We start from the raw sequence: 57,671 nt of genomic DNA, 5'->3' as shown, positions 1-57,671 counted from the left end.
ATTCGGCAGTGGTTGCGTCGTGAAGGCACCTGCCTGCTGCTGGCACCGCATCACGACGTCGGCAACACCGATGACTATGCGCGGCGCCAGGTGGAGTATCAACACCACGGCGATCCGCTCGTCCCCCGCCAACAGCGGTTCAGTCAGTACACCCGCTCCCTGATGAAAGCCCTTGACATACCGGTGTACAACAATTGGGGTCTGCGGCCCGCGGTGATCCCGGGCACCCGCGACATCGCACCGCTGACCACGCGCCCCGACCTGGACACCTCGGGACTGTTGCGTAACGTCACCACCTTCAACTTCCACCCGCACCTGCCGCACTACGCGTTGACCGCTCCTGAGAGTGACGCGCTGCGGCTGCTGGGCCGTCAGCCGGTCGACGTGGGCCGACCGCACCCGTTCATCGAGGCCGGCAACACCGAATTCAACGCGTTGATCTGGATGCCACCGGCCGACGACCGGGCCGGTGACATCGTCCTGGTCGACTCGACGCACTTCACCACACTGTTCGGCGGCACCGACAGCCTGAAGAATTTCTGGAACAACCTCGCGACCATGCGCTGAGGCGGCTCGGCCTTCCTGCGGGTGTTATGACATCTGTCTCCCACGGCCGAAATGGGTTTCAGTTGGGGCTAGACGGTGTATCCCTCACCAAGAGGCGCCTACCCGCTGTGTCGCGTGTGAACCGCCAGGTTCGCCACCAGCCGGCCATCTCGTCACTGGGCACCGGAAATTCTCGGCGCATCAAGCATTTTCACCGATTATCGACAGGAGAAGCATATGAGTGAGCACAACAAGGCGGACCAGGCCCGAAAGGGTTTGATCGACTCGGTCAAGGGCAAGGCGAAGGAAGTGTTCGGCGCTGTCACCGGCAACGAATCCCTGACCGCGGAGGGCCAACTCGAGCAGACCCAGGCCCAGGAGCGCAAGGAAGCCAACAGTGTCGACGCCGTGGCCGACGCCGAGGCCACCCAAGCCCGTAAGGAAGCAGCCGAGGCCAAGATCGAGGGCGCCCAGGCGCGTGCTGCCGTGAACGCCGAAGCGGCGGTCGTCGAGAGCGATGTCCGCGCGCAACACGCCGCGCAGAAGCAGGCTGTGGAGCGGGCCGGCCAGCAGGACGCGGCCAGGGCGAAGGCCCAGGCCGAAGCCGGCGCGCAGCATGAGGTATCCCAGGCGAAAGTCGAAGAGCGTGCGAATGTCCGGGCGGCGAGCGCGGAACTGTCCGGCGCCATCGACGACCACCGGACCGCCGAGCACGTCACCGCCGGCGCCCAGGCCGAAGCGCAGCGCATCAGGGAACGCGCTGACCGTTTGACCGCCGAAGCCGACCTGCCCTGAGCAACGAAAGAAACGAGGAGTCACCATGAGCGTCACGTCAATCCCACTCGCCGTCCTGCGCTTCCAATACCGGGTCGCTCGACTTCCGCTTCAGGTCGCCGAGGACAGGTTCTTCGCGCGGATGGAGTCCGACGCGCCCGTCCGGCTGCGCTATGAGCGCTCCTTAGGTCTATTGGACGCTGCTGTCGGGAGCGTGCTCAGAGATAAGGACCTGCAGCGTCGTGGTGCGGCGCTCGCCGAACGCAGCGACGCGCTGTCGCGTGCGACCCGGTTGGAGAACGCCGCGACGCGGAAACGCGATCACGCCGAAGAAGAACTCGACGCCACGCACGACAAGGTGATCGGCGATATCGGACAGGCTCGGGAATCCAAGGAACGTGCCGTCGAGGATGCCAAATCTGCGGCGGCGGAGCGCAAACGTACAGCCGAGGAAGACGCCGACAAGCGCGCTGCCGAGGCGAAGAAGCGGGTCGACGAGGATGCCGCCCGGCAGACGAACACGATCGAATCCGCCAAACGCGCGCACCAGGAAGAGATTCGCGCATCCGAGGAGCGGTCCGACGCCGCGGCCAAGGCCAAGCTCGGTGATGCGGAGGAGAAGCGCCGCGACGCAGCGGCCAAACGCGTCCAGGCCGACCGAATCGAGCAACTCGCGGACATCGAAAAGAAGAAGCGCCAGTCCGAACGCGCGAACAACAACGCCTAGCTCCATAAAAACCCTACGGCCGGAAGCCAACTGGCTTCCGGCCGTAGGGTTTGTGGCGTTCAGTTCCCGGGCACTACTTCGGCCGCGGCCTGCACGACGGTCGCCGCGGGAGCGGGCAGACCCAACCGGCCCACCACGAAATCGGCTGCCTGGTCGGCCATCCCATTGGACTTGTACGAGCTGTGCGCGGAGCGGTCCAGGCCTCCGGGGAAGCAGATCGGGTCGCCGGTGGCGCACAGCTGGATGGTCTTGCCTGCGTACAGGTCGCCGATCGCGATCGGGGGAGCGCTGCGGTCGGCCAGGCTCAGGAACCAGCTGTCGGGTGTACCGAACAGGACGACGGCCGAGACGTGTGAGGCGACGGACGCGGGCATCGGTCCGGAGATGCTTGCCGGCAGCGCATACCCGGCCGGCACGGTGCTCGACGTGGTGTAGCCGGCCACCGCGGCGCCCTGCGAGTAACCGCCGAGCACGATCTTGGTCGACGGGCACTGTGTGGCGATCGCCTGGACCCGGTTGGCGGCGTCGGCCACTCCGTCGACGGCTTGTCCGAAGTCCAGTGAGGCCGGGTAGTTCACCCCGTACACATCGACGGTCTTGCCGGGCAGCCGGGCATTCAGTGCGTCGACGAACGCCTGGCCGGTGGCGCCGACGCCGGGGCCTTCGAAGGTGCCGCGTGCGAACACCACCTCGACGGCCGCGCAGGAGTCGTCAGCGGCGTTGGCGGTCGCGACGGGGCCGGCGAACAGGCCCACCACGATTGCCGCCAGCGCCAGAGTGGTGAACAACGTCGATTTCGCCACCCGTGCGGTGACGGCCGCTGTGCGGGCCGGCAGTGATGAGCTCATGAGATGGGTCCCCGTTCTGAAAGCTCTGCCATCGCTTCTGCGTAGAGGTGGCAACTGCCTGCTATAAGTCGGGACCCGTGAGCTGCGATTCCAATGTTGTCAAGTGATCTATCTCACCCGCGGAAAGGTCGGCCGCGGGGGATGGTCTGCACTCCGGCGAGCGTTAGCTACGGGCTCTCCAACACCGTCGTCACCGGAGCCTGCCCGGAGTGTCCGCTCCCGCCGGACCGGCCGCTGGAACCGGCCGAGGAGGACTCACCGCCCGAGGGGGCCTTCGTGACGGGCGGGGCCTCGACGGTCGTGACGGGTGCAGGCTCCGGAGCCTGCACGGGAGCCTGGCTCGGTGCCGTGTAAGCCGGGGCCGTCGGGGTCACCGGCTCTACCGGGGTGACCGGCTGAACGGGCGTCACCGGCTGGACCGGGGTCACCGGGGTGACTGGCTCGATCGGGGGTTCCGAGGACGACGTGGGTGGTGGCGAGCTGGACGTGCTCGTCGGAGGCGAAGTCGATGACGTCGAAGTCGTCGTCGACGTCGAAGGTGTCGTGGTCGGCGTGGTCGTCGTGGTGGTGGTCGGTGTGGTGGTGGTCGTCGGTGTGGTGGTGACCGTCGTCGTGACCGTGGGCGGAGTCCACGGATTGAAGGGCGGGAACACGACGACCGGCGGAACGGGAATCGGGATCGCCGGGACGCCGACCGCCGGCGGTGCCGGCGGCGCTTCGACCGGCGCGGGCGCCTGCGGCACCGGCGCTTGCGCGGGCGGACTCACACTTCTGGACCGCACCGGGGCGGCGGGTGCCGCCGGGGGCGGGGTCAGCACACTGACCGGCAGGGCCACCGGGTCGGGCTCATGAGGCACCGGCGGGAGATACCGTCCGGGAACGGTGTCCGATTGCGTGGGCGGCGGTTGCGCGCTGACGACGGCCGCGGGCCGGATGTTCACCGCCACGGTGACGGCCAGGGTGGCGAAGCTGACCACCAGGAAACCCACCGCGCTGCCCATCAAGATGAGCCGCGGCGGCGGCGCCGGGATGGCCGTCGTGAAATCGGAATCCGGGTAACCCGCCTCATCCGCCTGTTCGGGCACGAACTCGGCGAGCGCCTCGTCCGGGATCTCCCCGAGGTCCGGGTACTCCGGCCAGGCCTCCTCGGCGGCCTGCGAATACGCCAGCTGGGGAGCCAGCTCGGTATCGGCCGAATTGAGCGGAGTGGCCTGGGTGGCGTCCGCAATCGGGGCGGCCAGCGTGGCATCCATCGCCGGCGCGGCCTGGGTGGCATCGACGGCGGGCGCGAGTTGCGTGGCCGCCCCCGCGGGGATCGCACCGGAAGCGTTCGCGGTCTGCGCCGCGCCGCGGGCGATCGCATAACCGGCGTCGGGTGGAACCTCGACCGGTGTCATCGAATGAAGTTCTGCCGCAATGGAATCCAGATCGAGGCGTTGCCCGGTGAGCATCACCCGCACGTGCGCCGGCGCTTGGGCCAACACCGATGCGCACGCGACGGCGGCGCCCGCAGCGCCGATGGGCACCGAGGCCAGCGTCGAGGTCAACGCCGGATTCTCGCCGACCACGGTCAACGACACCGTGTCGTCCCCGGCCAACAGCAGCGACGCGTCGGCGCCCTGGCTGCGGGCCAGCGCCGCGGCGGCCTCCGCTTCCGTCACCACCTCGACGTTCTGCACTCCGGCGCTCGACACCGTCTGTCGCAGGGTTTCGGCCTCGGCGGCGTCGGGCAGGCACAGTCGTGTCGCCGCGAGCCGGTTGCCCGAATCGGTGACCTCGCGGAAGGTACCGATGATGGTCTCGGCGAGTTCGGTCAGTGCCCCGGTCGACTCACCGTCGGGCAGATCGAACGCATACTGGTCGAACACCTGGGTCCCCGGCGAATCGATCATCGCCAGTCGTGCCACTCGTCCGGTGACCGCCACCCCGAGGACTACGTCCACGGATCCACTCCTCGCCTCGCGCTCACCCCGACGCTTCGACCGTTCCAAGCTACCGCACAGCCCGGCCGCTGAGCAGAAGTCGATACCGTCTCGGCCGCGCCCGTGGAAGGATCGGGCGGGTGAGCGACCGCGTCGGCCATGTCCCCGTCCGCGCCAACCGAGTGCGCGACGGGCTGGCGGTCGCGCTGATGATGCTCGCGTTGCTGCTGCCGTGGAACCTGCAGTTCGGGCTCGGGGTGCCGGGCAGTCGCGGGGCGTTGTTCGCCGTGCTGGTCGTGGTGACCCTGCTGGCCGTCGGGGCCGCTGTCCTCCCGCATGTCCGTCCGCCGACCGAGATCCGGCGGGTCTGCCGGGTCCGGCTGCTGCTGGCCGGTCCTTACGTGCTCCTGGCCATCGCCTTCGTCGGTTATCACCTGGCGCAAACCGTCCAGCACGGCGGCACCGGCGCGGTGCCGCCGGGCGTCGGGCCGGGCCTGCTGCTCGGGGTGGCCGGCGCACTGCTGGCCGCGCAGCCGCCGATTACGTCGATCACCATCGAAGACAACGCTTTTCGACGTTGGTATGCGGTGGCGCGGGTCATCGGCTTCCTGTCGATCGCCTTGGCGACGCTCTCGGTGGCCTTCAATCTGTACTGGCGGCTGCGGTATCTGTTCGTCACCGACGGCACGTTCGGTGGCCGGGACGTCGGGGTCGTCCTCACCACTGCGCTGTACGGCGCCGAGGCGCTGATCGCCCTCGTCATCGCCTCACGCTGGCTGACGGAGAAGACCGCGGCCGCACGGCTGGCCACGACGGCCGTCGGCAGCGCGGGGGCGGTCGCCGCGACGCTGACCTGGATCGCCGGCGTCGGGCGCGATATCGACGCCTTCCACGGCATCGCCCAGAACACCTCGACCGCCGCGATCGGTTACGAGGGCTATCTCGCCTGGGCCGCCGTGGCCGGGATCGTCGCGCCGACGACGCTGTACGCCGTCTTTCTGATCAAGCCGCCGACCATCGGCGCCTACCGTGGCGCCGCGCAGAAATGCCTGACACTCATCGCGTTCTGGGCGTTCGCCTCCGCGACATTGCGAGTGGTCGACTATCTGGTGGCGTTGTCGCTGGATCTGCCGCGGGCGCTCTACGACAGCGTGGCGATGACCGTGTTCAACCTCGTCACCGCGGTCATCGCGCTGTGGCTGCACCGGAATCTCACCAACAGCACGGTGGCCGCCGCGTTCGGCGCGGTCTTGGTCGTCTTCAGCGTCGCCAACGTGGCAATCGGGGTGGCGCTCGCGCCGCGCTATGCCGGCCCCGCCCCCGACGCGATCTACGGCAACAACCTGGCCCAGCAGATCACCAGCACGTTCGACGTGACCATCAGCGTGCTCAGCCTGATCGTGCTGGCCGTGATGCTGTTCACCGGACCGTTGGCGGGCTATCTCCACTCCCGCCGCGTCAGCGCAAAGCCACCTACCGCGGCGCCGGCACCCGCCGAGCCCCCGACCGTCATCCAGCCGGTGCCGCAGGCCCCCACGGTGCCGAGAATCGTTCGACGCAGGGAGGATCCGACGACGGTGATGGAAGCACCGCCGACGACCGTGCTGGAGAATCCCACCACCGCACTTCGGATCCAGCGCAGGCCGTCGAACCCGAAGTAACAGTGCGCACACCCGCCTCGCGACGGGGGGACACCGCTAGCTGCGGCGGTTCAGCGCCCAGATATGGGTCGACAGCACGGTCGCGAACGCACACCACACCGGGTACAGCCCCAGCGGTGCCGCCTTGGCGCCGTTCACCCGCACGGCACGTCGGGTCAGGTCCGCGCTGCTTGCGGTGAGCGCCGCGGCGGCGACGGCTGCCGTGCCCAGCTTGCGCCGGCTGAAGAAGATCCACGACCACGCCGCGTTGAGCGTGAGATTGGTGGCCAGCGCGGCGAGATAGGCCTTGCGTTGTGCGGTCTCGCCCCGGGCTTCCAGTTCGTCGAGGGTCGCCGCCGACGTGACGGCGATATCTGCGTAAAGCGCCGGCCACACGATCGGAAAAGCTTGGCGCGGTGGCTGGTAGGGCGGTTTGCGCAACTGCTCATACCAGGGGGACTGGGCGGGCCGGCTGGCCAACCCGCCGATCGCCGCGGTGGCGGCCACTGCGGCCGCGGAGGCAAGTTTGGTACGAAAGGCCATACCGACCAACATACGTGCGCGGTCAGATCATGTCGTTACGCGTCAGCCAGCGCATCACCGGCCAGCCGACGAACACCGGCAGCCAGCAGGTCAGCACGCGATAGAGCAGCACCGAGGGCACCGCGATCGCGGTCGGGACACCGAACGCGGCAAGACCACCGATCAGTGCCGCCTCGACCGCGCCGACACCACCGGGCGTCGGCGCCGCCGACGCGAGCGTCCCACCGACCATGGTCACCACGGTGACCGTGACGAAAGACGTGTCCCCGCCGAATGCTTCGACACTGGCCCACAGCGCCAGCGCCGCGCCCAGCGTGGTGCCCGCCGCGCCCAGCACGATCAGCCCGAGCCGTTTGGGCTCCCGCGAAAGCTCGACAAGATCCTCGGTGACCTCCTTGAGCTTCGGTCGCAGGGACGAGGACAGCCAGCGGCGCAGTTTGGGTACGGCCAGGAAGAATCCGACCAGTCCGAGCGCCACACCGGCAGCCAGGTACAGCACCGTCGTGCTCGGGACGAAATGCGACAGGTTCGCCGACGCACCCGCCAACGTCGTGAACATGATCAGCAGCAGCACATGCACGATCACCTGCACCGTCTGTTGCAGGGCCACCGCGGCCGTGGCCCGCAGCGAGCTCAGCCCGGCCTTCTGCAGAAACCGCGCCGACAGGGCGAGCCCGCCGACGCCCGCCGGGGTGGTGGTGGCCGCAAAGGTGTTGGCCACCTGCATGATCGACAGATTGCGGAAGCTGACCAGCCCGTCGGCGCAGGCCCACAATGCCGCGGCCGCGCCCACATAGGTCAGTGCGGACACGGTCAGGCCCAGCAGCGCCCACCACCAGTTGGCCGAGCCCAGTTCGGAGAAGAAGGTCGGCACGGTGCTGATGAACGGATAGGCGACGTAGACCAGGGCCACCAGCAGCACCAGCTGGATCACCTGAACGCGGGTGAAGCGGGTGATCGCCTCGGGTCGGATCTGGTCGGCGCCGGTCTGCTTCTGCACCTCTTCGCGTGCGGCCTTGATGACGTCCGGCGCGTCCGGCACGTCCCCCCGGATCCGTTTCGGTACCGCCGATTTGGTGAGCCGGCGCGATGCGGTCAGCACGGCGTCGCGGCCGAAGGCGCCGATGGCCGCGGCGACGGCCGTCGGTGCGTCGTAGAGCGCACTGGTGGTCACCAACAGATGCGCGATATCGGACTGCAGCTGCGGGTCGGTGGCGCCGTACTCGGCGTGGGCGAACCCGCCGAACCGCACCGTGTGGTCATCGACGGTGATCTCCTTGGCACGCAGATCGCCGTGCGCGATGCCGTGTTCGTGCAGTAGATGCAGCGCGGACCACACGGCGTCGGCAGAGGTGGACTCGGCGCTCAGCGGTGCGCCTGAGGCGGGTTTGCGCGCGTACAGCGTCCATCCGCGATCCAGCGCGGCCATCGCCACGGTCGACGTGTTCGCCAGCGCCAGATCGCCGATCGCGATGGCCATCAGCGCCCGATGCTCGACGGCGCGGCGCATCGAGGTCTGCAGGGGAGCGGTCTCGTCATCGCGCAGCCGGAACTTGCCCCACAGCTGACGCATGGCGCCGCCGCTGCGCTGGTTCGGTCCGTACAGCTCCACCACCGCGGTGGCGTCGGCGCTGGTGGCCGCCAGCACCAGCGGTCCGGGGCCGGGCGGGCGGATGACCGCCAGCGTGGTGGCGACGAACCCGCGCCGGTCCAGGGCTCGGACCGCGCCGTCGAGCGGCACCTCCAGGGCCGGGGTGCCCACCACCCAGACGACCAGCGCGCCGACGAACCAGCCGACGGCGAGCCCGAGCAGGGTGCGGGCCGGCACCACGGCGCTGACCACCAGATGGATGGGCACGAATGCCAGCAGCAGGGTCCACCACCACCGGCGCAGCCGTCGGGACAGCCATGGTCCCGACACCGTGAGGACCGCCGCCAGCAGTGCGATCCAGCGGGGGTCGTCGAGGAACTGGGACAGCTGGGTGTCCAGCCGGTCGGATAGGTCGAAATGCCATTGCGGGGCGGCGATGCCATTTCCGGAGATGGAAAGGGACAGCACGGCCAGCAGCCCCGCCGCCGCATACGCCCCGAGCAGTTTCCACTGCCGCGACAGCACCAGGCTGACCAGGATGACGAACGGTAACGCCAGGATCGCCACGCCGTAGGCGAGGTAGACCAGGTTGGACTGGGTCGGGGTGAGCACCCCGATGATCTCCGATACCGACCGTTCCAGGCTCACCCAGTCGTTGCGGGTGATCAGTGAGCTGGTGATCACCGCGGCCAGGAACAGTGCGGCGAGCAGCAGTCGCAGGATGTCGTTGGTGCGACGGGTCAACGGTTGAAGCAAGCTCCCGGTGACGCTGATATCCCGGCCGTCGACACGCACGTGGACAAACGTAACCGCTCGTCGTGCGAAGCACGGGTACCGGCGCTGTGGGAGAATCCGGGGTATTCGCGGCCGGCGTGAGGGATTCCGTTCGGCATGCAGCTCGGCCGGGGCGAGCGAAGCGACGGGAAGAACACCGCGGGCGAGCCAAGCGACGGGAAATCGCCGGGGGGCGAGCCACGCGACGGGGAACATCATCGAATTCGGACAGTTTGGAGCCTCAATGCGTGCGAAGCGACTACCGGAACCGTTGTCTGCGGCGGTGCTGTTGCTGTCGAGCGCTCTTGCGGCGCTGGTGGCCGCGCTGGCACTGGCCGGCGCGACGCAGTGGCCGGCGGTCGCGTCGGCGGCTGGGGGAGTGGCGTCCGGAGTCTTGTTCGGCGTGGTGAGTTGGGCGTGCGCCGGCGGCCGGTCGGCGCTGGCGGGCCGGGTGGCCGTCGCGGCGGCGTTCGGGGTCGTCGTCGGTGAGCTGGCGGCGACGGTGATCTTCGCCGGACCGATCGACCGGGTGCTTGCGGCGCAGGTCGATTCGGCGCCTGCGGTGGTGCGTGCGTCTGCCGAGCTGGATCAGGCACGCCGAGCCCGGGCCGGCCTCGACGATGCCGTCGCGACAGCCAACATCCGACGCGACGAGGCCCTCGTGGTGGCCAGGTGCGAGTTCAACCCGTCCCCGCAGTGCCCGCAGGTCCGCATCACCGGTGTACCCGGTGCCGGACCCGAGACCCGCACCGCGAACGAGATCCTCGCCGACGCGCAACGCCAGGTCGACGCGGCCGTCGCCGACCGCAGCGGCCGGGCCGCCGGGTTGGACGCCGATATCGCAGGTCGAGAACAAGCTTTGGAGGCCGCCCGCCGAAGCGGCGAGGTGAATGGTCTGGGTGCCCGCTGGTCGGCGATGAACGGATATACCGGCACCCATCCGGGTCCGCTGGTGCTGCGGGTCCTGATGGACATGTTCTTGGTGCTGCTCAGCGTGCTGCCGTTGATCCTGCGGCGGTGGCGGGGCACCACGGCCGTCGAGCGGGGTGCCCAGGCCGCGGCCGAACAGCACCGCGCCGAACTGGCGGCCGATACGGCGATCGCGGTCAAGCGGGCCGAGGTCCGCTCGACCATCGAGGAGATGTGGGCCGAACAGGAGCTGGAGAGCGCCCGGCTGGCCGTCGCGGCGCAGAACGAGATCGACCGTGAGCAGCAGCGTCGCCGCGTCGAGCAGGCGTTGCAGGCCCGGGAACAGGTGCGGGTGGTGCGGCCTGAACCGGTGTTCCGTGAGATCGAGCCACCGGTCGATGTGTATCTGCCGGACGCCGCCGGCGTCCGGGCGCTGGACGGGCCGGAGTCCGGGAACCTGCCTGCCGTCGCCGAGCCGCAGCGCGGTGGTGGGCTGGCGGCCATCCCCGTCATTCCCGACGTCACGAAGGCCGCGGTGCGCTGGATCCGGCCCTTCGTGCCGCCCATCGTCGCCGGTGCCATCGACAACGCCACCAAACCGCTGCGGCAGGTCTTCGAGGAGACCGAGGAAATCCACTTCACCCTGCGACGCACGCACAAGGTGACCGTCCAGACCGAGGGCGCCCCCGAGGGGCCGGCTGAATCCGTCGAGTCCGGGTGGATTGACGCCCCGGGCATCGGCCGGGTCACGTCCCGGCGGAGTCCGGAGCCGGCCGACGCGGAGCCCCGTCCGGAGCTGCCCGGCCGGCGTCAGCTGCCGCCGGCCCGTTAGTCATGTGACGACAATTTTGCCACTGTGATGTAGCTTCGATCGACACTGCGACGCAGCTGACAACGCGACACAGAGGCCGGCGCCGAGAGGGAACACGGTGGACTCGACACCTTTCGGGCACTACCAGCTCCAGGAGCTGATCGGCCGCGGCGGGATGGGCGAGGTCTACCAGGCCTACGACACCAGGACCAAACGCGTCGTCGCACTCAAGGTGTTGCCGCCCAACCTCGCGCTGGACGCCACCTTCCAGGCGCGCTTCCGGCAGGAATCTCAGGCGGCCGCGGGGGTCAACGACCCACATGTCGTGCCGATCCACGGGTTCGGCGAGATCGACGGCCGGCTCTACCTGGACATGCGACTGATCGAAGGGCGCACCCTCGGCGCGATCCTGGCCGATACCGACAAGCCGCTGGATCCCGAATTCGCGGTCAAGGTGGTCGAACAGGTCGGCTCGGCACTGGACGCCGCGCACAAGCAGGATCTGATTCACCGGGACGTCAAACCGTCCAACATCCTGATCACCAAGCAGGACTTCGCGTACCTGATCGACTTCGGACTGGCGCGTGTCGCCGGTGAGGTCGGGATGACGACGGCGGGCAGCACCCTGGGCACGCTGGCGTACATGGCACCCGAGCGGTTCGACGGCGGGCAGGCCGATCCGCGCGCCGACATCTATGCCCTGACGTGTGTGCTCTACGAATGTCTCACCGGGACCCGGCCGTATCCGGCCGACAGTCTCGAACAGCAGATCGCGGGACACATGGTGACCCCGCCACCCAAGCCGTCGGCGCTCAACCCCCGGCTGGAACCCTTCGACGAGGTGATCGCCAAGGGAATGGCGAAGAAACCGGCCAAGCGGTACCAGACCGGGGCCGAGCTGGCGGCGGCCGCCCGGCGTGCGGTGAACACCCCCGTTCGGGTGACCCGCTCGGGCCGGCATTCCGCACAGCGCGCACAGGCCGGCGCGGGTCGCCGGGTACCGCAGCGGGCGCTCGTGGTGGCCGGGGTGCTGGTGGTGGTGGGAGCGTGTGCGGTGGCGGCGTGGAAATGGTGGGAACCGCACGAGGCCGCCGGTGGTGGGCTGCCCGGGTCGGTGCCGGCGATCGCCGCGACCGTGCCCGGGGATATCCGCAATACCGGCAAGTTGGTGATCGGGGTGAACGTGCCCTACGCGCCCAACGAGTTCAAGAACTCCGCGGGCGATATCGTCGGCTTCGATGTCGACCTGATGAATGCCGTGGCCCGCACCTTGGGGCTGACCCCGGAGTACCGCGAGACCGAATTCGATCAGATCATCCCGTCCGTGCAGAGCGGTGCCGTCGACATCGGGATGTCATCGGTGACCGACACGGCGGACCGCCAGAAAGCAGTCGACTTCGTCACCTACTTCGAGGCCGGCACGCTCTGGGCGCAACGGGCCGGGCAGACGGTCCGCCCGGATGCGGCGTGCGGACTACGCGTGGGAGTGGCGGCCAGCGTCCTGCAGGAGACAGTGGAGATTCCCGCCAAGAGCGACCAGTGCGTGGCGGCGGGTCTCGCGCCCATCGAGAAGGTGGTCTACCACCGCCAGGACGATGTGACGGCGGCGTTGATCGCCGGGGACATCGCGGCCATGTCCGCGGACTCGCCGGTGACCGGATTCGCCATCAAACTCAGCGGCGGGTCGTTGGTGCCCGCCGGTGAGGTGTTCGACGCGGCGCCCTACGGTTGGCCGGTGGCCAAGGGGTCGGCGCTGGCGCAGTCGCTGATGCGGGCGCTGCAGCACTTGATCTCCACCGGCGAGTACAAGACCATCGCCACGATGTGGGGTGTGGAGAAGGGGATGATCCCCGAACCCGCACTCAACGGCGCGGTGTCCTAGTCAGCGCTTCTTGGGATGCAGGACATTCTCGGTCGTCTGCTGCCCGGCTTCGCCGGCGCGCTTGGTCGCGCGTTTCTCTTTGAGTGACTTACCGGACTTCTTCGTCATGCTCTGCCGCGGTGATTTGTCGGCCATGGAGACCCCTTTGATATGGGGGCCTGTGATGGTCCCTGTTCCCCGACCATACACGTTGACACGACGGTTCCGGCGACGTTGATCGACAGACGCGACCACGTGAATTTTATTGCGATTCCGTGATTTTCGACCCGGCATTCACCGCGAGACGGCTAGTCCGATCGGTCGCCACGCAGTTTCACCAGCCGGGTCGTCGAGCTCTCATCCAATTCGACGGTGTCCGAGCGCGACCGCAGAAAGTCGCTGAAAGATCGGAATCCCAAAGACTTTTCGCTGAACGACGGATCCATCCGCTTCATCTGTGCCTTCACCGCGGAGTTGTGCAGCCACTCCGCGTCTTCCTTCTCCAGGCCGATCTGGAGAGCTCGACTGAGCAGCGCGGTGGCGGCCGCCTGGGGGTCCGGCTCGTCCTCCTCCGTCTTCTTCGACCGTCCAGCGGCCTTCTTCGGTTCGGAAGCCGGTACGGGCTCGAACACCGGAACACCGGGCAGGGCGTCGTACACCACGAATTCGTCGCAGGCCGCGGCCAACGCACGGCTCGACGATCCCGCCACCCCGATACCAACCACGTAGCGGCCCAGCCGCTTACAGCGTTGCGCCAGCGGGATGTAGTCGGAATCGCCGGCCACGATCACCACATGGGTCAGGTCGGGCAGTCGGAACATGTCCTCGACCGCATCGACCGCCAACCGGATATCGGCGCCGTTCTTGCCGTACGCGGCCGCGGGAAACAGCTGCACGAGGTCGACGGCACGTCCCACCAGCTGTTGGCGGTACCCCGCGTTCACATCGGCCGACCAGTCGGCATAGGCCCGGGTGAGCACCAGGGTGCCGAACGACGAGGCGAAGTCCAGCACGGCGCCGACGTCGACGGTGGCGCGGGCCAGGTGAGCGGGGTCCAGTCCCTTGGCCTTGTCGCGCTGAAACGAATTGCGCCCGTTCACCTGGTCATACCTTGAGATCACGATGTTGTCGAAGTCGAGGTATACCGCGACACGGGCGGCAGAGGTCTCGGTCATGGGTCCAGTCTTGCTCATGGGGTCGCGGCGTGGCGCGGATCGGTTCCGGGGCCTAGGGTGGAGGTGTTGCATTTGAGGTGGCCCGGACTCTGCCGCCGTACCTACACGGACCGGGAATTCAGGTGGCAATCAGCGATATCGCGGAGTACGCGAACTTGAGTCCGGCGGACGTCGAGGCGATCGGCGCCGAGCTGGACGCGATCCGGTCGGATATCGAAGGTTCCCTGGGTGGCCCGGACGCCACCTATCTGCACCGGGTGATCGCGTTCCAACGGGTACTGGACCTGACGGCCCGGCTGGTGATCGCCGGCAGCACGTCGAGGACGGGCTGGGTGGCCGGCGCGGTCCTGCTGGCGTACGCGAAATCCGTTGAGAACATGGAGATCGGGCACAACGTCAGTCACGGCCAGTGGGACTGGATGAACGACCCGGAGATCCATTCCACCACGTGGGAATGGGACATGGCGGGCACCTCCGCACAGTGGCGCTATTCGCACAACTACCGGCATCACGTGTTCAGCAATGTGCTCGGAGTGGACGACGACCTCGGCTTCGGTGTGCTGCGGGTGACCCGGGATCAGCCCTGGAAGCGCGAGTATCTGCTGCAGCCGCTGCGGAACCTGCTGCTCGCCCTCATCTTCGAATGGGGTATCGCGCGTCACGGAATGCACTCCGAGCACGAGCGGGCCACCACCGAAGCCGGCCGGCGTGCGGTGACGCAGTCGCTGCTCCGCAAGGTCGGGCGGCAGGTGGCCAAGGACTACGTCCTGCTGCCGGCCCTGAGCCTGCGCAGATGGCGACGGACCCTGGCCGCGAACGTCACGGCGAACCTGCTCCGCAATCTGTGGGCGTACGTGGTGATCTTCTGCGGGCATTTCCCCGACGGTGTGCAGCAGTTCGCGCCGGAGATCCTGCAGCAGGAGACCCGGGGGGAGTGGTACCTGCGCCAACTCCTCGGCGCGGCCAACTTCAACGCAGGCCCCGTGATGGCATTTTCGAGCGGTCACCTGTGCTACCAGATCGAGCACCACCTCTTTCCCGACCTGCCCTGCAACCGGTACGCCGAGATCAGCGTGCGGGTCCGGGAACTGTGCGACAAATACGACCTCGCGTACACCACGGGGTCGCTGGCCCGCCAGTATCTGCAGACGCTGCGGACCAACTTCCGGCTCGCGTTGCCCGACGAAGGACTTCGGGGCCGTTGGGGTCTGAAGCGGGTCAACTAATATGAACCGGGTATCCGGCACGTGTACGTTGCCGGCCGAGCGTATGGGCACGGGCGATGACGGAGCACTCCGTAGATGATCACGGTGTGACTGCGGTCGCCGACCTGCAGGCCGGGCTCACCAGCCTCGCCGGGTTGGTGGCAGACAGCCTCGACCTGGACCAGGTGCTCGCCGAGGTGGCCGCCTCGGCCGTGCGGGCCGTCCCCGGCGCCGACGGTGCCGGCGTGACGTTGCTGCAGCTGGAACGCCAGGACGACCCCGTCCTGGCGTCGGCTGCGAGTTCGCCGTTCGTCGACGAGATCGACACCATCCAGTACGTCACGGTGCACGAGGGGCCGAGCATCACCGCCGCGATGCAACGGCGCACGGTGCGATCCGGTTCGCTCGGGGGGACCAAACTGTGGCCGCGATTCGGTCCGCGGGTGGGCCGGCTCGGCGTGCACAGTGCGATGGCGGTGCCCCTGTTGCTGGGTGACCGGGTCGTCGGTGCGGTCAGCCTCTACAGCCGCGAGAAGGACGCCTTCGATGAGCATTCGGCGCAGTTCGCGGAGTTGTTCGCGAAGCCGGCGGCCGTCGCGGTGCACAACGCCCGGATCCTGGCCGACGCGCTCGCGCTCACCGGTCAGCTCCAGGTGGCCCTCTCGACGCGTCCGGTGATCGATCAGGCGATCGGGATCATCCGCGCGCGTACCGGGCGCAGCGCCGCGGAGGCGTTCGGTCAGCTACGGGCGATGAGTCAGGCCGAGCAACGCAAACTGGCCGAGGTGGCCGAACATATCGTCGCCGAAGCCGTGCGCCGGGCCCGTGCTCGCCGTGCTGACCAGGCCGGGGCCGAACCCGGGGTGTAATGTGGACAGTGTTGGGACCCCAGCCAGTCCGGGATGAGTCAGCTGTCCGCCGTTGATCTCACGAGCAGCAGCTCGCGCCGGGCACGTCGGTGACATCCGACTGTCTGGATCACACCTTGAAACCTTTTCTTAATTCTCAATTCTCGAATACCCCGTTGTTGGAGCGTCCGGTGTCGGCAACGCCGAGCTTCGGAATTCTCAGCACCTATCCGCCCACTCCGTGCGGCCTCGCCACGTTCAGCGCCGCACTGGCGGACGGATTGGCCGCCAATGGCGCCGACGTGAATGTGGTGCGCGTGGCCGACGGCACCCCCAGCCGTAGCAATCGCGTTGTCGGCGAACTGATCAACGGGTCGCCGTCCTCGGTCGACGCGTGCTCGGATCTGCTCAACAACAGCGATGTCGCGGTCATCCAGCACGAATACGGTATCTACGGCGGTGCCGATGGCGATGAGGTCATCAGTATCCTTGGCGCGCTGCAGATTCCGTCGATCGTGGTACTGCACACCGTCCCCAAGGATCCGACGCGGCACCAGCGTTCGGTATTGGAGGCGGTGGCGGCCCTGGCGGATCAGGTGGTGGTGATGTCGGACTCGGCCGCGCTGCGGCTGTGTGCAGGTTTCGACGTCGAACGCCGGAAGGTCAGCACCATTCCGCACGGCGCGGCCGTCACGACGTTCGGCCATACCAAGCGAAGCGGCCGCCCCACCCTGTTGACCTGGGGACTGCTCGGCCCGGGCAAGGGCATCGAGCGGGTGATCGACGCGATGGGTTCCCTGCACACGCTCAGGGGCAGCCCGCGATACCTGATCGCCGGTCGCACCCATCCGAAGGTTCTTGCCGCAGAAGGTGAGGCCTATCGTGAGGCTCGTGCCGAGCAGGCGCGGCGCGCAGGCATCTCGGCAGCGGTCCATTTCGACGCCGGCTACCGCGATGTGGCGTCGTTGTCCGCTCTCGCGCAGTCCGCGTCGGTGGTGGTGCTGCCCTACGACTCCACCGATCAAGTCACCTCCGGTGTCTTGGTGGATGCGATCGCCAGTGGCCGCCCGGTGGTCGCGACCGCGTTCCCGCACGCCGTCGAGCTGCTTGCGACCGGAGCCGGCATCGTGGTGCCTCACGATGATCCGGACGCGATGACGGCCGCCTTGGAGGCCGTCCTGACCCAGCCCCGGCTTGCCGGGGGGATGGCCGCGGAGGCCCGCCGGCTCGCGCCGGCAATGGCCTGGCCGGTGGTAGCCACCTCGTATCAAGCTGTGGCACACCGAATTCTGGCGAAGCGGTCGAAGCAGACATGGCTGTCATAACGACGGAGTTCGGTCATCTGCTGAGACTCTCGGACCGACGTGGCACCTTCGAACACGCCTCCGGCACCTCGCCTCGCCAGACCCACGGGTACTGCACCGACGATATGGCCAGAGTGCTGGTGGTGGCCAGCCGCGAGCCCGAGGCGGGCGACGCGGTCCACGGGCTGTCCCGGCTGGCGGTGCGATTCCTGGACGAGGCGCAGGCGTACTCCGGGGGATGCCGTAATCGAATGGACCACAGCGGCAAGTGGACCGACGGCTTCGCGCTGGAGGATTGCTGGGGCCGGTGCCTGTGGGGTCTGGGCACGGCCGCCGCACACAACGATCTGGGTCTGGTGCGCAGGCTGGCGGTGGTGCAGTTCGAGCGCGCCGCCCATGGTCGCTCCAAGTGGCCGCGAGCCATGGCCTTCGCCGTGGTCGGGGCCGCCGAACTGCTCAGTGTCGAGCCCGGCAACACCGCGGCCCGACGCCTGATCGACGATTACGTCGCGGGTCTCCCGGCGCCGAATGGCGACCCGAGCTGGCCCTGGCCGGAGGAGCGCCTCACCTACGCCAATGCCGTACTCGCCGAGGCGATGATCGCTGCGGCCGCCGTTGTCGGGGACCCCGCCCTCGGTCAGCGCGGCCTGGATCTGCTGGGCTGGCTGATCGAACGCGAGACACACGGCGATCACCTGTCTCCCACACCGGTCGGAGGTTGGTCGGCCGGCGAGCACAGGCCCGGTTTCGACCAGCAGCCGATCGAGATATCCACCCTGGCCGATGCGTGTGCCCGGGCAGCCTCCGTCGATGCGCGGTCGATCTGGCCCGACACCGTACGCGCCGCGGCAGCGTGGTTCCAGGGTGCGAACGACGCGGGATTGCTCATGTGGGACCCCGAGACCGGCGGTGGATACGACGGTCTGCACGAGCACGGCGTGAACATCAATCAGGGGGCGGAGTCGACGCTGGCGGCGATGTCCACACTTCAACTGGCCAGGCGCTTCGCCGGTATTCCGCAGTGACCGGTATGACCCAGTGACACTGGCGGACCAGGAACTGGTCACCCGGAGCCCACTACGGATGGCGGCCGATCCGACACGTGTCATCACCAGGTTGTTCGTGCCCGGTCAAGAAGGATTCGAAGTCCACGAGTCCCGGGCGGGAGCGGTATTGCGGCGGATACTGGCACTCGACGAGGACGGTGTTCGGGCGGCCCTCGACGATGTGCTCGTCCGGTTCGACCGGCGTCACCGCGATCTCGTGGGCACCTTCCGCCGGCACGCACGCGAGCTGTCCGACCGGCTGGACCCGGGGCGGGATCTTTCCGACGCCCGGATCTTGCTGCTGGGCGCCGCTTTCACCAGCGAGTACACCATCGAGGGTGCCGCGCTGTGCAATCCCAGCATCGTCGAGCACCCCGATCAATCGGGGGTGGCGCCGGGCAGCCTGCGGTGTGTGATGAGCGTGCGGGGTATCGGTGAAGGGCATCGATCGTCCATCGGATTCCGCACCGGCACCGTGGACGGCACAGGGACGGTCCACTTCGACGATGCCGTGCCGTTCGCGACGGTCGGGACCATCACCTCGGCCCTGCTCGACGCCGCGGTGTTCCGCAGCGAGCTGGTCAAGATGGGCGGCGCCAAAGAGGCTGTCGGCTATGTGCTCGACCAGCTCGGTGAACAGTTCACCCGGGCCGATCTCGACGATCGGCTGGAGCAACTACACCGGCACAGTCGCACCAGGATTCACGCACCACAGACCATCAAGATGATCACCGCGATTGCGGACCGCTCCTACGGTGTCGAGTTCCGCGGCGAGACTCCACTTGCCGAGCGGGTGCTGTGGCCCGCGATGGAGGCCGAGACGGCAGGCATGGAGGACGCGAGATTCGTCCGGTTCGTCGAGGACGACGGGGAGGTCACCTACTACGGCACCTATACGGCCTACAGCGGCACCGAGATAGCTCAACAGTTGTTGACCACCAAGGATTTTCGGACGTTCGAGTCGGCGCCGATGGTGGGTGGCGCGGCGGCGAACAAGGGATTGGCGCTGTTTCCGCGCCGGATACACGGGCGATTCGCCGCGATGTCACGGTCAGACCGGGAATCGAACACCGTCGCCTTCAGCGACCATCTGTCGGTGTGGACCACGACGCAGGAATGTCAGAAGCCCAGCGCCGTGTGGGAGACGCTGCAGTTGGGCAACTGTGGTTCCCCCCTTGAGACCGAGGCCGGCTGGCTGGTCCTCACCCATGGGGTGGGGCCGATGCGCACCTACTCCATCGGAGCCATACTCCTCGACCGCGACGATCCCACCCGGATCATCGGGCGACTGCCGTTTGCCCTGTTACATCCCGCGGCCGACGAGCGGGACGGGTATGTACCGAACGTGGTGTATTCGTGCGGGGCGCTGGTGCACGCCGACACCCTGGTCCTGCCCTACGGCATCGGCGACTGCGCGATCGGAATCGCCACCGTTGCGCTTCCTGAGCTGCTCGCGGCGATGCAGCCGTAGTCGGCTGGTCCGGGTGTGTCCCCCGATCGGGGGAACGTGGATTCCCCCGATATGTGGTCCGGTCGCCGGACATACCGCGGCGCCCGGACCCGGCATTGTGGTGACAACGCCGGAACAATGCGGGCTTGAACCACCCGGGTTGAACGGCGAAAAGCCAAGCCGCACAAGGAGATGACATGACCACCATCGCCCGCCGTATCGCCGCAGGAATCGTCCTTGCCGCCGCCCCGACCATGATCGCGCTGGGCGTCGCGGGCAGCGCCGACGCGCAGACCGGCTTCCCCTATCAGGGGAACGCGCCGCAGCCGGGGACTTCCGTGCATCATCACCATCAGAGCCACCGCTAGTCGCACACCTGAAGGGCCCGGACGGCATGTCCGGGCCCTTCGGCGTTCCGTGAGGCACAGAGCCACTTAGTCGGCCGATCGGCAAGGCAATACCGGCCGATAGGCAAGCTCAAATTAGCCTTTTGAACTGTACAAATGCGCGTAAGTAAGTCTCCACCGAATCGTGTCCGCGGGTTGGTGTGATTGAGCCCACCACATGCGCTACATTGTGACGGCAGTCATAGGAAAGGGTGGACATGGGCGGAGCATTGTTAGCAGGCCTGTTGGTCGTTCTGGGTCTCGGATCGATCGCCGCCGTCGTCGCAGCCGCCGTTCTGGGTTACGGGACGCTGGCGTTGGCGATCGGCATCCTCTCCAGCGCCGCATTCGCGGCGCGGACCGTCTGACCTACCGGCGCAGGCGCGGGCCGAGTCCGGTCGCGCGCACGGCCTGGCGGTCGATAGCCGCGCGGACTTCGGCGGCCGACCCCACCACGCGCACCGCCGTCTTGGCGCGCGTCACCGCGGTGTAGAACAGCTCCCGCGTCAACAGCCGTGAATCCTCCGACGGCAACAGCACGGTCACCTCATCGGCCTGGCTGCCCTGGGATTTGTGGATCGTCATCGCGTGCATGGTGTCGACCTCGGTGAGGCGGCCGGTCGAGAACGACGCGGCACCGATCGCCACCCGCAGGCCCTCCGGCGTCGCCACGGTGATCCCGGTGTCCCCGTTGTACAACTTGAGTCCGTAATCGTTGGCGGTCACCAGCACCGGCCGCCCCGGGTACCACACCGACCACATCGGTTCGCCGGTCGCCTCGGTCAGCCAGCGCTGCACCTGACGGTTCCAGTGCGTCACCCCGAACGGGCCGTGCCGGTGCGCACACAGCAACCGATGTTCATCCAGTACCGACGTGGCCCCCGGGGCATCGCCCAGCAGCGCGGCTTCACGCAACCGCAGCGCATGCGGCAGCAGCACGTCCCGAAGGGCATCGCTGGTGGGTGTCCACGCGATATGCGGTCCACCCGCGGCGAGGACCTCCAGTGCGCGGTCGGCGTCACCGTCCCGGATCGCCGTGGCCAGCGCGCCGATCGACTCGCCGAAGCGGTGCGAGGTGTGCAGCGCGGCGACACGGTCGGCGCCCAGGCCGTCCACCAGGTCGGCCAGCACCGCACCGGCTTCCACCGAGGCCAGTTGGTCGGGGTCACCGACCAGGAGCAAGCGGGTCTGCGGGCGGACGGCTTCCAGTAGTCGGGCCATCATGGTCAGCGACACCATCGACGCCTCGTCGACGACGATGACATCGTGCGGCAGCCGATTGCCCCGATGATGACGGAACCGCGACGACGTGTTCGGCAGTGCCCCGAGAAGCCGATGCAAGGTGGTCGCCGGCAGCCCGGTCAACCGCGCGCGATCCACCGGGTCGAGGCGGTCCACCTCGGCGCGGACCGCCTCTTGCAGCCGCGCGGCCGCCTTACCCGTCGGCGCCGCCAGCGCGATCCGCGGCGACGACCGGCCGGCCAGGGCCGCCTGCTCCGCGAGCAGCGCGAGCAGCCGGGCCACCGTGGTCGTCTTACCCGTTCCGGGACCGCCGGTCAGGACGGTGAGGCCCTGGGCCAGGGCCAGTTTCGCGGCCGCACGCTGCTCGTCGAATCCGTCCGGGAACAGCCGCGCCACCTCCGGTGTGGGCCCCGGTGGCTGGGCGGCCAGCAGGGCCAGTGCGTCATCGCACACCTGCTGCTCCTCGCGCCAATACCGGTCCAGGTAGAGCAGATCGCCGAACAGGTGCAGCACCGCCGGGGGACCGATCAGCGGACTGGCCCGCACGGCGGCCAGCCAGGTGTCGGCGTCCGTGCCGAACTCGCCTGCCGCGGCGCGCAGATCCACGCACACCGACCCACCGCGCAGGGCGCGGACCGCCAGGGCCACCGCCAGGATCACCGACTCGTCGGTCTCGCCGGTCAGCGCCGCCAATCGTTGTGCCACATGGGTATCGGCCGGTTCGAAATCCGGAGTCACGCGTCCCCCAGCAATGCCGACAGTTCGGTCACCAAAGCCGGTGGCGGAGCCCAGCTGAACACCCCGCAGGGGTGGCCGTCGGTCACCGGCGTGGCGGGGCCGCACATTCCCCGCACGAACAGGTAGATCACCCCGCCCAGGTGGGTTTCGGGTGCATACCCGGGAAGCCGCCACCTCAGATACCGGTGCAGCACCACGCTGTACAGCAGCGCCTGCAGGGGATAGTCGGAATGCAGCATCGCCTCGACCATGCGCTGCCTGGTGTAGTCGGCGGCGGTCAGCGGCGCATCGGCGGTGCCCAGCCAGTTCGTCTTGTAGTCGACCACAACATATTTCGTCTGCCCGCCGGCCGGCACCCGCAGCACCACGTCGATGGATCCGGAGAGGTACCCGCGCAAGGACTGCCGGCCCAACGTCCCCGTCGACAACCGTTCGGCGTAGCAGGCCAGCGGGTCATCGGCAGGCAGGTGTCGGCCCACCAGTGCGCCGACGTCGGCGAGTGTGTGCTCCTCACCCGCCAGCGGGAACTCGAAATCCAGCTCGCACAGCCGATCTGACAAACCGATCTGCCGCAACGTCCTTCCCGGCGCGAGCGGACCCAGCGGGGTGTCGTGCAGCGGCACCAGGGCGGTTGCGATCTCACCGGCGGTGGCGGGCACCGGCCACCGGGTCGCATGGATCGCCACCTGGGCCTGCAATTCCGCCGCAAGGTTCGCGGCGAGGGGGTCCGCGGTCTCCAGGACGGCGTGCACCAGCGAACCGAAGGTGGCGCCGGTGGGCAGATCGGCCATCGGGGACGGCGTATCGGCGCCCGCCGGAGGGGAGGTCAACGCGATGTCGGGGATCTCGTCGTCCAGTTCGGCCACCTCGGGCTCACTGGAGACACCCGCGGTCCGGGAATCCTCGGCGGCCCGCAACAGTCCGGAATACGACGTGCGCCGCCACGTCGTATCGATGGTCCGGTGGAAGTGCCGCACCGACAGGTCCGTGGCCGGTGCCGTCACCGGAGCGAGGGTGAACGGCGCGATCTCCGACTCCTCCAGCACCGGTCCGCCCGCGTCCGCCCATGCCCGGAGGCGGGCCAATGCGTCGGCATCGGAGATCTTGGCCGGCACACACACGTCCGGCACCTCGGCCGTCCCGGGTGCCCGCCCGCGCAACAACCGCGACAGGCCACCGTTGGGCTCGTAGTACGACGGTGCCCACCAAGCCACCACCTGTGACTGGGCCCGGGTCATCGCCACGTAGGTCAACCGGCTGTCGTTGGCGGCCGCCTCGGCCTTGCCCGCCGCCACCACTGCGGGCGCCGCCCCGCCCAGGTACAGGCAGCGCACCGAATCTTCGTGGTAGAGGACGGGATCCGGGTCGGGGGTGTAGCGGTTGAAGGCGAAGGGCAGATACACGATCGGGTACTGCAGTCCCTTGGACACCCACACCGTCATGATCTGCACCGCGGCCGAATCGCTGTCGAGGCGCCGATTACGTTCGGCCGTCCCGCCGCCGCCGGAACTCTGGGTGCGCAACCAGTCCCGCAGTGCGGGCAGCCCGAATCCCTCGTTGTGCGCGGTGTCCTGGAGCAGTTGCGTCATATGCGCGAGGTCGGTCATCAGCCGCTCGCCCCCTTGACGGGACAACACCCGGCTGCCCATCCCCGCCAACTGTGCGGCCTCGAGCACCGCGGCCACCCCGCGTTCCCGCGCATGTCCGGCCCAGGCGCGCAGGGTCTCGGCCACCCGGTCGGTCAACGTGTCCCCGCCCGCGGCAAGGGTTTCCGCGGTGTCACCGAAGAACGCGGTGGCCGCCGCGGCGCGCACCAGACCCGGGCGGTGCGGCTGGTCGAAGGCCTCCAGCAGGCACAGCCAGTCCGCCGCGGCCTCGGAACCGAACACGTCGGTGTCACCGGTGTAGACCGCGGGGATCCCGGCCTCGGACATGGCGTCGAAGCACGCCCTGGCGTCCTTGTGGGTTTCGACGATCACCGCGATGTGACGGGCTTGCACGGCGGCTCCGTCGAAGGTGGCGGCACTGGCCAGCAGGGCGCCGATATCGGCGGCGAGATCCTTGCCGATATGGGTGCGTAAACGGTCGATCTGCATGGTGCGGGTATGGGAATTGCCCCGCGTGACGACCCGCAGCCGGAACGGATCGTTGCGGGGTGCGCCGGCCAGCCGGTGTCCCTGATGGTGGGCGTGTACCGGGTGCACGACGATTCCCGGGCCACCCAGTTGCGCGCCGCCGAGCACCACCTGCAGCCGATCCACCAGCGCGGCGTCGCTGCGCCAGTTGGTGCCCAGTGTCTGCTTGTCACCCGCGGTGTCGGCCGCCCGCAGATAGGTGTCGATATCGCCGCCGCGGAACGCGTAGATCGCCTGTTTGGGATCGCCGATCAGCACGAGCGTCGAGCGCCCGGTGAAGGCCCGCTCGATCACCTGCCACTGCACGGGGTCGGTGTCCTGGAACTCGTCGACCATGACGATCGGCCAGCGCTGCGGCATCCGCACCCGAGCGGCGGAATCGGGACGGTCGAGTGCGGCGGCCAGCCGGGTCAGCAGATCGTCATAGCCCAGAATTCCGCTGCGCCGCTTACGGATCTCCAATTCGGCCAGCACATCCCGCGCGAAGGCCAGGCACACCGCCGCGTACGAATCAGGCTCCGGATCGACCGGCCGCAGCTGCGTCGCGGGGTGGTTGACCACCTCCCGGGCCAGCTTCAGCGCCGCGCGGTACCCGAGTACCGGGTCGTCGCGCTGCATGCCGAAATGCGCCAGATACAGGTCATCCACGATCTCGACCACCAGCTCGTCGAGGCTCTCCACCAGCGTCACACCGCTGTCGCTGTCCCCGGCCACCCCGAGGGATTTCAGCACGATATGGCAGAACTGGTGGGTGGTGGCGATGGTCGCGGCGTCGAAACCGGCCAGCGCGTCGTGTAGGCGCAGGCGCCGAGCCGGCCGATCGGTGGCGCATATGTGCCGTTCCAGCTCGTTGGCGGCCCGCTCCGGATCGTCGATGGCCGCCAGCGCGCTGACGATCTGGGCGCGCACCCGCTCGCGCAACTCCTGGCTGGCCGACCGACTGAACGTGATCAGCAGCATCTGGTCGAGTGCGGCCACGCCTTCGGCGACCATCCTGGTGACCAGACCGGCCAGTGCGAATGTCTTGCCGGTGCCCGCGCTGGCTTCCAGCACCGTCGTCGATTGCGGTGCCGGCAGCGGACCGAGCAGGTCGAAGGCCTTCACCGCCAGCCTCTTTCGGCCCGCAGCAGCGGAATCCACAGGCGTTGCGCGTACTCGTCGAGCCCGGCCAGGTCGGCGAGCCGGGCACCGCGACCCCACACCCGCTCGATGGCCTTGTCCTCGCATTCGTTCTTCCAGCGGTAGGTGGCGGCCTGCTCCGGGTCGTCGCCGGCGTCGCGTGCGGCAGCCCACGCGTACGACGTCTTGATCGGCAGCGGCAACGGGGATCGGCGGCCCTCGTCGTAGAGCCCGACGAGGTCACGCAATACCGACAGTGCCGAGTCGGGGGCCTCCAGAGTCTGCACCCGCGGGGTGGTGCCCCGCCTGGGCCGTCCGACACAGGTCGCCGACCAGGCCCGCTTCGGGTCGTGAGCGGCCAACGCCAGCAAGGGGATCCACGCCTTGAGCAGATGCTTGCCGTCGAGCTTGGAGTACGTCACCGCCGAGAGCAGATTGCCGAAGACCGGGGTCACCGTTCCCGTCAGGTGCCGGCCCGGTTCCAGTTCGATGTCGACGTCGAAGGCGTCGCCCTCGACGCTGCGGTGCCGCAACGCCTCGGCGGCCAGTTGTGCTGCCTGGTCCCGAATCTCGATGGCTCGACGCCAGCCGAGCCGGCCCGGGGGCAGGGTGCCGCGGCGCCACTCGGCCTGCTGCGCGTCCTGAGGTGTCAGCCCGGCGGTGATGTCGGCGAGCATCCGATCGCCGACCGTCCACTCCTGCAGGGCGTCGATCGACACCGGCATCTCGTCGGATACACCGTCGACATCCCACGGCAGCGTGTAGTCCAGGGCCCGGAAAAAGCCTTTCACCGGGTCGTTGAAGAATCGGACCAGTTCGGCCAGTTCGACATCGGCGCGGGGTGGGGCCGGCAGTGGACCTGAGACGAAGACCGGCCGCGGTTCGCGGTGCCCCGATATCGCCCTGGCCGCCGTCAGGGCGGTGGGGTCGAAGGTGAACGGACGGCCGGAGCTGTCCGGTTCCACGTTGCGGATGTCGAAGGGCTGCAACGGATGCTGGGTGAGTACCGACACCTCTCCTTCGCAGCTCAGGTCCAGGGTGTCGAGCAGTTCGGCGATCGGCACCGCGGGCGGACGGCTCTGCCCGGTGTATTCGTTGGCCCCGGTGTAGGTGATGACGAGTGTCTCGGTGGCCGCGCCGATGGCGTCCAGCAGCAGCTGTCGGTCCTCGGAACGGATATCGCGTTCACCGGTCATCGGGTCGCGGGCCAGGATGTCGTCACCGTCGACGGCACCCAGCCGTGGGAACATCCCGTCGTCGAGGCCCACCAGGCACACCACCCGGTGCGGGACCGAGCGCATCGGGACCATGGTGCACACCGTCAGGGTGCCGGTGCGGAAGTTGGCGCGGGTCGGCCGGCCGGCCAGTTGCCGGTCCAACAGCGCGCGAATATCGCTCAGCCGCAGCACGGTCGAGGCGGCGGTGGCCGTCCCGTCGAGGAGGGCGGCGAACTCCTGCTGGACCTGGGCTCGGGGCCAGTCCTCGTCATCGTGTGCCAGCGCGTCGAGGCCCGTCGACAGCGCGTGCAGCCACTCACCGAGTGGGCGGGTGCCACTGAGCGCGACGACGGTCCGGTGCAGCTGGTCGACGAACTCCGCGAACCGGCCGGCCAGCTCGACGCGATTGCTGCTCACATCGTCGAGCGGCAGTGTGGTGTCCAGCCAGGTCCGCGAGTCATCCGACAGTGCGACGCCCGCCAGCACTCGGTCCACCCCGAAACGCCACGTGTTGTGCAGGAACTCGACGCCATAGGGGGCACGATGCTCCTTGTCGAAACCCCAGCGGATATTGGCCTCCCGGACCCAGGCGGTCACGGCGTCGAGATCGTCGTCGGTGAAGGCGAACCGGGCGCGCACCGGGGCGGATGCGGCCAGGTTCAGTACCTCACTGGCGGTGGCGCGCCCGCCGGCCAACGTCAGCAGCTGCGCGACCACCGACAGCAGCGGATTGGTCTGCACCAGCGCGCGGTCGGCCAGCCGAACCCGCAGCCGGTGCGCCGGATGAGCTCCGTGCACCACCTCACCCAACCCGAAACCGGCCGAGATCAGTGGGGCGAAAGTCTCGATATCGGGGCACATCACCAGGATGTCGCGCGGCTCCAGGGTGGCGTCGTCGGCGAGCAGGCCGAGTAGAACCTCACGCAACACATCGACCTGCCGGGCCGGACCGTGGCAGGCGTGCACCTGTACGGAGCGGTCCGTGATCCGGTGCCGGCGGCCGGCGGGACGCAGCCGGTCGGCGGCGATATCGGATTGCAACCAGCCCAGCAGAGTATTCGGATACGTTGCCGCGGAAAGGTATTCGTCGGTCGCGGCGGTGGGCAGGGCCCGTTGCAGTTCGCGCAGGTCGCGGCCGAGCGTGGCCAGTAGCGGATGTCCGAGTGCGCGGTGACCGGTGTCGTCGCGGCGCGGGATTCGTCCCTTGTGAGTGGACAGCGCCTGCCACATGTGATCACTGGGGTGGGGCAGCCACAGGTGCAGGTCGTGATGGGTGGACAGGGCGTCGAGCAGTTCGATCTCGGTGCGGGGCAACCGGGTGTGGCCGAACAGCGACAGTCTCGGTGGGAGTCCGTCCGCGGGCGCTTCCCGCAACCGAGACACGGTGTGCGCGTGCCGGATGTGCGGAGGGTCGATGCCCATTCTGGACAGCAGGGCCTGCCACAGCGGCGGCTGCCAGGACAGGTCCGCCTCGACGCCCGCCCAGTCGATGAGCAGTTCGGGGCGCTGGCGTGCGTAGGAGGCGAAGAGTCCGGCCAATCTGCGTGCCACCGCGTACCGCCGGCCCTGGCGAAGTTCGTGCTCCTCTCCGGTGTCGAAGTGGCCCAGGTGGGTGGCCAGGGTGGTGCACCACGGCTGGTCGAGGTTCTCGTCGATGGTGGCCAGCAGCGGCCACACCAGGGCGTCGGGGGACCAGGGATCATCGCGGGACGTGCCGGACAGCGTCGCCATCAGCGTGCGTGGGCTGGCGAATTCCACACCGGCGCAGACGCCCAACCGGTCCGACAGTCGCTGGCTGAGCCAGCGTTCGACACCCTTGGCGGGCACCAGTACCAACTCCCGCGCGAACGGGTCGGGCAGGGGTTCGGACAGCAGCGCGCCCAGTCCGTCGGCGAGCAGATCCGTCCGCTCGGCGCGGTGCAGGTGCAGAGCCATCGCTGCCACCCTAGCCAGTCGGTGGCCCGGTCAGGAGCAGGTGTTCAGGGCCGGCCTTTCGAGCCTCACTTCGTGGTGAGAGCGAATTCCTCGGCCAGCCCGTCGATTCCCGCTCGGATCGCCTCGATGGCCGATGCGCGCGCCTTGAGCTTGCTCGCCACATGGGCCTTCAGATGCAGGGTGGCGGCATATTCGGCTGCCACCGCCTGGGCGCGGGCCAGCACGTCGTCGCGTTCGACGATCTCGTCGAGCCAGCCACCCGCGATCGCGGCGTCCCCGGTGAACGTCGCCGCCACCGACACCGCGCGGAAGAACGCGGCACGGGTCAGCCGCATCCGCATGATCTCGATGGCCGCGATCGGCAAGGTCATCCCGATGGCCACCTCGTTGGCCTGGCACCGGCCCTTCGCCGAACCCACCCGATGATCGCCGCTGAGAAGCAGGAAGGAGCCCATCGCGATGGCATGCCCGGTGGCCGCGATCACGATCGGGGCCGGGAAACTCAAGACGCGCACCGACAATTCGAATCCGGCGGTCAGCATGCCCAGCCCGGCAGCGGGATCGCCGGAGGCGAACACACTCAGCTCGAATCCCGCGCTGAGCACCCGCGAATTACCGGCCAGGACGACGGCTTTCACGGTACCGGCGGCGATATCCGACTCGGCCTGGTCCAGTGCGGCGTTGATGGCCGCCAGCATGTCGGGGGACAGGGCATTGACCTTGCCGTCGTCGAGAGCGATCGTCGCGACGGATTCGTTCACCGAGTAACTCACCGGGCTCGTCATAGCTGCGGATGTTACGGAGCGTGGTTGCGAATTTTGATGGCGGGGCTCGAATGGTGCCTGCCTGCGGGCCGGGCCTCCTCGATCCACGGAAAGTCGAGTTCGGTGGTCTCGTCGACCTGGCGGGTCCGCCAGCGGTCCTGGGTCTCGCGCACCGCGCGGTTCATCCGGTCGATCTCGGCCCGGAACACATCGGGACGCGTCTCCTTGGATGCGTAGTGGAAGTAGGTGAGCATGCTGCGCAGCAGCTCCAACTTCTGCTTCTCCCGTCTGGCCAGGTCGTGGTTGAGCATCAGGTCCAGTCGCTGCGCCGGCGGCAAGGTCGCCCAGTCGAGCACCACCTCGGTGTGGAACTCCTGCCGCCTGCCCTTCTCGTTCTTGGGGCGATCGCGGTAGGTGAGGGCGCCCTCGAACCGGGACTGGATCTCCCCGCCGAGTTCCTCGCGGCTGATGGCTGAATCCCACACAGTTCGCCACTCCTGCCCGGGTGCGAGTTGCGTGAGTTCGCTGGGAAGGGTGAGGGCGGCAACCTCGGGTGGCCCGTCGTCATAGGCTTCCTCGTAGCGGCCCACGGTGAGCGGGGTGGGGAATTCGAACTGCACCTGGTGTGCGGCCGACTTGCCGAAATTGCGTACCACGAGTTCGACGACGTGCCAGTCGGTGGCACTGGGCTCCATGTACATCACCACGTGCGGCCGCAATTCATCGCTCTTGAGCTGCCGGTTCCGTTTGATCGCCCGCGCGACGAAGATCAGTGCGAGAACCGCGAGCAACAACCCGGCCCACGCCGCGATCGTTAGCCAGGTGGCAGACCCCAGGCCGACGAGGTCGGTCCACCGATCATGAAACCACTGCACAGCGCCCCCACCCGTTCGTCCGATTGCGCTCTGGACAGTAGCGCTTCGCTAAGTGTCACGTAAACCGCGACTCCCGGCATTGCTAGCTGGCGGTGGCGAGTGCCGGGGCGGTCAGGGGGCGCGGCGTGTCGGCCTGGATCAGGCGTTCGGTGCGGGCCGGCCAGTCGGTGTCCGCCCACACGACTTCGGCGGGCAGGCGGCGCCAGTACCTCGGATGGGCGCGTAGGTACATCTCGACGCTGGCGTGCACCGCCGCGGCGTGCGGCACCCGCCGTACCCCGCGGGCGCGCGGTTCACGCCGGGGGACCGGGAGGGCCGCCGGTTCGGTGCGGATCCGCAGGCCGGCGCGGGTGGCTCCGTCGAGGATCCAGTCCAGGACGACGGCGTCACCGACGATGCTGCGGTGTGTTCCGCGAAACCAGACTTCCTCGACACCGCCGACGTGCTGCAGCGGTGGTCCGCCGTCGATGGCCATGGCGTGCCGGCCCTCGACCACCTCGACCGGTCCAGCGGTGCCCGGCGTCCGGGTGGTGTCCCAGAGGCCGAGGAACCGAACGGGTATCCCGACATCCGTGTGGGAGGTCAGCCCGGCGGCGACGGCGGCGAGGTCCCGCCAGTCCTGGTCGGTGCGCGGTGTGCGCGGGACCGCATAGGTGGCGAGCACGTAGTCGATGAGTTCACCGTCGAGCACGCCGATGGTGCCGAGCAGTCTGCTCAGGGCCTGGGCACAGGCCGCGCCGCGGCCGGCCCCGAAGACGAAGATCTGGTCGCCCGGGCGCCAGTGCGTCAGCAGATGCCGATAGCCCTCGGTGATGGCGGCGCGCGCCTCGTCGGCGGCGTTGCGGCGGCGCTGCGGGAGGTCGTGAGACCAGATCAGCTGGGTGTCGTCGAGTTGTGCGAGCAGTCCGGTGCGGTCGGTACGACCGGAATGTGACTCTTGGCCGAAGCACAGCACGATGTTTGTCACAGCAACCCCCGACGGAAGCGGCACAAGCGAATCCAGCGAATAATTCTGCCCACGCGGCCCGGCTGGCGCCAGTCCGTGGATTCGGCGAAAAATCCATCCATCTCGACGAAATCCAGCTAACTAAAGCTATCGTGCTACGAAATCAGTCGTCTGTCCACCGTTTGACGGACATAGAAATTCTCGCGGTTAACCTGAACCGCAGCGGCGGGGAACGTTTGGCTAACTCAACGGCAGTACTGCGCCGGCACTGGACACGTCGCCGTGCACCTGCAGGGAGCCGGGCACACTGCCGGGCGGGACATCGAACGCGATGGCGACATCGACGGGTTCGTTGGGGTACACCACGGTCGTCGTACCGCCGAGATAGAAGGTGGCCTCGGTGTCCGGGGTGTAGGTCTGGCCGTCCGCGGTGAGCACCTGTTGGTCGGCGACGAACGTCGCCGGCGCCTGACCGGTGTTGGTCAAGGTCAGATGCACCACGATGAACTCACCCGTGGCGGTCTTGGTCAGCTGGTCGTTGTCCGGCGCGACGACGGTCGGGCCGATATCGATGCCGTTCTGGGTGAACGTGACGTCACCGTCGACCGCGCTACCCGCCGCGGGTGCCGCGGGCGCGGATTCGGTCGCCGACGGGCGCGAGGTCTCGGTGGACGTCTCGGCCGAGGACGATGTGGTCTGGGTGGACGTCGCCCCCGGCAGGCTCAGCCGGCTGGCCTCGGGCTTGTGGATGACCAGGGCGTACACCAGCGCCGCGATCAGTGCGATGAGCAGGACGCCCACGCCGCCGATATAGCTCTTGAGCAGTTTCCCGTTTCCTGCGGCCGGTGCGGTGGGCCCCGGTGCCGCGGCTGCCGGCTCGGCGAACTGGGCCGCCGCCGGCTCGCCGTAGAACGACGCCGGGGTGTAGGTGGGGACCACCGTGGTGGCCGGTTCGGGCAGCCGCACCACGGTGGTATCCGGCTCGAACGCGGTGGGCGGCTCCGGGTTCTCGGGGGACGGTTCGGGTGCTTCCTCGGCCGGCTCCGGGGTGTCCGCATCGGATTCCGGCTCAGACGGTGACGGCTCGGGTGCCGGCTGCTCGGGCTGCGGGATGTTCACGACGGCGGTGGGCTGCTCGCTGGCCGCCTGCTCCCAGGACGGCATCTCGACATCGGGCCACGGCGGCAACTCGGACGGCCAGGATGTCGGCTCCTGCGGCGCGGAAGGTTCTGCGGGAGCCGCGGGAACGGGAGGCGCCGGTGGCGCCTGAGCGGGGGTCAGATGCTCGGTCCACGCCGTGCCATCCCAATACCGTTGACCACCCGTGCCGTCAGGGTCGGGATACCAGCCGGCCGGGGTCGGCGGTGTCGTCATCGTAGGACTTCCTCCCCATCATGCGCCGGATGGGCGCTGTGACCCCGCAGGATAGCCGAGCCCGGAATACGCCGCGAGACTTTTGCCTGCGCCCTCGACCTCGTTCAGCCGCCCATCAGCATGCGCCACTGGTCGAGATTGCTCGCCCGGTAGACGTAGTTCGACTGCTTGACCGAAGACAACGATGCGTTCGGCTCAGCCGAATACCAGTGTCCGGGAAATACGGTCGGGTCGCCGGGCAACTGGGCAAGTGCCTGCAGGCTGCGGAACATGGCATCGACGTCCCCGCCGGGGAAATCGGTGCGCCCGCACCCCTCCAGGAACAAGGTGTCGCCGGCCACCAGTCGCCCGTCGAGCAGGAAGCACTGACTGCCCGGGGTGTGTCCCGGCGTGTGCAGCAGTTCGATCTCGATATCGCCGATCGCCACTTTGTCACCGTGCTGGTGCGGGGTCAGTTCGCTGGGTGCGATACCGGTGACGCGCGAAACCCAGTCCGCCTCATGGGCATTGACGTGCACCGGCACGCTGACTCGCTCCAGGAGTTCGGCCACTCCCTTCAGCGTGAACCCCATCATCGTGCCGCCGACGTGGTCGGGGTGGTGGTGGGACACCAGCACGCCCGACAGGTGCATGCCATCCGCTTCCAGGGTGTCCACCAGGTCGCCTGCGGCGTACGCGGGGTCGACGACCACGGTGTCGCCGGTCTCGCGGTCGCCGATCAGATAGGCGAAGTTGCGCATCTGTTCGGCGATCGGATCGCCCGCGGCGAAATCGCGGCCGGACAACAGCTGACGGAAGTACAGGCGGTCTTCGGACATGGGGACAGAGTAGGACGGCGCCCCGTGACGGAGATAACCGCAGGTCCAAAAACCGCATGTCATGAGGTGTTTAACCGCACAAGCGGAAATGTCGCATCACAGATGCGTAATTACTAGCGTCGGACGCATGCACCTCACCCGGTTCACCGACCTCGGACTGCGGACGATGATGCTGCTCGCCGCCGCGGAGACCGACGGCCGGCGAATCACCACCCGCACCATCGCGAACGGCGCGGACGCGTCGGAGAACCACATCGCCAAAGCCGTCTCGCGGCTCGTCGAGCTCGGCATGGTCAACGCCCGGCGCGGCCGAGTCGGTGGACTCGAACTCACCGAGGCCGGCCGACATGCATCGCTGGGCCGGCTGGTCCGCCGCCTGGAGGGCGACGCCGAGGTGATCGACTGCGCCGGCGGCGCCCACCCCTGCCCGCTGATCCCCGCGTGCCGGCTGCGTCGAGTGCTCGCGGAGGCCAAAGAAGCCTTCTACCGCCAGCTCGACGGCTACACCATCGACGACCTGTCGGGCAGCGCCCTGCTGCCCCTCGTTTCCCTTCCCTTGACCCACCCAGAAAGGACACCACGATGACCATCACCACCGAGAGCACTGAACTGGACCCGGTTCACGCCGAGATCGTCACCGCCACGCTGCCGTTGATCGGCGCCAATATCGACACCATCACCCAGGCGTTCTACCGCCGGTTGTTCGACAACCACCCGCAGCTGCTGCGCAACCTGTTCAACCGCGGTAACCAGGCCCAGGGCGCGCAGCAGCGCGCACTGGCGGCGTCGATCGCGACCTTCGCCACGCACCTTGTCGACCCTGCGCTGCCGCATCCGGTGGAGCTGCTGTCGCGGATCGGGCACAAGCACGCCTCGCTGGGCATCGTCGCCGAGCAGTACCCGGTGGTGCACGACAACCTGTTCGCGGCGATCGTGGAGGTGCTCGGTGCGGACACCGTCACCGCCGAGGTCGCGGCCGCCTGGGACCAGGTTTTCTGGATCATGGCCAACGCGCTGATCGACCTGGAGCGCTCGCTGTACGCCCAAGCCGGTGTGCGTGACGGTGACGTGTACCGGCGGGCCCAGGTGCTGGCCCGGGTGGACGATCCGTCCGGCGCGGTCCAGGTGACTGTCGCCCCGCTGACGGCCGGCGCGCTGCCGAGCACCGCGGGCCAGTACGTGTCCGTCGGTGTGACCCTTCCCGACGGCGCGCGCCAGCTGCGCCAGTACAGCCTGATCGACGCGGGCGAGCACGGGGAGCTCACCTTCGCGGTCAAGCCCACCGGTGAGGTGTCGACATGGATCCGGGACAACCTGCGCGTGGGCGACCTGCTCGACGTCACCGTGCCGTTCGGCGACCTGCCGCGCCCCGCTCCCGGTGCGCCGCTGGTGTTGATCTCGGCGGGCATCGGCATCACTCCGATGATCGGCATCCTGGAAGCGCTGGACCCGGCCACGCGCGTGGTCGTCCTGCACGCCGACCGCAGCGCCCAGACCCACCCGCTGCGGGAACGGCAACGTGAGTTGGTGGCCGCGTTGCCCGATGTCACCCTGGACATCTGGTACGAGGACGCCACCGAAGGCGCGCATCAGGGCTTCCTGAACCTCGACGAGGTGGAGCTGCCCGCCGGCGCCGAGGTCTACCTGTGTGGCGCCGACGGCTTCGTCCGGGCGGTGCGCGACCAGTTGGCCGCGCGCGGCGTCGAACGGGTGCACTGCGAGCTGTTCAGCCCCAACGACTGGCTGCTGTAACCGCGCCGGCTGGTCAACGCTGATTTCTGCACCGGGGTCGCTGCGCCCGTACACTCGCGACCCTGGTGTGGAAAACAGCGTCGAACGGGCCAGTCGACCCCGATACGCTGCCGTTTTGGCAGGAGAAACGCCGGGAATGTACCCTCTTTAAGGCCCTCGGGCTGATGTAGTGCCAAAGAAGTGCAAGGCCCCCTTAGCTCAGTCGGTAGAGCGTTTCCATGGTAAGGAAAAGGTCAACGGTTCGATTCCGTTAGGGGGCTCGGTGGACGCCAGGCGGATCGCCGCCTTTCGTCTATTCGGGGCGGTGTAGCTCAGCTGGTTAGAGCGCACGACTCATAATCGTGAGGTCGGGAGATCGAGCCTCCCCACCGCTACAGGGAAACAACGAGAGGCAATGACGTGGCGTCGAGTACCGACGTACGGCCCAAGATCACCTTGGCCTGCGAGGTGTGCAAGCACCGTAACTACATCACGAAGAAGAACCGGCGCAACGACCCGGACCGGCTGGAGCTGAAGAAGTTCTGCCCCAACTGTGGCGCGCACCAGCCGCATAAAGAGTCGCGCTAACTCTTCGTCGTGGCTCTGTCGTCGAACATCGTCGGGATGCACTATCGGTACCCCGACGTGTACGAGGTTGGCCGGGAGAAGATCCGCGAGCACGCCGTCGCCGTCAAGAACGACGATGCGTACTTCCACGATGAAGCTGTCGCCGCCGACCTCGGGCATGACGCATTGCCGGCGCCGCTGACCTTCATCTGCATCTTCGGCTACCAGGCGCAGTATGCGTTTTTCGATCATGCGAACATCAGCGTCAAGGACGCGCAGATCGTGCAGGTCGACCAGCAGTTGAAGTTCATGGCGCCGATCCGGGCGGGCGACAGGCTGTACTGCGATGTCTACGTAGATTCGGTTCGACAGGCACACGGCACGGACATCATCGTCACCAAGAACGTGATCAGTAATGACAAGGGTGACGTTGTCCAGGAGGCCTACACGACCCTTGCCGGTCGTGCAGGAGACGGAGAAGAGGGTTTTTCTGATGGCTCTGCGTGAGTTCAGTTCGGTCAACGTGGGTGACACCCTTCCGGAGAAGGTCATCCCGCTGACCCGACAGGACCTGGTGAACTACGCCGGTGTGTCCGGCGACCTGAACCCCATCCACTGGGACGATGAGATCGCCAAGCAGGTCGGCCTCGACACCGCGATTGCTCACGGCATGCTGACCATGGGCCTCGGCGGCGGTTATGTCACGTCCTGGGTCGGCGACCCGGCCGCCGTGACCGAGTACAACGTCCGGTTCACCGCGGTCGTCCCCGTGCCCAACGACGGTGTGGGCGCCGAGATCGTCTTCAACGGCCGGGTGAAATCGGTGGAACCCGAATCGAAGTCGGTGACGATCGCCCTCTCGGCGACCACCGGGGGAAAGAAGATCTTCGGCCGGGCCATCGCCATCGCGAAGCTGGCCTGAGCCATGGCCATCAAGGCTGACATCCTGGGGATGGTCTACAAGTACCCCGAGGTCTTCGTGGTGGGCCGCGAGCAGGTCAAGCAGTTCGCGCGGGCGGTGAAATCCGACGACCCGGCTTCGCAGGACGAGGCGGCCGCCGCCGCGCTGGGCCACGACGCCCTGGTCGCAGGCCCGACGTTCCCGTCGATTCTGGCGCTGCTGGTGCAGCAGGACTTCTTCCGCAACGTCGATCTCGGCATGGAAACCATGCAGATCATCCAGGTGGATCAGCGGTTCGTGTACCACCGCCCGATCAAGGTGGGCGACCGGTTGCATGCGCAGCTGGAGGTGAAGTCGGTCGATGAGCGGTTCGGCGCCGATATCGTCGTGACCCGCAACATCCTCGCCGACGACGACGGCGTGATCATCATGGAGGCGTTCACCACCCTGATGGGCCACGAAGGCGACAATTCGGTGTCGGTGCAGTACGACCGCGAAACCGGTCAGGTGCGGCGCTCGGCGGTCATCGAGAGCTAGTCTCGATGAGGGGAGCGCAGCGACAAGGCGATTAGTAACTGAGACTTGGGCCGATGTACACTCGGTCCTCGGGGTTTTCCCACATCAGCGCGCTGTCCGTCGGTTCGGAAATCGGCCGGTCGGGGAGCGCGCGAGTTGTGTGAGGGCCGCCACGAAGGGGCGTAGCTCAACTGGCAGAGCAGCGGTCTCCAAAACCGCAGGTTGCAGGTTCAAGTCCTGTCGCCCCTGCTCAACTGAATACTCGACGAGTGTGGACACTGCGAAGGTGACCACCCGAACCAGATGAAAGGCGTGCGGTGAGCGACGAGCGCGACAGTGCCGGCTCCGAAGGCACCGAAGCAACGGGCACCGAGGACGCGGCCGGCCAGACGGCCGTCGTGACCCGCCCGCTGCGCCCGACCGGTAAGCGGACGCGGCGTGCCGCGGTGGCCCCGGTTGAGGATGATGAGGTGTCCGATACCGACACCGAGTCCGCCGACGGCACCGAGGGCGCCGAACCGACTGCCAAGAGCACGAAGACCAAGGCGGCGAAGCCGGCCAAGAAGAAGAGCGACGCCAAGCGGGTCAACCCGTTCGCCTTCGTGTGGAACTACCTCAAGCAGGTCGTTGCCGAACTGCGCAAGGTCATCTGGCCGAACCGCAAGCAGATGGTCAGCTACACCACGGTGGTCCTGGTGTTCCTGGCATTCATGGTCGCGCTGATCGGCGGGGTCGACGTCGGGCTGGCGAAGCTCGTGTCGATCGTGTTCGGCTGACCGGAAGAACTGAGAGAGGACTGACAACCGTGACTAGCTTCGACGGCGACGAACAGCTCGACGCCGAGACGCCTTCGGGTGATGCCGTCGACGTGCTCGACGAGACTCTGGAGACCGCCGAGGGCGCCGAAGAAGGCGCTGAAGAATCCGAGACTGCCGAAACTGCGGAACCCGAGGCTCCTGTCGTTGAGGAGGCCGCCGAGGATGAGGACGTCGATCCGGCGACCGCGCTCAAGAAGGAGCTGCGCCTCAAGCCGGGTGACTGGTACGTCATCCACAGCTACGCCGGTTACGAGAACAAGGTGAAGGCCAACCTCGAGACCCGCGTGCAGAACCTGGACGTCGGCGACTACATCTTCCAGGTCGAGGTGCCCACCGAAGAGGTCACCGAGATCAAGAACGGCCAGCGTAAGCAGGTCAACCGCAAGGTGCTGCCCGGCTACATCCTGGTGCGCATGGAACTGAACGACGAGTCGTGGGGCGCGGTGCGCAACACCCCGGGCGTCACCGGGTTCGTCGGTGCGACCTCGCGCCCGTCACCGCTGTCGCTCAACGACGTGGTCAAGTTCCTGCTGCCGCAGGGGGCGGCCAAGAAGGCTGCCGCGAAGAGCTCCTCCGCGGCATCGGCGGCCTCTTCTGAAGCCACGTTGGAACGGCCCGAGATCCTCGTCGATTTCGAGGTCGGCGAGTCCGTCACCGTCATGGACGGCCCGTTCGCGACGCTGCCGGCCTCGATCAGCGAGGTCAACGCCGAGCAGCAGAAGCTCAAGGTGTTGGTGTCGATCTTCGGCCGCGAGACACCTGTCGAGCTGACGTTCACCCAGGTCGCCAAGATTTAGCGGCTCAGTTTTCAACAACACAGGGCAACCCACGCCCTTCCAGGAAGAAACAGTAAGGAACACCGAACAACATGGCCCCGAAGAAAAAGGTCGCCGGGCTCATCAAGCTCCAGATCCAGGCCGGGCAGGCCAACCCTGCTCCGCCGGTCGGTCCGGCGCTCGGTCAGCATGGCGTCAACATCATGGAGTTCTGCAAGGCGTACAACGCCGCGACCGAGTCGCAGCGCGGCAACGTCATCCCCGTGGAGATCACCGTCTACGAGGATCGCAGCTTCACCTTCGCCCTGAAGACCCCGCCCGCCGCGCGGCTGCTGCTCAAGGCTGCCGGTGTGCAGAAGGGTTCCGGCGAACCGCACAAGACCAAGGTCGCCAAGGTCACGTGGGATCAGGTGCGTGAGATCGCCGAGACCAAGAAGGAAGATCTCAACGCCAACGATATCGACGCCGCGGCGAAGATCATCGCCGGCACTGCCCGCTCCATGGGTATCACTGTCGAATAAGCACGAAAGTCTCGAACAAGCACGGAAGTCGTGGGAGGGCCCGCTCCGGCCCGACAACCACAACTCCAACAACACGATTGGAATCACAATGAGCAAGAACAGCAAGGCATATCGCGAAGCCGCCGAGAAGGTGGATCGCACCAACCTCTACACCCCGCTGCAGGCCGCGCGTCTGGCCAAGGAGACCTCGTCCAAGAAGCAGGATGCGACCGTCGAGGTCGCCATCCGCCTGGGCGTCGATCCCCGCAAGGCCGACCAGATGGTCCGTGGCACCGTGAACCTTCCGCACGGCACCGGTAAGACCGCCCGTGTCGCGGTGTTCGCCGTGGGTGAGAAGGCCGAGCAGGCCCTGGCCGCCGGCGCGGACGTGGTGGGTAGCGATGACCTGATCGAGAAGATCCAGGGTGGGTTCCTGGATTTCGACGCCGCGATCGCCACGCCCGATCAGATGGCCAAGGTCGGTCGTATCGCCCGCGTGCTGGGCCCGCGCGGCCTGATGCCGAACCCCAAGACCGGCACCGTGACCGCTGATGTCACCAAGGCCGTCAACGACATCAAGGGCGGCAAGATCAACTTCCGTGTCGACAAGCAGGCCAACCTGCACTTCGTGATCGGCAAGGCGTCCTTCGACGAGACCAAGCTGGCCGAGAACTACGGTGCGGCGCTCGACGAGGTGCTGCGCGCCAAGCCGTCGTCCTCCAAGGGGCGCTACCTGAAGAAGATCACCGTCTCCACCACGACCGGCCCCGGCATCCCGGTGGACCCGGCCGTGACCCGGAACTTCACGGAGGAGCAGGTCTAAAGCCTGTCCTTACACCTCACCGAGTGGCCGGTCATCGCGAGATGACCGGCCACTCGGCGTTTCGGCGTCAGCCCCCGCACTCGGCGAGGCGCCGGCGCAGGAAATCCTGCGCTGGATCGGATGCACTGCGGTCCAAGGCGATTCGGTACCAGTGGGCTGCCTCGGTCAGCCGGTCGGACCTGCGCAGCAGGTCGGCCCGGATCGAGGCGACCACACTCGAGCGCGCCAGTCGCGGATCATCGGCCACCCGGTCCAACGCCGCCAGCCCGACGGCGAAACCGTCCCGAAAGCCCAGTGCCAGCGCGTGATTGGCCCGGGCCATCGGTGAATCGGCGACGGCGATGAGCCGATCGTAGGCTGCGCAGATCGTCGGCCAGTCGGTGGCCGCCCAGTTCGGGGCCGTGGCATGGACGGCCGCGATCACCGCTTGCGGCAGGTAAGGTCCCTGCGCGCCGCTCGCCCGGGCCAGCCGGTCCAGGCCGCGGGCCATCCGGGTTCGGTCCCAGCGGCTGCGGTCCTGCTCCTCGAGCGGCAATAGGGCACCGCCGGCATCGACCCGGGTGGCCCGCCGCGAGTCGTGCAGCAGGGTCAGCGCCGCCAGGGCATGGGTATCCGCAACCGTGGGCATCAAGGCGCACAGTTCCCCGGCCAGTCGGACCCCCTCGTCGCAGAGGTCGTCGCGGATGGCCGAGGGACCGCCGGTCGACCAGTAGCCCTCGGTGAACACCGAGTACACGCAGGCCAGCACGTGCGGTGTCCGTTCGCCGAGCAACTCTGCCGGCGGGACCCGCAGCGGGATGTTGGCGTGCCGGATCTTGTTCTTGGCGCGGGTGATCCGTTGCCCGACGGCGGCTTCGGACTGCATGAGTGCTCGGGCGATCTCCGGCACCGTCAGCCCGGAGATCAGGCGCAAGGTCAGCGCCAGTTGTGACGGCCGGTCGAGGGCGGGGTGTGCGCAGGTGAACATCATCCGCAGCTCGTCATCGCGGACCGGGTGCACCGGCCGGTCATCGGTTGGGATCGGCATCGCCGCGAGTTCCTTTCCGGGGCGCGATGATTCGCGCCGTATCCGGTCCAGGGCGCGATTGCGTGCGACCGTCATGAGCCAGCCGCCCGGGTTGTCCGGGGGTCCGTCGGCCCAGGTGCGCAGCGCTTCGGTGAAGGCCTCCTGGACGGCGTCCTCTGCCAGGGTGAGGTCACCGCACCAGCGCGCCAGTGTCGCGACCGCCGGACCCCATTCGCGACGGAAGACGCCGTCCAGGTTGGTCATTGCGCGGCTCTTACAGGCCGGCGATCCCGGCGAGCCGGCGCACCGCGACCGAGCCGGCGGGAATCATCGAGGCGAGCTTGACCGCCTCGTCCCGGTCTGCGGCGCGAAGCAGGTAGAAGCCGTTGGCCACCTCCGCACCCTCCACGTAGGGCCCGTCCGTCAACACCGTCTGGCCGTCCCGAACCCGTACCGTCGTGGCGGTGGCCGGCGGGTGCAACGGTGCTCCGCCCAGGATGTGGTCACCGATGCTCTGATGGACCTCGACGTGCTGGGCCACCCTGGCTTCGAACTCGGGTGAACCGGGGATGTTCACCTCGTCGGGTGACTCCAGCAGCAGCGCAAGCCAATCCGCGCCGACCGGCTGGCTGGGGGCATTCCAGTGCACCATCGGCCACACCTCGATGGCACCGTACTGCGCCGCGGGGATCTGGCGCGCCAACTCCAGCGCGTCGTCGAGATTGTCGGCCTCGAACACGTAGTAGCCGCCGGCCACCTCGGCGCCTTCGGCGAACGGGCCGTCGGTCACCACCGGCTCACCCGGCCAGCCGGTGATCAGCTTGCCGTCGCCCGCAGCGGCGAGTGCGTCGCCGCCCCGGATCGCCGACGCGGCCTTGGCATGGAATTCCTGATAGGCCGCCATCTCGGCGGCGCCCTCGGCGGGGTTCAGATCGCGCTCGGGGGTCAGCAGCAGTGCGAAGTAGAACATGGTCGTTCCTCCGGTAGGGGCGGGACCCTAGCGTCCCACTCTCTACCTGTACGACGAACGACTACGACCCGATCCGACAGGATCAGCCGGCGAAATTCGATTTGAGTTCGCCGACGATGTCATCCCACAGGGCTTCCGGCAGATCGTGGGCCATTCCGTCGAACAGGACCAGTCGTGCACCCGGGATGGCACGGGCGATCGCCCGGCCGCCCGACGGGCGCATGAGTTTGTCGGCTTTGCCGTGGATGACCACGGTCGGCACGGTGACCTGCCGGTTGTAGTGGCGCAGGCTGCCGCTGCCCATGATGGCGGCGAACTGCCTGCCCACCCCGGCCGGATAGTAGGACCGGTCGTAACTCTCGATGGCGTCGGCGCGGGCCTTGTCCCTCGGCGTCGGGAAGCCGGGGCTGCCGATGATCTCGGTCAGCCGGATCGTGTTCTCGATGACGGCTTCCCGGGAGGAGTCCTTGGGCTTCTGCAGCAGCGCCAGCAGCTGTTTCGGCCCGGGCGGCGGGAGCAGGGCTTGGTTGTTGCTGGAGAAGATGACCCCGAGGCTGCGCGTGCGGTGGCTGTGCCGGGCGGCGAAGACCTGGGCGATCATGCCGCCCATCGAGGCACCGACGATATGGGCACGCTCGATGCCGAGATGATCCAGCAGCGCGTTCGCGTCATCGGCCATATCCTCCAGGACGTAGCCGGCTGGGCTCTTCAGGCCGACGAGCGACCGCGCCATCCGGGTCGGCAGCGGCGCGCCGCTGCGGGCGTGGGGCAGCTTGGTGGACAGTCCGATATCGCGGTTGTCGAAGCGGATCACCCGTAGTCCCTGGTCGACGAGCTTCTCGCAGAATCCCTTGCGCCACAACAGGAGTTGTGCGCCCAGGCCCATGATCAGCAGGACCGCCGGATCATCGGGATTGCCCATGTCCTCGTAGACGATCTCGATGTCGCCGTGGGTCGCGGTCCCGGTGCGGACGCTCATTCGCTGCCCTCTTCTTTGTGTTCTTTGTGGTCCCGGCTGATCTCCACCATGAAGTTCGCGAAGTAGCCGGTGAATTGCGGATCGCTCATCATCTGCCACTTCGGCGCCAGCAGCTTCATGTACCGCTCGACGTAGAGGAACTGCTTGCCGATCAAGACCAGCTCGCGCGGGAGCTTTACGTCGTACGCGTCGGCGAGGGTGGAGAGTTGTTTCCCGATATCGGCGTAACTCATATCGCCGAGTGAGGACATGGTCAACGGCGTGGCGAACTTCTCCAGATCCTTGGCCGCCTGGGCCTCGGGTTTGACGGTGCCCACCGCACCCATCAGCACGACGATCTTTCCGGCCGCGGCGTGATCCTTCTTCACCACCAGGGCGTAGACCAGTTCGCGCAGCAGCCAACGGGTGCGGGGATCGATGCGGCCCATGATGCCGAAGTCGAAGAAGACGATCTTGCCGTCGTCGTCGACGTAGAGGTTGCCCGCGTGCAGATCACCGTGGAACAGGCCGTGGCGCAGCCCGCCCTCGAACACGCTGAACAACAGGGCCTTCACCAGCGTCTCGCCGTCGAACCCTTTATTGCGGATGGTGGCCACGTCGTCGATGCGGGTGCCCTGGATGCGTTCCATGGTGAGCACCCGTTCGCTGGTCAGGTCCCAGTAGACCTGCGCCACCCGGATGTTCTCACCGAGCGGGGAGGCGTGCATGTGCGCCACCCACGCGTCCATGGACTGCGCCTCCAGGCGGAAATCCAGCTCCTCGGCCAGATTGTCGGAGAAGTCGGCGACCACATCCTGGGCGGACAGCCGCCTGCCCAGCTTGGCGAGTTCGACGACCTGCGCGCCGCGCTTGAGGATCTGCAGATCGGCGGCCACCCGGCGGCGGATGCCGGGGCGTTGGATCTTGACCACGACCTCCTCACCGGTGTGCAGCGTGGCGTAGTGCACCTGCGCGATCGAGGCGGATGCGAAGGGGACCTCGTCGAAGGACTTGAACAGGTTCTGCGGGGCGTCGCCCAGGTCTTCGACGAACAGCTTGTGCACCTGGTCCTTGTCGGCCGGGGGCACCCGGTCCAGCAGTCCGCGGAACTCCCGGGACAGCGGTTCGCCGAACGCGCCGGGGCTGGACGCGATGATCTGGCCGAATTTGACATAGGTGGGTCCCAGGTCGGCGAACGTCTGGGGAATCTGCTGGAGGATCTTGTGTTGCAGACTGCCCTTGGTGAGGAGGTTGGCGACGACGCGGGCGCCGGTGCGGGTGACCTGCCAGCCGGTGGCCCCGATCCGGGCGGCCTCAACCGGCAGTGGCACCCGATCGAGCCTGGCGACCTCGCGGTGCTTGGGTCTCGTTGGCTGAGTGCTCATCCCTGCAGTGTCTCAAAACCGCCGGTAACGCCAAAAACTTGAGTGGTATGCGTCACAGTGAGCTGGCGGCGAAACTGCGCTCGATATCCGCGCGGCTGACCTGCGGATCGGTGCCCGGGACATAGCTGGGCTCGGTGTGCGGCACGGTGGTGCCGTTCTTGACGCGCTGCTGCGCCTCCCGGAACTCGCGTGCCGGGCCGGCGGCGGTGTGCAGGCCGTTGATCGCCGACCACACGAGGGCCCGCCGGGCGGCCCGCTCGATCGGGTTGGGGTCGGTGTGGCCGATCAGCTGCTTGGCCCATCTGGGCATGGTGTCGCGGATCGCCCAGTCGATGGCGCTCTGCGGCATCGGCAGGTTGGGGCCGGTGGCCATGGCTGCGCCGTGGGTCAGCGCCAGGCGGGGCAGGTAGGAGTGCAGACAGTCCAGCGTCTCGGCCTTGGTGGTGGGCAGGTCGGTGCCGCCCAGCGCCTGGCCGACCCGGATGAACTCGCCGTAGTAGCGGTCGAGTTTTTTGCCGCGCAACGGATTCGGGTGGTACAGCTCGTGGGCCGTGGCGATGCCCCACACGACGGTGGCGTAGTTCCAGCGCAGCCACTGCGGGTCATCGGCGTCATAGGCGGCGCCGTCGGGCCGGGTGCCCTTGATGGTGTGGTGCATGGCGCGCACGGTGCGGGCCACCCGTTCGGCGGACTCGGTGTTGCCGTACGCCGTACCGATGAAGAAGGCGATCGAGTGCCCGAGGCGGACCGCGGCGCCCTTGGGGTCCACCACGGGGATGGCATTGCCCTGGTCGTCCCGCTTGACCAGTCGTGAGTGGTGCATGCCCATCCAGTAGATCGACGGATCGAGGCGTTCGATATAGGCCGCGCACTGCAGGCCGAAGATCAGGGCCTCGGTGTGCGAGTGCACGTGCCACACCGCGCTGCCGAGGCCGAACCAACCCGGATCGCCCGCGGGTTCGGCGAACTCCAGGCCGCGGAAGTAGTGCTTGCGGATGTCCCGATCGAACTTGCGTTGCAACAACCGCTCGACGTGCTGGTGCGGCAGATCCATGCCCACATCCCTTCTGGTCACGATTGTGACCAGAATACATTTTGGTCACAGCCGTAGCCAGAACTAATCTGGACCGATGTCGACCCCAACCCGGTGGGCGGGTGTCCCGCTGACCGACCGGCGCGCCGAGCGGCGCGGACTCCTGGTCGACGCCGCCTATGCGTTGTTCGGCGACGGTGGCGAGGCGGCCCTGTCGGTGCGTTCGGTGTGCCGGGCCGCCGGGCTGAACTCCCGGTACTTCTACGAGAGCTTCGCCGATACCGACGAGCTGCTCGGCGCGGTGTACGACAAGGTGAGTGCCGAACTCGCCGAGACGGTGGACGCGGCGATGGCCTCCGCAGCCGACGCGCTGCGCGCCCGCACCAGGGCGGGTATGGCAGCGGTGCTGGACTTCGGTTCGGCGGACCCGCGCCGAGGTCGGGTGCTGTTCACCGACGCTCGGTCCAACCCCGTGCTGATCGCGCGCCGGGCCGCCACCCAGGATCTGCTGCTGGCCGCCGTGCTCGCCGAGGTGCGGACGGGCGCCGACCCGGTGGTCGCGCGGGTCGGCGCGGCGATGTACACCGGCGCGATGGCGGAGTTGGCCCAGCAGTGGCTTGCGGGTGCATTGGGTGCGGACCTCGATGCGGTGGTCGACGCGGCGCTCGGGCTCGTGCTCGGCCGAGATTGATGAAAAGGTCGTTCCCGGTGCGGTGACAGCGACCATGTCGTCGATCTCGACGGAGATGAATCCGACGGGCGGCATGGCGCGTCCAAGAAGGTGTGCCTGTTGCATTCGTCGGGGGTGACGCGGTGACGGCCGGGCGCCTCACCCGTGCCCAGCTTCGTCACCGCTATCGACCCATATTCCGCGGGATCTACATCCCCAAGCACCATCGGCCCTCGTTGTGGGATCGGATCGAAGGGGCGTTGCTCGTCGCGCCCGGTGCCGTGGTCGCAGGTGTGGCTGCGTCGGCGCTGCACGGGGCGAAATGGGTCGACGATGACGTGGACGTCGAGTTGATCGCGGCATGTCGGCCTCAGCCGGGCCTCGTGGTGCGCAGGGAGACGCTGGGTGAGGGCGAGATCATCACAGTGCGTGGGCTTCGGGTGACATCACCGGTCCGGACGGCCTTCGACCTGGGGCGCCACCTGACCCGGGATATGGCGGTGACCCGTCTCGACGCCCTGATGAATGCGAAGCCGTTCGCCGTCGAAGATGTCGAGCTGCTCGCAAAGGTCCATCCTGGACGGCGCTGGCTGACCCGGCTGAATTCCGCATTGCCTCTTGTCGATGGTGGTGCCGAGTCGCCGAAGGAGACGTGGTTGCGCTTGTTGTTCGCCGACGCCGGGTTGCCCACGCCCACCACGCAGTTCGTCGTCCGCACCGAGTCTGGCCGCTACGTCCGGCGGATCGACATGGCCTGGGAGAAGTTCAAGGTCGGTGCCGAGTACGACGGTCAGCAACATCTGACCGAGCGCGCGCAGTACGCGAAGGACGTGTGGGCGAATCGCGAATTGCGCCGGCTGGATTGGCACCTCGTACACGTGATCAAGGAGGACCGCGGACGCGATGTCGTCGCGGACGCCCGCGCCGCTCTGAAGGCCCGCGGCTGGTCGGGTTGAGATCGACGAAAGGGTTGCTCGCACGGTGCTGCGGACAGCCCTTTCGTCGATCTCGCCTTTCGTCGATCTCGCCCAAGCTAGACCGACGCCGGCCGCCAGCGCTTGATCCAGTCCGTCTCCGGCCATTCCTCGGCGGCGGCCAGCAACTCGTACATCGTTGCGCCGTCGACTGTTTCGCGGACGATGTCGGCGTGCCCGGCATGCCGGGACAACTCCTCGACCAGGTGCAGCAGCACCCACCGGACCGACCAGTGGTCGATGTCCTGCGGGAACCACGGCACGTCGTGGGGCACCGGCACCGGAGTGTCGAAGTCGGCTTCGGCGAACACCTGCAGGGTCGCGGCATTCTGCGCTTTCAGGGCTTCCAGGAGGCCGTGCAGGGTCTCGTCCTCGCGCATCACGTACTGCTCCTCGTATTCGGCCATGAGCTCTTCCATCGGCCTGGCATCGGGCACCGGGATGGACGGCGCGTGCGCGGCCCGCTCCGTCCAGCCCTTCTGGCAGTTGGTCACATGCTTGACCAGCCCGCCGATGGACAACGAACTGGCAGCGGGCGCGGAGCGCCCCTGCTCGTCGGTGAGTCCGTAGGCCACCGCCAGGAACGCGTCCTGCTGGAACGCCAGGAAGTTGATCAGGGTCTGGCGCTCGCCGGCGGCGGGGGCGGGCATTCCGGGCATATCAGTTCTCCTTCGAGTGGATGTAAAGGTCACGGATGCAGGCGATTTCCGCACCGTGGTGGATCATTTCGCGGTTGATGTGCAGGACCAGGACGGCCATGGGCTCAGCGCCGTACGGTCCTTCGGCCGGTCCGCAGGGCTTGGTCAGGTCTGCCTCGGTGAGTGCACGCACCCCCGCGATCCAGCGTGCGTACTCGTCATCGAGCTGGCGCAGCGCGCCCGCGGCGTCGGTGGCGTACCGCCAGGTCTCGTAGTCGGCGGGCGGTCCGCCGAAATGGGAGTGGTTGCGCATGGCGAGCACGCCGACGATGACATGTGCCAGCCGCCACGCGATGGTGGTGAAGGGTTCCGGTTGTGGTGGGGGATAGGCGAAATCGATGGTCGTCCCGTTCGCGCCGGGGTGCACGTTCCAGCAGTCGGGCACCGGCTCCCAGAAGTACTCGTCATCGGTCAGGCCCTCGAAGCGCGGACGCAGCTGGTGTGTCCAGTGGAAGTCCAGCTGGTCGGCCAGCAGTTCGGTGTACATGAACCCACCCTGACATCCATATAGGACAGTTTCGGTCCTATGAATGCATCAAGATGGTGAACATGAGCACCGCCAGGGTCCTGCAACTGCTCGGCCTGCTGCAGTCACGCCGGGTTTGGACCTCCGAGGAACTGGCCCAGCGCCTCGAGGTCACCACCCGCAGCGTGCGCCGCGATGTCGAGCGTCTGCGCGATCTCGGATATCCCGTGCACGCAAGCAAGGGGCACGGCGGCGGCTACCAACTCGGTGCCGGGGCCGCCCTGCCCCCGCTGCTGCTCGAATCGGACGAGGCCGTCGCCATGGCCGTGTGCCTGCGCCTGGCCGCGGGTGGCAGCGTGGCCGGAATCGGCGAATCGGCGTTGCGTGCACTGTCGAAACTCGACCAGGTGATGCCGTCACGGTTGCGCTCCCAGGTGGCCGCGGTCCACGAAAACACCGTCACCCTGACCGCCGCCTCCGACGACGCCGTCGACCCCGACATCCTGATGACCCTGGCTCGTGCCAGCCGCGACCACGAACACATCGGTTGCGGATACGTCGACATCCGCGGCAATGCCACCGTGCGCCGCCTCGAGCCCTATCAATTGGTCACCACCGGCCGGCGCTGGTATCTGCTGGGCTACGACCGGGACCGTGACGACTGGCGCAGCCTGCGCCTGGACCGGATGTCCGACGTCCGCGCGCTCGGCAGCACCTTCGTCCCCCGATCTGCCCCCGACGCCGCCGACTACGTGCGCCGCGCCATCAGTTCGTTGCCCTACCGCTACATCGCCCGGGTGCGGTATCACGCCGCGCACGATGTTGTCGCCCAGACGTTTCCCGCGACGTCGGTGCAGATCGAACCCGACGGACCCGACGCGTGCATCGTCACCACCGGCGCCGACGATCCCGCGCGGATGGCGTTGTATCTGGCCATGCCCGGGTGTGAGTTCGAAGTCCTGGACCCGCCCGAGGTGGCCGAGGCGGTACGGGCTGCCGCCGAACGCCTTCGCAGGGCGGCCGCGCGAACGTAAGGTGCGCTCATGCGTCTGACCGCAGCGGAGCCGACCGAACTGTTCGTCGGGCCGGCGGACGCGCCGCTGCAGATCGTGCGGGTCACCTGTCAGGACGCCGCCGGCGAGGTGATCCGGATCGAGGGCGAGGGCCTGCGCGGCGAGGGGCCGGTCCTCGGCGACACCGGCGAGATCCCGGTTCACGTCGACCAACCGGTTCCCGGCGAACGACGGCCGGCGCGGGCAGGTGATCTGCCGTTCACCTTCGTCGTCGCGGAGCCCGGCTGGACGATGCACATGATCAGCCACTTCCACTACGACCCGGTCTGGTGGAACACCCAGGCCGCCTACACCAGCGTCTGGACCGAGGATCCACCCGGCGCGTGCCGGCAGACCAACGGATTCGAACTGGTGACGGCGCATCTGGAGATGGCCCGCCGCGAGCCCGAGTACAAGTTCGTGCTCGCCGAGGTGGACTACCTCAAGCCGTTCTGGGACACCCACCCCGAGGAACGGGCCGATCTGCGCCGCTTCATCGCCGACGGCCGGATCGAGATCATGGGCGGTACCTACAACGAACCCAACACCAACCTCACCAGTCCGGAGACGGCGATCCGGAACTTCGTGGCGGGCCTCGGCTTTCAGCGTGATGTGCTCGGGGCCGACCCGGCGACGGCATGGCAGCTCGACGTGTTCGGCCACGACCCGCAGTTCCCCGGGATGGCCGCCGACGCCGGGCTGACGTCCAGTTCGTGGGCTCGCGGTCCGCATCACCAGTGGGGTCCGATGGCCGATCACGGCGACCCCGAACGCATGCAGTTCGCCAGCGAGTTCGAATGGACGGCACCGTCCGGTCGGGGCCTGCTCACCCACTACATGCCGGCGCACTATGCGGCGGGTTGGTGGATGGACGCCTCCGCCGGCCTCGCCGAGGCGGAGCAGCAGACCTTCGCACTGTTCTCCAGCCTGAAAAAGGTTGCGTTGACCCGCAATGTGCTCCTGCCCGTGGGTACCGACTACACCCCGCCGAACAAGTGGGTCACCGAGATCCACCGCGACTGGAACGCCCGCTACACCTGGCCGCGATTCGTGTGCGCCCTGCCCAAGGAGTTCTTCACGGCCGTCCGGGCCGAACTCGCTGACCGGGCCGCGCTGCCTTCGGTGCAGACCCGGGACATGAACCCGATCTACACCGGCAAGGACGTCTCCTACATCGACACCAAGCAGGCCAACCGTGCCGCCGAGAACGTGGTGTTGGAGGCCGAACGCTTCGCGGTGTTCGCCGGAACACTCTGCGGCGCCACCTATCCGCAGGCCGCGCTGGAGAAGGCCTGGGTACAACTGGCCTACGGAGCCCACCACGACGCGATCACCGGCTCCGAATCCGACCAGGTTTACCTCGATTTGTTGACCGGCTGGCGTGATGCGTGGGAACTGGGCCGGGCCGCCCGCGACAACGCGCTGGCCCTGCTCAGCGGCGCGGTGGATGCGCCGATGGTGGTGTGGAATCCGCTGGCGCACCGTCGGTCGGATGTGGTGACCGCGCAGCTCGACCGCCCGTTCGCCGGCGTGGTACGCGACCAGCACGGCGACCCCGTCCCGTCGGTATCGCACGGACACACCGTGAGCTGGCTGGCACGCGATGTCGGATCGCTGGGTTGGCGGGCGTACCGGCTCGACGACGACAGCCCGGGATCAGAGTGGGAGCCGTTGGACGGCAACGAGATACGCAACGAGCACCATCGAGTCCGCGTCGACCCGGCCCGCGGCGGCGGGGTGAGTTCGGTGCTCGCCGGCGGGCGCGAGCTGATCACGGGCACCAAGGTGGGCAACGAACTCGCCGTCTACGACGAGTACCCGGCACACCCGAAGGCCGGCGAGGGGCCGTGGCACCTGCTGCCCACCGGCCCGGTGGTGTGTTCCTCGGCGTACCCCGCCGAGGTGCGGGCTTTCCGCTGTGCACTCGGAGAGCGGCTGACCGTTCGTGGACGCATCGGCGACATCCTTCGCTACACCCAGACGATCACGCTGTGGCACGGCGTCTCGCGCATCGAATGCCGCACCACCGTCGACGAATTCACCGGCGCCGACAAGTTACTGCGGCTGCGCTGGCCGTGCCCGGTGCCCGGTGCGATGCCGGTCAGCGAGGTCGGCGACGCGGTGATCGGCCGCGGCTTCGGCCTCCTGCATCCGCACGGGGCGGCGCACGCCGTCGACTCCGCGCAGGATCCGTACACGCTGGACAACCCGGCATACGGCTGGTTCGGGTTGTCCTCGATGCTGCGGGTGCGTGTCGGCGCGGGGGTCCGGGCGGTCTCGGTGGCCGAAGTCGTGACGCCCGAAGAACAATTCGATGTCCGCGACCTGATGGTTGCCCTCGTGCGCGCCGGCGTCACCGCCACCTGTAGCGCGGCGGACAAACCGCGCTACGGCGACCTGTCGGTGGACTCCAACCTGCCCGATGCGCGGATCGCGCTCGGAGCGCCGGACGAGAATTCGTTCACCGCAGCTGTTTTGCACACTTCGCCCGAACACCGGCACGAGCTCGATCGTCAGCTCGCCGCGGGCGGCACGGCCCGAGTGTGGGTCCCCGCGGCCTTGGCGCTCGCCGACACCTGGATACCCGGTGCCGACCTGCGCGGCGTCCGCAGCTTGCCGGTCCTCATCGTCGTCGGCGATATCGGGGCGCTGGTGCAGGATCTGGCCGACGCAGAGATCGCCGTGCACCAGGACGCAGCCGCCGGGCTGACCCCGTTCGAGTCGGTGACCGTCGCGCTGTGCAACCGGGGCGTGCCCGGTTTCGCCGTCGAACCCGACGGCACGCTGCACACCTCGCTGATGCGGTCCTGCACCGGCTGGCCCTCGGGAACCTGGATCGACCCGCCGCGCCGCACCGCCCCCGACGGCTCCAACTTCCAGCTTCAGCACTGGTCGCACACCTTCGACTACGCGCTGGTGGCCAGCGAGGGGGACTGGCGTGACGCCGACATACCGGCCCGCAGCGCGGAGTTCTCGCATCCGCTGATCGCCGTGCCCAACCGGCGGGCGGGTGCCGACGGACTGCCGGCCCACGGCGCGCTACTCGACGTCGACTCGACGGGAGGCCGCGTCACCCTGGGTGCGCTCAAGGCCGCCGGCAACCCGTTCGCGGCGGGTTCGACCGCGCGGGTCGAGCCGTCCTCGGTTTCCCTTCGCCTCGTCGAAACGCACGGCCGGAGCGCAGAATTCGTGGTCCGATCGGGTATCTGCAGTATCTCGGCGCTGACCGAGGCCGACCTGCTGGAACGGCCGTCCGGTCCGGCGACCACGACGCTGCACGGCTATCAGATCGCCACCCTGCGCGGCCGGCTGGACGGGATCCGGATCGCCAACGCCGATCAGCAGACACTGGCCCCGGAGGCCGAGTACGCCCAACCGCTCTATGCGCGCTACTGGTTGCACAACCGTGGTCCCGCGCCATTGGGGGGTTTGCCGTTGGTGGCACACCTGCATCCCAGCCATCTCGTGGCTGAGTCGGATACCGTTGTGCGTCTTCGTCTCACCGCAGCCAGTGACTGTACGGATACGGCGCTGCACGGCCGGGTCCGGATGGTGATGCCGCCCGGTTGGATCGCCGAGCCGGCCGACCTGTCCTTCGTGCTGCCGCCGGGGGAGTACCTGGAGGCCGAGGTGGGGGTGACGGTACCGGCGGGCATCCCGCGCGGTCTCTATCCCGTCCGCGCCGAACTCGCCGCGGGCGGACGCGGGCTGCCCGCGGCGTGGCATCAGGTCGTCGAGGACGTCTGCATCGTGTCGATCCAGGCCACAGCGCATGACGAGATACTGCGGCTGGTCTCCGGGCCCGAACCGGTGAGCGTGCGGGCCGGCGGCCGCGCGGCGCTGTCGGTCACGGTCGGTACCGATGCGGGCGCCGACCTTGCCGTCGAAGCTCACCTCATCAGTCCGTGGGGGACCTGGGAATGGTTGGGTCCGCCGGCCGTCGGGGCAGAGGTACCCGCGCGCGGGACACGGCAACTGGACTTCGACGTCGCCCCGCCACCCTGGCTGGATCCGGGCCGGTGGTGGGCGCTGATCAGGGTGGCCTGCGCGGGCCGACTGGTGTACTCGCCGGCGGTCGAGATACAGGTGCTGCCGTGACGGCGGTGGCCTGGGTGGCCGGTACGCCGATCCCGGAAACCGCTGTCGACGAACGCGAACGTCGGCTGCGGACGGGATCGCGTGCTGCGGCATTGCCCCGGCCGGGAACCAGTGAAGGCAGGCAGCTGCGCCGCTGGCTGACCCAGCTGTTGGTGGCCGAGGCGGTGGTGGCCGGTGAGCAAGGCGGAGCCGATCCGCCGGCCCTGCACGATGTGCTGCCCGACCCGGCGGCACGACTGGAGATCGGCAGCGTCGGCGCCGCGGTGCTCGAATCACCGCACGCCCGTGCCGTTTTCGCGCGGATCACTGCGGCGGTCGAGGTCTCCGAAGCCGATATCGCGGCATACCACGAACGTAACCCGACCCGATTCGGCCCGCGCCGCACAGCGATCGCACTGGAGCAGGCGCGGCCCGCGATCACCGCTCATCTGCGGGCGGCCGCCGGCCGGCGCGTGTTCCGGCACTGGCTGGATTCGCGCTGCGCCGAACTGGTCCGACTGGCACCGGGTTACGAGCATCCCGGAGACCCGCGCCAACCCGATAACACTCACCGGCACTGACCGTCATGGCAGATCGGTGTCACCTGATAGAGATGGGCACCTGATGGCACTCACCCTCGCGCTCGACGTCGGCGGCACCAAGATCGCCGTCGGGCTGGTCGATGCGGCGGGCACGCTCACGCACCGCGCGCAGCAGCCCACCCCACACGCCGACGCGGACACCGTATGGGAGGTCGCCGCGCAGCTGATCCGCGATGCACTGGACCGCGCCGGCGGCCCGGTGCGCGGTGTCGGCATCAGCTCCGCCGGCCCCGTCGACCTGCACTCCGGAACGGTCAGCCCCATCAATATCGCTGGCTGGCAAGCATTCCCGATCGTCGAGCGGACTCGACAGCTGACCGGCGTCCCGGTGCGCCTCGGGGGTGACGGACTGTGTATGGCGCTCGGCGAGCAGTGGCGCGGCGCCGGGGCCGGCGCGCAATTCCTGCTGGGCATGGTGGTCTCGACGGGCATCGGCGGGGGACTGGTGCTCGACGGCGCCCCGTATGACGGGCGCACCGGCAATGCCGGCCACATCGGTCACGTCATCGTCGAACCGGACGGCGAGCCGTGCACGTGCGGGGGCCGGGGTTGTGTCGAGACCGTGGCGTCGGGCCCGCATCTGGTGCGCTGGGCACGGGAGAACGGTTGGGCGGCCCCGCCCGGCGCCGACGCGAAAGTGTTGGCCGACGCCGCCCGTGCAGGTGACGAGGTCGCGCTCAAGGCGTTCCGCCGGGGCGCGACCGGGGTGGCGATGATGATCGCCGGGGTCGCGGCGACCTGCGATCTGGACCTTGTCGTCATCGGTGGCGGGGTGGCCAAGTCGGGAGCTCTGCTCTTCGATCCGCTGCGGGCGGCGCTGCACACCTACGCCGGACTGTCGTTCCTGCGGGATCTCCGCGTGGTCCCCGCCGCACTCGGCGGGGACGCCGGACTGGTGGGGGCCGCCGCGCTGGCCCTGGCCAGGTGAGTGCGTCCCCCATCGCACGGCGCTGCGGTACCGGTGGCGCTCGTTTTGGCTGATCGGCCGTGGGTCCGCTATCCTTACCGGGTTCCACCGAAGACCGTCGGTCACCGAGCAATCGGTTGAAGGTCCCGGATTTCCGGGCGGCCCACGCAGGAGGACGAGGTAACAGTATTTCCTGTGCGCCCCGACCTGTCCTGTGTCGGGGCGTTTGTGATTTCAGGCCCTTTTGCCGCCCATCCGGGCTCTGGCGGTTGGTGGACATCCCAACCATCACGAGGAGGCAAGCATGGCCAACGCTGACAAGGCCACCGCGGTCGCCGACATCGCCGAGAAGTTCAAGGAGGCGACGGCCACCGTCGTCACCGAGTACCGCGGCCTGAAGGTGTCCAACCTTGCCGAGCTGCGCAGGTCGCTGGGCGACGGAACGACGTACACCGTCGCCAAGAACACCTTGGTGAAGCGTGCGGCGTCCGAGGCCGGGATCGAGGGTCTGGACGACCTCTTCACCGGTCCGACCGCCATCGCGTTCATCAACGGCGAGCCCGTCGACGCTGCCAAGGCGATCAAGAAGTTCGCCAAGGACAACAAGGCGCTCGTCATCAAGGGCGGCTACATGGACGGCAAGGCGCTGTCCGTATCCGAGGTCGAGCGGATCGCCGATCTGGAGTCCCGCGAGGTGCTCCTGTCGCGCGTCGCCGGCGCCCTGAAGGCCAAGCAGTCCCAGGCCGCTGCGCTGTTCGTCGCGCCCGCGTCCCAGGTCGCCCGCCTGGCCGCAGCTCTGCAAGAGAAGAAGGCCTCAGAGGGTTCGGCAGACACTGCCGCCTGAGACCAACAAAACCACCACCACCCATAGAGATAAGGAATCACCATGGCAAAGCTGTCCACCGAAGAACTCATCGACGCCTTCAAGGAACTGACCCTGCTCGAGCTCTCTGAGTTCGTGAAGGTGTTCGAGGACACCTTCGACGTCACCGCCGCCGCTCCGGTCGCCGTTGCGGCCGCCCCCGCCGCCGGTGGCGCTGCCGCCGAGGCCGCCGAGGAGCAGTCCGAGTTCGACGTCATCCTCGAGGGTGCCGGCGACAAGAAGATCGGCGTCATCAAGGTCGTCCGCGAGATCGTTTCCGGCCTGGGTCTGAAGGAAGCCAAGGACCTGGTCGACGGCGCCCCCAAGCCGCTGCTGGAGAAGGTCACCAAGGAAGCCGCCGAGGACGCCAAGGCCAAGCTCGAGGCCGCCGGCGCATCGGTCACCGTCAAGTAGTTTCAGCCTCGTTGATGGGCCGGGTCGGTAACGACCCGGCCCATCGTCGTCGAAAGGCCTGTTTGCCAACTCACTTCTGTGTTGCTGAAATCAGCCGTGCGCTACAGTGACTCAAGCCACAGGCGGGGTAGCACGTGGCGCGGTGGGTCGTAGTCGGAAGGAAACCGTATGGGCGTCGCAATCGACGTAACTGGACTGAGTAAGTCGTTCGGGTCGTCGAAGATTTGGGAAGACGTCACGCTGAAGGTTCCCGAGGGTGAGGTCAGCGTGTTGCTGGGCCCTTCGGGTACCGGTAAGTCGGTGTTCTTGAANACTGGACTGAGTAAGTCGTTCGGGTCGTCGAAGATTTGGGAAGACGTCACGCTGAAGGTTCCCGAGGGTGAGGTCAGCGTGTTGCTGGGCCCTTCGGGTACCGGTAAGTCGGTGTTCTTGAAGTCGTTGATCGGTCTGTTGCGCCCGGAGAAGGGTGCGATCTATATCGATGGCACCAATATCTTGGAGTGCTCGGCCAAGGAGCTCTACGAGATCCGGACCTTGTTCGGTGTGCTGTTTCAGGATGGTGCGCTGTTCGGGTCGATGAATATTTATGACAACACGGCGTTCCCGTTGCGGGAGCACACCAAGAAGTCCGAGTCCGATATCCGCAAGATCGTGATGGAGAAGCTCGAGCTGGTGGGTATGCCCAATGATGGGCAGTCGATGAATATTTATGACAACACGGCGTTCCCGTTGCGGGAGCACACCAAGAAGTCCGAGTCCGATATCCGCAAGATCGTGATGGAGAAGCTCGAGCTGGTGGGTATGCCCAATGATGGGCANAAGTTCCCCGGTGAGATTTCTGGTGGTATGCGCAAGCGTGCCGGCCTGGCGCGGGCGCTGGTGTTGGATCCGCAGATCATCTTGTGCGATGAGCCGGACTCCGGTCTGGANCCGGTCCGTACCGCGTATCTGTCGCAGTTGTTGATCGATATCAATGCCCAGATCGATGCGACGGTGTTGATCGTGACGCACAACATCAATATTGCGCGGACGGTGCCGGACAACATCGGGATGCCGGTCCGTACCGCGTATCTGTCGCAGTTGTTGATCGATATCAATGCCCAGATCGATGCGACGGTGTTGATCGTGACGCACAACATCAATATTGCGCGGACGGTGCCGGACAACATCGGGATGTTGTTCCGGAAGAAGTTGGTGATGTTCGGTCCGCGTGAGGTGTTGTTGACCTCGGAGGAGCCGGTGGTCAAGCAGTTCCTCAATGGTCGTCGGATTGGTCCGATCGGTATGTCGGAGGAGAAGGACGAGGCGACCGCGGCGGCGGAGCAGGCGATGATGGATGCCGGTCAGAGCGATGGTGGTGTGGAGGAGATCGAGGGTGTGCCGCCGCAGCTGATTGCGACGCCGGGGATGCCCGAGCGTAAGGGTGTGGCGCGTCGTCAGGC

At 67.8% G+C, this 57,671-nt stretch carries 52 protein-coding genes, 3 tRNA genes and 2 pseudogenes (1 of these 57 running past the window's edge); 36 read left to right on the top strand and 21 right to left on the bottom strand.

The features are described 5' to 3' along the window. The 3 genes from H7J86_RS09650 to H7J86_RS09640 all read left to right on the top strand — a co-directional run. A protein-coding gene (locus H7J86_RS09650) for a hypothetical protein (RefSeq protein WP_267290711.1) crosses the window boundary here: on the top strand, positions 1-567 show its 3' portion. Its footprint begins 438 nt before the window's first position; only the last 567 of its 1,005 coding nucleotides appear in the window; the start codon falls outside the window, past its left edge; it ends in the stop codon at positions 565-567. A gap of 216 nt (positions 568-783) precedes the next feature. Then, a complete protein-coding gene (locus H7J86_RS09645) occupies positions 784-1,341 on the top strand; it encodes a CsbD family protein (RefSeq protein ID WP_090360107.1) in 558 nt (185 codons plus the stop codon). A 25-nt stretch (positions 1,342-1,366) separates the two neighbouring features. After that, positions 1,367-2,047, top strand: a complete 681-nt coding sequence (locus H7J86_RS09640) for an IF2 family translation initiation factor (protein WP_187098265.1) — start codon at positions 1,367-1,369, stop codon at positions 2,045-2,047. A gap of 59 nt (positions 2,048-2,106) precedes the next feature. On the opposite strand, the gene H7J86_RS09635 is transcribed toward H7J86_RS09640, so the two are convergent. Next, positions 2,107-2,895, bottom strand: a complete 789-nt coding sequence (locus tag H7J86_RS09635) for a cutinase family protein (protein ID WP_090360103.1) — start codon at positions 2,893-2,895, stop codon at positions 2,107-2,109. 167 nt (positions 2,896-3,062) lie between these two features. After that, complete coding sequence (locus H7J86_RS09630) at positions 3,063-4,838, bottom strand: DUF7159 family protein (protein ID WP_267290709.1); 1,776 nt, start codon at positions 4,836-4,838, stop codon at positions 3,063-3,065. Between the two features lie 119 nt (positions 4,839-4,957). Between H7J86_RS09630 and H7J86_RS09625 the strand changes: the two genes are divergently transcribed. Further along, positions 4,958-6,478 (top strand): DUF7937 domain-containing protein, encoded by a 1,521-nt coding sequence (locus H7J86_RS09625; protein WP_267290707.1) that lies wholly within the window; start codon positions 4,958-4,960, stop codon positions 6,476-6,478. A 36-nt stretch (positions 6,479-6,514) separates the two neighbouring features. Here H7J86_RS09625 and H7J86_RS09620 read toward each other — a convergent pair whose 3' ends face one another. Continuing rightward, complete coding sequence (locus H7J86_RS09620) at positions 6,515-7,000, bottom strand: TspO/MBR family protein (protein ID WP_090360563.1); 486 nt, start codon at positions 6,998-7,000, stop codon at positions 6,515-6,517. 22 nt (positions 7,001-7,022) lie between these two features. Next, complete coding sequence (locus H7J86_RS09615; protein WP_090360096.1) at positions 7,023-9,386, bottom strand: lysylphosphatidylglycerol synthase transmembrane domain-containing protein; 2,364 nt, start codon at positions 9,384-9,386, stop codon at positions 7,023-7,025. 223 nt (positions 9,387-9,609) lie between these two features. Between H7J86_RS09615 and H7J86_RS09610 the strand changes: the two genes are divergently transcribed. Both H7J86_RS09610 and stpK7 read left to right on the top strand, forming a co-directional pair. Continuing rightward, on the top strand, positions 9,610-11,106 hold the full coding sequence (locus tag H7J86_RS09610; protein WP_267290705.1) for a DUF4407 domain-containing protein: 1,497 nt from the start codon (positions 9,610-9,612) through the stop codon (positions 11,104-11,106). Positions 11,107-11,203: 97 nt separating this feature from the next. Continuing rightward, on the top strand, positions 11,204-12,967 hold the full coding sequence (stpK7, locus tag H7J86_RS09605) for a serine/threonine protein kinase StpK7 (RefSeq protein ID WP_267290703.1): 1,764 nt from the start codon (positions 11,204-11,206) through the stop codon (positions 12,965-12,967). On the opposite strand, the gene H7J86_RS09600 is transcribed toward stpK7, so the two are convergent. Both H7J86_RS09600 and H7J86_RS09595 read right to left on the bottom strand, forming a co-directional pair. Further along, complete coding sequence (locus H7J86_RS09600; protein ID WP_267290701.1) at positions 12,968-13,102, bottom strand: hypothetical protein; 135 nt, start codon at positions 13,100-13,102, stop codon at positions 12,968-12,970. Between the two features lie 152 nt (positions 13,103-13,254). Beyond that, entirely contained in the window at positions 13,255-14,121 is an 867-nt protein-coding gene (locus tag H7J86_RS09595; protein ID WP_090360561.1) for an NYN domain-containing protein, read from the bottom strand. A 122-nt stretch (positions 14,122-14,243) separates the two neighbouring features. Here H7J86_RS09595 and H7J86_RS09590 point away from each other — a divergent pair, with 122 nt between their 5' ends. The 7 genes from H7J86_RS09590 to H7J86_RS09560 all read left to right on the top strand — a co-directional run bounded on the left by H7J86_RS09590 (position 14,244) and on the right by H7J86_RS09560 (position 20,728). Further along, positions 14,244-15,347, top strand: a complete 1,104-nt coding sequence (locus tag H7J86_RS09590) for a fatty acid desaturase family protein (RefSeq protein ID WP_267292847.1) — start codon at positions 14,244-14,246, stop codon at positions 15,345-15,347. An 86-nt stretch (positions 15,348-15,433) separates the two neighbouring features. Next, positions 15,434-16,195 (top strand): GAF and ANTAR domain-containing protein, encoded by a 762-nt coding sequence (locus tag H7J86_RS09585; protein WP_235632952.1) that lies wholly within the window; start codon positions 15,434-15,436, stop codon positions 16,193-16,195. A 170-nt stretch (positions 16,196-16,365) separates the two neighbouring features. Then, on the top strand, positions 16,366-17,499 hold the full coding sequence (locus H7J86_RS09580) for a glycosyltransferase (protein ID WP_235683538.1): 1,134 nt from the start codon (positions 16,366-16,368) through the stop codon (positions 17,497-17,499). Beyond that, the gene (locus H7J86_RS09575) at positions 17,487-18,503 is read left to right on the top strand and encodes a glycosyltransferase (protein WP_090360085.1); all 1,017 of its coding nucleotides are present in this window, start codon (positions 17,487-17,489) and stop codon (positions 18,501-18,503) included. The genes H7J86_RS09580 and H7J86_RS09575 overlap by 13 nt, the downstream gene beginning before the upstream one ends. A 13-nt stretch (positions 18,504-18,516) precedes the next feature. After that, positions 18,517-19,995: a glycoside hydrolase family 130 protein gene (locus H7J86_RS09570; protein WP_456238359.1), complete on the top strand. Its 1,479-nt coding sequence runs from the start codon at positions 18,517-18,519 to the stop codon at positions 19,993-19,995. 176 nt (positions 19,996-20,171) lie between these two features. After that, positions 20,172-20,342, top strand: coding sequence for a hypothetical protein (locus tag H7J86_RS09565; RefSeq protein WP_170847338.1), 171 nt, complete (start codon positions 20,172-20,174; stop codon positions 20,340-20,342). A gap of 236 nt (positions 20,343-20,578) precedes the next feature. Continuing rightward, a complete protein-coding gene (locus H7J86_RS09560) occupies positions 20,579-20,728 on the top strand; it encodes a hypothetical protein (RefSeq protein ID WP_090360082.1) in 150 nt (49 codons plus the stop codon). A 1-nt stretch (position 20,729) separates the two neighbouring features. Here the strand turns inward: H7J86_RS09560 and recD are convergent, their stop codons facing one another. The 8 genes from recD to H7J86_RS09520 all read right to left on the bottom strand — a co-directional run bounded on the left by recD (position 20,730) and on the right by H7J86_RS09520 (position 33,523). Then, on the bottom strand, positions 20,730-22,340 hold the full coding sequence (recD, locus tag H7J86_RS09555) for an exodeoxyribonuclease V subunit alpha (RefSeq protein ID WP_090360080.1): 1,611 nt from the start codon (positions 22,338-22,340) through the stop codon (positions 20,730-20,732). Continuing rightward, on the bottom strand, positions 22,337-25,579 hold the full coding sequence (gene recB / locus H7J86_RS09550; RefSeq protein WP_267290699.1) for an exodeoxyribonuclease V subunit beta: 3,243 nt from the start codon (positions 25,577-25,579) through the stop codon (positions 22,337-22,339). The genes recD and recB overlap by 4 nt, the downstream gene beginning before the upstream one ends. Next, positions 25,576-28,746, bottom strand: coding sequence for an exodeoxyribonuclease V subunit gamma (gene recC / locus H7J86_RS09545; RefSeq protein WP_267290697.1), 3,171 nt, complete (start codon positions 28,744-28,746; stop codon positions 25,576-25,578). Before recC ends, recB begins: the two co-directional genes overlap by 4 nt. Before the next feature lie 65 nt (positions 28,747-28,811). Continuing rightward, positions 28,812-29,531 (bottom strand): crotonase/enoyl-CoA hydratase family protein, encoded by a 720-nt coding sequence (locus H7J86_RS09540; protein WP_090360076.1) that lies wholly within the window; start codon positions 29,529-29,531, stop codon positions 28,812-28,814. A gap of 11 nt (positions 29,532-29,542) precedes the next feature. After that, positions 29,543-30,385 carry a DUF8453 domain-containing protein gene (locus H7J86_RS09535; protein ID WP_267290695.1) on the bottom strand — a complete coding sequence of 281 codons (843 nt, stop codon included), beginning with the start codon at positions 30,383-30,385 and terminating at the stop codon, positions 29,543-29,545. Between the two features lie 82 nt (positions 30,386-30,467). After that, positions 30,468-31,352, bottom strand: a complete 885-nt coding sequence (locus H7J86_RS09530) for a phospholipase effector Tle1 domain-containing protein (protein WP_267290693.1) — start codon at positions 31,350-31,352, stop codon at positions 30,468-30,470. Positions 31,353-31,571: 219 nt separating this feature from the next. Further along, a complete protein-coding gene (locus H7J86_RS09525) occupies positions 31,572-32,705 on the bottom strand; it encodes a DUF2510 domain-containing protein (RefSeq protein WP_267290691.1) in 1,134 nt (377 codons plus the stop codon). Positions 32,706-32,809: 104 nt separating this feature from the next. Beyond that, positions 32,810-33,523, bottom strand: coding sequence for an MBL fold metallo-hydrolase (locus H7J86_RS09520; RefSeq protein WP_090360066.1), 714 nt, complete (start codon positions 33,521-33,523; stop codon positions 32,810-32,812). 127 nt (positions 33,524-33,650) lie between these two features. Here H7J86_RS09520 and H7J86_RS09515 point away from each other — a divergent pair, with 127 nt between their 5' ends. From H7J86_RS09515 to rplA, 13 genes are all read left to right on the top strand, one after another. Further along, positions 33,651-34,109: an RrF2 family transcriptional regulator gene (locus tag H7J86_RS09515; RefSeq protein ID WP_090360063.1), complete on the top strand. Its 459-nt coding sequence runs from the start codon at positions 33,651-33,653 to the stop codon at positions 34,107-34,109. Then, positions 34,106-35,275 (top strand): globin domain-containing protein, encoded by a 1,170-nt coding sequence (locus tag H7J86_RS09510; RefSeq protein WP_187098279.1) that lies wholly within the window; start codon positions 34,106-34,108, stop codon positions 35,273-35,275. The genes H7J86_RS09515 and H7J86_RS09510 overlap by 4 nt, the downstream gene beginning before the upstream one ends. A gap of 187 nt (positions 35,276-35,462) precedes the next feature. After that, a tRNA-Thr gene (locus tag H7J86_RS09505) sits at positions 35,463-35,535 on the top strand. A 40-nt stretch (positions 35,536-35,575) separates the two neighbouring features. After that, positions 35,576-35,649, top strand: a tRNA-Met gene (locus H7J86_RS09500). A 25-nt stretch (positions 35,650-35,674) separates the two neighbouring features. After that, on the top strand, positions 35,675-35,842 hold the full coding sequence (gene rpmG, locus H7J86_RS09495) for a 50S ribosomal protein L33 (RefSeq protein WP_090360058.1): 168 nt from the start codon (positions 35,675-35,677) through the stop codon (positions 35,840-35,842). Between the two features lie 9 nt (positions 35,843-35,851). Beyond that, positions 35,852-36,328 carry a (3R)-hydroxyacyl-ACP dehydratase subunit HadA gene (gene hadA, locus H7J86_RS09490; protein ID WP_090360056.1) on the top strand — a complete coding sequence of 159 codons (477 nt, stop codon included), beginning with the start codon at positions 35,852-35,854 and terminating at the stop codon, positions 36,326-36,328. Continuing rightward, entirely contained in the window at positions 36,315-36,743 is a 429-nt protein-coding gene (gene hadB / locus H7J86_RS09485; RefSeq protein ID WP_090360053.1) for a (3R)-hydroxyacyl-ACP dehydratase subunit HadB, read from the top strand. The genes hadA and hadB overlap by 14 nt, the downstream gene beginning before the upstream one ends. Before the next feature lie 3 nt (positions 36,744-36,746). Continuing rightward, positions 36,747-37,259 (top strand): (3R)-hydroxyacyl-ACP dehydratase subunit HadC, encoded by a 513-nt coding sequence (gene hadC / locus H7J86_RS09480; RefSeq protein WP_090360051.1) that lies wholly within the window; start codon positions 36,747-36,749, stop codon positions 37,257-37,259. Positions 37,260-37,414: 155 nt separating this feature from the next. After that, positions 37,415-37,487, top strand: a tRNA-Trp gene (locus H7J86_RS09475). A 68-nt stretch (positions 37,488-37,555) separates the two neighbouring features. Beyond that, complete coding sequence (gene secE, locus H7J86_RS09470; RefSeq protein ID WP_090360048.1) at positions 37,556-38,014, top strand: preprotein translocase subunit SecE; 459 nt, start codon at positions 37,556-37,558, stop codon at positions 38,012-38,014. A gap of 29 nt (positions 38,015-38,043) precedes the next feature. Continuing rightward, the gene (gene nusG / locus H7J86_RS09465) at positions 38,044-38,853 is read left to right on the top strand and encodes a transcription termination/antitermination protein NusG (protein ID WP_090360047.1); all 810 of its coding nucleotides are present in this window, start codon (positions 38,044-38,046) and stop codon (positions 38,851-38,853) included. Positions 38,854-38,924: 71 nt separating this feature from the next. Continuing rightward, positions 38,925-39,353, top strand: coding sequence for a 50S ribosomal protein L11 (rplK, locus tag H7J86_RS09460; RefSeq protein WP_090360044.1), 429 nt, complete (start codon positions 38,925-38,927; stop codon positions 39,351-39,353). Positions 39,354-39,441: 88 nt separating this feature from the next. After that, positions 39,442-40,155 carry a 50S ribosomal protein L1 gene (gene rplA, locus H7J86_RS09455; RefSeq protein ID WP_090360043.1) on the top strand — a complete coding sequence of 238 codons (714 nt, stop codon included), beginning with the start codon at positions 39,442-39,444 and terminating at the stop codon, positions 40,153-40,155. 67 nt (positions 40,156-40,222) lie between these two features. Here rplA and H7J86_RS09450 read toward each other — a convergent pair whose 3' ends face one another. From H7J86_RS09450 to H7J86_RS09430, 5 genes are all read right to left on the bottom strand, one after another. After that, on the bottom strand, positions 40,223-41,425 hold the full coding sequence (locus H7J86_RS09450; RefSeq protein WP_267290689.1) for an RNA polymerase sigma factor: 1,203 nt from the start codon (positions 41,423-41,425) through the stop codon (positions 40,223-40,225). A 10-nt stretch (positions 41,426-41,435) separates the two neighbouring features. Beyond that, on the bottom strand, positions 41,436-42,131 hold the full coding sequence (locus tag H7J86_RS09445; RefSeq protein ID WP_090360038.1) for a YciI family protein: 696 nt from the start codon (positions 42,129-42,131) through the stop codon (positions 41,436-41,438). Between the two features lie 82 nt (positions 42,132-42,213). Next, the gene (locus tag H7J86_RS09440; protein WP_090360035.1) at positions 42,214-43,110 is read right to left on the bottom strand and encodes an alpha/beta fold hydrolase; all 897 of its coding nucleotides are present in this window, start codon (positions 43,108-43,110) and stop codon (positions 42,214-42,216) included. Then, a complete protein-coding gene (locus tag H7J86_RS09435; protein WP_267290687.1) occupies positions 43,107-44,474 on the bottom strand; it encodes an ABC1 kinase family protein in 1,368 nt (455 codons plus the stop codon). Before H7J86_RS09435 ends, H7J86_RS09440 begins: the two co-directional genes overlap by 4 nt. 52 nt (positions 44,475-44,526) lie before the next feature. Continuing rightward, on the bottom strand, positions 44,527-45,528 hold the full coding sequence (locus H7J86_RS09430; protein ID WP_267290685.1) for an oxygenase MpaB family protein: 1,002 nt from the start codon (positions 45,526-45,528) through the stop codon (positions 44,527-44,529). Between the two features lie 76 nt (positions 45,529-45,604). Between H7J86_RS09430 and H7J86_RS09425 the strand changes: the two genes are divergently transcribed. Next, complete coding sequence (locus H7J86_RS09425) at positions 45,605-46,198, top strand: TetR/AcrR family transcriptional regulator (RefSeq protein WP_267290683.1); 594 nt, start codon at positions 45,605-45,607, stop codon at positions 46,196-46,198. A 92-nt stretch (positions 46,199-46,290) separates the two neighbouring features. Continuing rightward, entirely contained in the window at positions 46,291-47,133 is an 843-nt protein-coding gene (locus tag H7J86_RS09420) for a type IV toxin-antitoxin system AbiEi family antitoxin (RefSeq protein WP_090360027.1), read from the top strand. A gap of 77 nt (positions 47,134-47,210) precedes the next feature. Here H7J86_RS09420 and H7J86_RS09415 read toward each other — a convergent pair whose 3' ends face one another. Beyond that, complete coding sequence (locus tag H7J86_RS09415) at positions 47,211-47,810, bottom strand: DinB family protein (protein ID WP_267290681.1); 600 nt, start codon at positions 47,808-47,810, stop codon at positions 47,211-47,213. A gap of 1 nt (position 47,811) precedes the next feature. Next, positions 47,812-48,336, bottom strand: a complete 525-nt coding sequence (locus H7J86_RS09410; RefSeq protein WP_090360022.1) for a DinB family protein — start codon at positions 48,334-48,336, stop codon at positions 47,812-47,814. Between the two features lie 62 nt (positions 48,337-48,398). On the opposite strand from H7J86_RS09410, the gene H7J86_RS09405 reads away from it, so the two are divergent. From H7J86_RS09405 to H7J86_RS33680, 8 genes and pseudogenes are all read left to right on the top strand, one after another. Next, positions 48,399-49,349, top strand: coding sequence for a helix-turn-helix transcriptional regulator (locus tag H7J86_RS09405; protein ID WP_372517248.1), 951 nt, complete (start codon positions 48,399-48,401; stop codon positions 49,347-49,349). Positions 49,350-49,358: 9 nt separating this feature from the next. Then, complete coding sequence (locus H7J86_RS09400) at positions 49,359-53,465, top strand: glycoside hydrolase family 38 N-terminal domain-containing protein (protein WP_267290679.1); 4,107 nt, start codon at positions 49,359-49,361, stop codon at positions 53,463-53,465. After that, a complete protein-coding gene (locus H7J86_RS09395) occupies positions 53,462-54,025 on the top strand; it encodes a DUF7158 domain-containing protein (protein WP_267290677.1) in 564 nt (187 codons plus the stop codon). Before H7J86_RS09400 ends, H7J86_RS09395 begins: the two co-directional genes overlap by 4 nt. A gap of 43 nt (positions 54,026-54,068) precedes the next feature. After that, positions 54,069-54,974, top strand: coding sequence for an ROK family protein (locus H7J86_RS09390; RefSeq protein WP_267290676.1), 906 nt, complete (start codon positions 54,069-54,071; stop codon positions 54,972-54,974). Positions 54,975-55,257: 283 nt separating this feature from the next. After that, positions 55,258-55,797: a 50S ribosomal protein L10 gene (rplJ, locus tag H7J86_RS09385; protein WP_090360014.1), complete on the top strand. Its 540-nt coding sequence runs from the start codon at positions 55,258-55,260 to the stop codon at positions 55,795-55,797. Positions 55,798-55,839: 42 nt separating this feature from the next. Further along, positions 55,840-56,229, top strand: a complete 390-nt coding sequence (gene rplL / locus H7J86_RS09380; RefSeq protein WP_090360011.1) for a 50S ribosomal protein L7/L12 — start codon at positions 55,840-55,842, stop codon at positions 56,227-56,229. A 300-nt stretch (positions 56,230-56,529) separates the two neighbouring features. Then, positions 56,530-57,261, top strand: a pseudogene (locus H7J86_RS33685) (ABC transporter ATP-binding protein); the annotation flags it as partial. Positions 57,262-57,381: 120 nt separating this feature from the next. Further along, positions 57,382-57,671 (top strand): annotated as a pseudogene (locus H7J86_RS33680) (ABC transporter ATP-binding protein); the annotation flags it as partial.

It is taken from the genome of Mycobacterium hackensackense (assembly GCF_025822555.1).
Classification (GTDB): Bacteria; Actinomycetota; Actinomycetes; order Mycobacteriales; family Mycobacteriaceae; genus Mycobacterium; species Mycobacterium fluoranthenivorans.
The sequence above is the reverse complement of the archived record's forward strand: the minus strand, read 5'-3'. Positions and strand labels throughout refer to the sequence as shown.

Excerpts from the sequence above, each read along its gene's own strand:
- H7J86_RS09645 (WP_090360107.1), top strand. The coding sequence starts at position 784 with ATGAGTGAGCACAACAAGGCGGACCAGGCCCGAAAGGGTTTGATCGAC.
- H7J86_RS09640 (WP_187098265.1), top strand. The coding sequence starts at position 1,367 with ATGAGCGTCACGTCAATCCCACTCGCCGTCCTGCGCTTCCAATACCGG.
- H7J86_RS09635 (WP_090360103.1), bottom strand. The coding sequence starts at position 2,895 with ATGAGCTCATCACTGCCGGCCCGCACAGCGGCCGTCACCGCACGGGTG.
- H7J86_RS09620 (WP_090360563.1), bottom strand. The coding sequence starts at position 7,000 with ATGGCCTTTCGTACCAAACTTGCCTCCGCGGCCGCAGTGGCCGCCACC.
- H7J86_RS09610 (WP_267290705.1), top strand. The coding sequence starts at position 9,610 with ATGCGTGCGAAGCGACTACCGGAACCGTTGTCTGCGGCGGTGCTGTTG.
- H7J86_RS09600 (WP_267290701.1), bottom strand. The coding sequence starts at position 13,102 with ATGGCCGACAAATCACCGCGGCAGAGCATGACGAAGAAGTCCGGTAAG.
- H7J86_RS09595 (WP_090360561.1), bottom strand. The coding sequence starts at position 14,121 with ATGACCGAGACCTCTGCCGCCCGTGTCGCGGTATACCTCGACTTCGAC.
- H7J86_RS09575 (WP_090360085.1), top strand. The coding sequence starts at position 17,487 with ATGGCTGTCATAACGACGGAGTTCGGTCATCTGCTGAGACTCTCGGAC.
- H7J86_RS09565 (WP_170847338.1), top strand. The coding sequence starts at position 20,172 with ATGACCACCATCGCCCGCCGTATCGCCGCAGGAATCGTCCTTGCCGCC.
- H7J86_RS09560 (WP_090360082.1), top strand. The coding sequence starts at position 20,579 with ATGGGCGGAGCATTGTTAGCAGGCCTGTTGGTCGTTCTGGGTCTCGGA.
- recC (WP_267290697.1), bottom strand. The coding sequence starts at position 28,746 with ATGGCTCTGCACCTGCACCGCGCCGAGCGGACGGATCTGCTCGCCGAC.
- H7J86_RS09540 (WP_090360076.1), bottom strand. The coding sequence starts at position 29,531 with ATGACGAGCCCGGTGAGTTACTCGGTGAACGAATCCGTCGCGACGATC.
- H7J86_RS09525 (WP_267290691.1), bottom strand. The coding sequence starts at position 32,705 with ATGACGACACCGCCGACCCCGGCCGGCTGGTATCCCGACCCTGACGGC.
- H7J86_RS09520 (WP_090360066.1), bottom strand. The coding sequence starts at position 33,523 with ATGTCCGAAGACCGCCTGTACTTCCGTCAGCTGTTGTCCGGCCGCGAT.
- H7J86_RS09515 (WP_090360063.1), top strand. The coding sequence starts at position 33,651 with ATGCACCTCACCCGGTTCACCGACCTCGGACTGCGGACGATGATGCTG.
- H7J86_RS09510 (WP_187098279.1), top strand. The coding sequence starts at position 34,106 with ATGACCATCACCACCGAGAGCACTGAACTGGACCCGGTTCACGCCGAG.
- hadB (WP_090360053.1), top strand. The coding sequence starts at position 36,315 with ATGGCTCTGCGTGAGTTCAGTTCGGTCAACGTGGGTGACACCCTTCCG.
- hadC (WP_090360051.1), top strand. The coding sequence starts at position 36,747 with ATGGCCATCAAGGCTGACATCCTGGGGATGGTCTACAAGTACCCCGAG.
- rplK (WP_090360044.1), top strand. The coding sequence starts at position 38,925 with ATGGCCCCGAAGAAAAAGGTCGCCGGGCTCATCAAGCTCCAGATCCAG.
- rplA (WP_090360043.1), top strand. The coding sequence starts at position 39,442 with ATGAGCAAGAACAGCAAGGCATATCGCGAAGCCGCCGAGAAGGTGGAT.
- H7J86_RS09450 (WP_267290689.1), bottom strand. The coding sequence starts at position 41,425 with ATGACCAACCTGGACGGCGTCTTCCGTCGCGAATGGGGTCCGGCGGTC.
- H7J86_RS09445 (WP_090360038.1), bottom strand. The coding sequence starts at position 42,131 with ATGTTCTACTTCGCACTGCTGCTGACCCCCGAGCGCGATCTGAACCCC.
- H7J86_RS09440 (WP_090360035.1), bottom strand. The coding sequence starts at position 43,110 with ATGAGCGTCCGCACCGGGACCGCGACCCACGGCGACATCGAGATCGTC.
- H7J86_RS09435 (WP_267290687.1), bottom strand. The coding sequence starts at position 44,474 with ATGAGCACTCAGCCAACGAGACCCAAGCACCGCGAGGTCGCCAGGCTC.
- H7J86_RS09430 (WP_267290685.1), bottom strand. The coding sequence starts at position 45,528 with ATGGATCTGCCGCACCAGCACGTCGAGCGGTTGTTGCAACGCAAGTTC.
- H7J86_RS09425 (WP_267290683.1), top strand. The coding sequence starts at position 45,605 with ATGTCGACCCCAACCCGGTGGGCGGGTGTCCCGCTGACCGACCGGCGC.
- H7J86_RS09415 (WP_267290681.1), bottom strand. The coding sequence starts at position 47,810 with ATGCCCGGAATGCCCGCCCCCGCCGCCGGCGAGCGCCAGACCCTGATC.
- H7J86_RS09410 (WP_090360022.1), bottom strand. The coding sequence starts at position 48,336 with ATGTACACCGAACTGCTGGCCGACCAGCTGGACTTCCACTGGACACAC.
- H7J86_RS09405 (WP_372517248.1), top strand. The coding sequence starts at position 48,399 with ATGAGCACCGCCAGGGTCCTGCAACTGCTCGGCCTGCTGCAGTCACGC.
- H7J86_RS09400 (WP_267290679.1), top strand. The coding sequence starts at position 49,359 with ATGCGTCTGACCGCAGCGGAGCCGACCGAACTGTTCGTCGGGCCGGCG.
- H7J86_RS09390 (WP_267290676.1), top strand. The coding sequence starts at position 54,069 with ATGGCACTCACCCTCGCGCTCGACGTCGGCGGCACCAAGATCGCCGTC.
- rplJ (WP_090360014.1), top strand. The coding sequence starts at position 55,258 with ATGGCCAACGCTGACAAGGCCACCGCGGTCGCCGACATCGCCGAGAAG.
- rplL (WP_090360011.1), top strand. The coding sequence starts at position 55,840 with ATGGCAAAGCTGTCCACCGAAGAACTCATCGACGCCTTCAAGGAACTG.